This is a genomic window from Flavobacterium sp. UBA6135, assembly GCF_002428305.1.
In the GTDB taxonomy this organism is placed as follows: Bacteria; Bacteroidota; Bacteroidia; order Flavobacteriales; family Flavobacteriaceae; genus Flavobacterium.
This window is the reverse complement of sequence record NZ_DIVJ01000039.1, coordinates 1-57,671: the sequence shown is the minus strand read 5'-3', so window position 1 is coordinate 57,671 and position 57,671 is coordinate 1. Positions and strand designations below refer to the sequence as shown.

55 protein-coding genes (1 of these 55 running past the window's edge) are annotated in these 57,671 nt (G+C 34.8%); 25 read left to right on the top strand and 30 right to left on the bottom strand.

All coding sequences use genetic code 11. The features are described from left to right. The 5 genes from B3L86_RS10085 to uvrA all read right to left on the bottom strand — a co-directional run. On the bottom strand, nt 1–14 hold the start of the coding sequence (locus B3L86_RS10085) for a peptidoglycan DD-metalloendopeptidase family protein (protein ID WP_291118441.1). Its footprint begins 670 nt before the window's first position; 14 of the gene's 684 nt are visible here — the first part of the coding sequence; its start codon is at nt 12–14; its stop codon lies beyond the left edge, outside the window. Between the two features lie 91 nt (nt 15–105). After that, the gene (locus B3L86_RS10080; protein WP_291118440.1) at nt 106–2,511 is read right to left on the bottom strand and encodes an alpha-ketoacid dehydrogenase subunit alpha/beta; all 2,406 of its coding nucleotides are present in this window, start codon (nt 2,509–2,511) and stop codon (nt 106–108) included. A gap of 184 nt (nt 2,512–2,695) precedes the next feature. Then, a complete protein-coding gene (locus B3L86_RS10075) occupies nt 2,696–5,527 on the bottom strand; it encodes an aminopeptidase (RefSeq protein WP_291118438.1) in 2,832 nt (943 codons plus the stop codon). A 114-nt stretch (nt 5,528–5,641) separates the two neighbouring features. Next, nucleotides 5,642–6,367 carry a TIGR00730 family Rossman fold protein gene (locus B3L86_RS10070; RefSeq protein WP_291118436.1) on the bottom strand — a complete coding sequence of 242 codons (726 nt, stop codon included), beginning with the start codon at nt 6,365–6,367 and terminating at the stop codon, nt 5,642–5,644. 29 nt (nt 6,368–6,396) lie between these two features. Next, the gene (uvrA, locus tag B3L86_RS10065) at nt 6,397–9,228 is read right to left on the bottom strand and encodes an excinuclease ABC subunit UvrA (RefSeq protein WP_291118434.1); all 2,832 of its coding nucleotides are present in this window, start codon (nt 9,226–9,228) and stop codon (nt 6,397–6,399) included. Nucleotides 9,229–9,353: 125 nt separating this feature from the next. Here uvrA and B3L86_RS10060 point away from each other — a divergent pair, with 125 nt between their 5' ends. Then, the gene (locus tag B3L86_RS10060; RefSeq protein ID WP_291118432.1) at nt 9,354–9,875 is read left to right on the top strand and encodes a hypothetical protein; all 522 of its coding nucleotides are present in this window, start codon (nt 9,354–9,356) and stop codon (nt 9,873–9,875) included. A gap of 73 nt (nt 9,876–9,948) precedes the next feature. On the opposite strand, the gene B3L86_RS10055 is transcribed toward B3L86_RS10060, so the two are convergent. From B3L86_RS10055 to B3L86_RS10040, 4 genes are all read right to left on the bottom strand, one after another. Then, nucleotides 9,949–10,902: a Fic family protein gene (locus B3L86_RS10055; RefSeq protein WP_291118430.1), complete on the bottom strand. Its 954-nt coding sequence runs from the start codon at nt 10,900–10,902 to the stop codon at nt 9,949–9,951. A gap of 61 nt (nt 10,903–10,963) precedes the next feature. After that, entirely contained in the window at nt 10,964–12,781 is a 1,818-nt protein-coding gene (locus B3L86_RS10050; RefSeq protein WP_291118428.1) for a chloride channel protein, read from the bottom strand. A 34-nt stretch (nt 12,782–12,815) separates the two neighbouring features. After that, nucleotides 12,816–14,501 carry a gamma-glutamyltransferase gene (gene ggt, locus B3L86_RS10045; protein WP_291118426.1) on the bottom strand — a complete coding sequence of 562 codons (1,686 nt, stop codon included), beginning with the start codon at nt 14,499–14,501 and terminating at the stop codon, nt 12,816–12,818. After that, the gene (locus tag B3L86_RS10040; RefSeq protein ID WP_291118424.1) at nt 14,498–15,082 is read right to left on the bottom strand and encodes an acyl carrier protein phosphodiesterase; all 585 of its coding nucleotides are present in this window, start codon (nt 15,080–15,082) and stop codon (nt 14,498–14,500) included. Before B3L86_RS10040 ends, ggt begins: the two co-directional genes overlap by 4 nt. 119 nt (nt 15,083–15,201) lie before the next feature. Here B3L86_RS10040 and glmM point away from each other — a divergent pair, with 119 nt between their 5' ends. The 3 genes from glmM (at nt 15,202) to B3L86_RS10025 (ending at nt 18,848) form a co-directional block, all read left to right on the top strand. Then, nucleotides 15,202–16,611: a phosphoglucosamine mutase gene (gene glmM / locus B3L86_RS10035; RefSeq protein WP_291118422.1), complete on the top strand. Its 1,410-nt coding sequence runs from the start codon at nt 15,202–15,204 to the stop codon at nt 16,609–16,611. Nucleotides 16,612–16,615: 4 nt separating this feature from the next. Beyond that, nucleotides 16,616–17,263, top strand: a complete 648-nt coding sequence (def, locus tag B3L86_RS10030; RefSeq protein ID WP_291118420.1) for a peptide deformylase — start codon at nt 16,616–16,618, stop codon at nt 17,261–17,263. Between the two features lie 100 nt (nt 17,264–17,363). Beyond that, a complete protein-coding gene (locus B3L86_RS10025; RefSeq protein ID WP_291118418.1) occupies nt 17,364–18,848 on the top strand; it encodes an aminotransferase class V-fold PLP-dependent enzyme in 1,485 nt (494 codons plus the stop codon). Here the strand turns inward: B3L86_RS10025 and B3L86_RS10020 are convergent, their stop codons facing one another. Beyond that, nucleotides 18,849–19,727 carry a lysophospholipid acyltransferase family protein gene (locus tag B3L86_RS10020; protein ID WP_291118416.1) on the bottom strand — a complete coding sequence of 293 codons (879 nt, stop codon included), beginning with the start codon at nt 19,725–19,727 and terminating at the stop codon, nt 18,849–18,851. Between the two features lie 105 nt (nt 19,728–19,832). On the opposite strand from B3L86_RS10020, the gene B3L86_RS10015 reads away from it, so the two are divergent. Next, nucleotides 19,833–20,474, top strand: coding sequence for a rhomboid family intramembrane serine protease (locus tag B3L86_RS10015; protein ID WP_291118414.1), 642 nt, complete (start codon nt 19,833–19,835; stop codon nt 20,472–20,474). 69 nt (nt 20,475–20,543) lie between these two features. Then, on the top strand, nt 20,544–21,233 hold the full coding sequence (locus tag B3L86_RS10010; RefSeq protein WP_291118412.1) for an SIMPL domain-containing protein: 690 nt from the start codon (nt 20,544–20,546) through the stop codon (nt 21,231–21,233). Nucleotides 21,234–21,333: 100 nt separating this feature from the next. Here the strand turns inward: B3L86_RS10010 and B3L86_RS10005 are convergent, their stop codons facing one another. The 4 genes from B3L86_RS10005 to prmA form a co-directional block, all read right to left on the bottom strand. After that, complete coding sequence (locus B3L86_RS10005) at nt 21,334–24,150, bottom strand: helix-turn-helix and ligand-binding sensor domain-containing protein (RefSeq protein ID WP_291118410.1); 2,817 nt, start codon at nt 24,148–24,150, stop codon at nt 21,334–21,336. A gap of 123 nt (nt 24,151–24,273) precedes the next feature. After that, a complete protein-coding gene (locus B3L86_RS10000) occupies nt 24,274–25,557 on the bottom strand; it encodes a sterol desaturase family protein (RefSeq protein WP_291118408.1) in 1,284 nt (427 codons plus the stop codon). Between the two features lie 7 nt (nt 25,558–25,564). Then, on the bottom strand, nt 25,565–25,840 hold the full coding sequence (locus B3L86_RS09995) for an ATP-dependent Clp protease adaptor ClpS (protein ID WP_291118406.1): 276 nt from the start codon (nt 25,838–25,840) through the stop codon (nt 25,565–25,567). 54 nt (nt 25,841–25,894) lie between these two features. Beyond that, entirely contained in the window at nt 25,895–26,734 is an 840-nt protein-coding gene (gene prmA / locus B3L86_RS09990; protein WP_291118404.1) for a 50S ribosomal protein L11 methyltransferase, read from the bottom strand. 91 nt (nt 26,735–26,825) lie between these two features. On the opposite strand from prmA, the gene B3L86_RS09985 reads away from it, so the two are divergent. Next, nucleotides 26,826–28,043 carry a porin gene (locus B3L86_RS09985; RefSeq protein ID WP_291118402.1) on the top strand — a complete coding sequence of 406 codons (1,218 nt, stop codon included), beginning with the start codon at nt 26,826–26,828 and terminating at the stop codon, nt 28,041–28,043. Nucleotides 28,044–28,106: 63 nt separating this feature from the next. On the opposite strand, the gene B3L86_RS09980 is transcribed toward B3L86_RS09985, so the two are convergent. After that, nucleotides 28,107–28,499: an SRPBCC family protein gene (locus B3L86_RS09980; protein WP_291118400.1), complete on the bottom strand. Its 393-nt coding sequence runs from the start codon at nt 28,497–28,499 to the stop codon at nt 28,107–28,109. 50 nt (nt 28,500–28,549) lie between these two features. Then, the gene (pyrE, locus tag B3L86_RS09975) at nt 28,550–29,191 is read right to left on the bottom strand and encodes an orotate phosphoribosyltransferase (protein ID WP_291118398.1); all 642 of its coding nucleotides are present in this window, start codon (nt 29,189–29,191) and stop codon (nt 28,550–28,552) included. A gap of 7 nt (nt 29,192–29,198) precedes the next feature. Here pyrE and B3L86_RS09970 point away from each other — a divergent pair, with 7 nt between their 5' ends. Next, a complete protein-coding gene (locus B3L86_RS09970; protein WP_291118397.1) occupies nt 29,199–29,783 on the top strand; it encodes an NUDIX hydrolase in 585 nt (194 codons plus the stop codon). A gap of 137 nt (nt 29,784–29,920) precedes the next feature. Then, nucleotides 29,921–30,307 (top strand): hypothetical protein, encoded by a 387-nt coding sequence (locus tag B3L86_RS09965; protein ID WP_291118396.1) that lies wholly within the window; start codon nt 29,921–29,923, stop codon nt 30,305–30,307. Between the two features lie 109 nt (nt 30,308–30,416). Here B3L86_RS09965 and B3L86_RS09960 read toward each other — a convergent pair whose 3' ends face one another. After that, nucleotides 30,417–32,141: a M14 family metallopeptidase gene (locus tag B3L86_RS09960; protein ID WP_291118394.1), complete on the bottom strand. Its 1,725-nt coding sequence runs from the start codon at nt 32,139–32,141 to the stop codon at nt 30,417–30,419. Between the two features lie 241 nt (nt 32,142–32,382). Here B3L86_RS09960 and B3L86_RS09955 point away from each other — a divergent pair, with 241 nt between their 5' ends. Next, on the top strand, nt 32,383–33,729 hold the full coding sequence (locus B3L86_RS09955; RefSeq protein WP_291118392.1) for a DEAD/DEAH box helicase: 1,347 nt from the start codon (nt 32,383–32,385) through the stop codon (nt 33,727–33,729). Between the two features lie 57 nt (nt 33,730–33,786). On the opposite strand, the gene coaD is transcribed toward B3L86_RS09955, so the two are convergent. From coaD to B3L86_RS09940, 3 genes are read right to left on the bottom strand one after another with little or no spacing between them, the layout of a single operon-like run. Then, nucleotides 33,787–34,239, bottom strand: a complete 453-nt coding sequence (gene coaD, locus B3L86_RS09950; RefSeq protein WP_291118390.1) for a pantetheine-phosphate adenylyltransferase — start codon at nt 34,237–34,239, stop codon at nt 33,787–33,789. Continuing rightward, the gene (locus B3L86_RS09945; RefSeq protein ID WP_291118389.1) at nt 34,239–34,850 is read right to left on the bottom strand and encodes a zinc-ribbon domain-containing protein; all 612 of its coding nucleotides are present in this window, start codon (nt 34,848–34,850) and stop codon (nt 34,239–34,241) included. Before B3L86_RS09945 ends, coaD begins: the two co-directional genes overlap by 1 nt. A 41-nt stretch (nt 34,851–34,891) precedes the next feature. Beyond that, on the bottom strand, nt 34,892–35,869 hold the full coding sequence (locus tag B3L86_RS09940) for a D-alanine--D-alanine ligase (protein WP_291118387.1): 978 nt from the start codon (nt 35,867–35,869) through the stop codon (nt 34,892–34,894). A 104-nt stretch (nt 35,870–35,973) separates the two neighbouring features. On the opposite strand from B3L86_RS09940, the gene B3L86_RS09935 reads away from it, so the two are divergent. Both B3L86_RS09935 and B3L86_RS09930 read left to right on the top strand, forming a co-directional pair. Continuing rightward, complete coding sequence (locus B3L86_RS09935; protein ID WP_291118386.1) at nt 35,974–36,576, top strand: PASTA domain-containing protein; 603 nt, start codon at nt 35,974–35,976, stop codon at nt 36,574–36,576. Further along, nucleotides 36,569–37,612, top strand: a complete 1,044-nt coding sequence (locus B3L86_RS09930; protein ID WP_291118384.1) for an RluA family pseudouridine synthase — start codon at nt 36,569–36,571, stop codon at nt 37,610–37,612. Before B3L86_RS09935 ends, B3L86_RS09930 begins: the two co-directional genes overlap by 8 nt. A 199-nt stretch (nt 37,613–37,811) precedes the next feature. Here the strand turns inward: B3L86_RS09930 and B3L86_RS09925 are convergent, their stop codons facing one another. Further along, nucleotides 37,812–39,188, bottom strand: a complete 1,377-nt coding sequence (locus tag B3L86_RS09925) for a hypothetical protein (RefSeq protein WP_291118383.1) — start codon at nt 39,186–39,188, stop codon at nt 37,812–37,814. Between the two features lie 152 nt (nt 39,189–39,340). Between B3L86_RS09925 and B3L86_RS09920 the strand changes: the two genes are divergently transcribed. Then, nucleotides 39,341–40,411: a WD40/YVTN/BNR-like repeat-containing protein gene (locus B3L86_RS09920; protein WP_291118381.1), complete on the top strand. Its 1,071-nt coding sequence runs from the start codon at nt 39,341–39,343 to the stop codon at nt 40,409–40,411. Here B3L86_RS09920 and B3L86_RS09915 read toward each other — a convergent pair. The 4 genes from B3L86_RS09915 to B3L86_RS09900 all read right to left on the bottom strand — a co-directional run bounded on the left by B3L86_RS09915 (nt 40,408) and on the right by B3L86_RS09900 (nt 42,971). After that, complete coding sequence (locus B3L86_RS09915; RefSeq protein ID WP_291118379.1) at nt 40,408–40,857, bottom strand: sensor of ECF-type sigma factor; 450 nt, start codon at nt 40,855–40,857, stop codon at nt 40,408–40,410. The two genes, B3L86_RS09920 and B3L86_RS09915, sit on opposite strands and share 4 nt — an antisense overlap. An 11-nt stretch (nt 40,858–40,868) precedes the next feature. Then, nucleotides 40,869–41,279: a hypothetical protein gene (locus B3L86_RS09910; protein WP_188363033.1), complete on the bottom strand. Its 411-nt coding sequence runs from the start codon at nt 41,277–41,279 to the stop codon at nt 40,869–40,871. 30 nt (nt 41,280–41,309) lie between these two features. Continuing rightward, the gene (locus B3L86_RS09905; RefSeq protein WP_188363034.1) at nt 41,310–41,852 is read right to left on the bottom strand and encodes an RNA polymerase sigma factor; all 543 of its coding nucleotides are present in this window, start codon (nt 41,850–41,852) and stop codon (nt 41,310–41,312) included. Nucleotides 41,853–41,921: 69 nt separating this feature from the next. Then, nucleotides 41,922–42,971: a GyrI-like domain-containing protein gene (locus B3L86_RS09900; RefSeq protein ID WP_291118376.1), complete on the bottom strand. Its 1,050-nt coding sequence runs from the start codon at nt 42,969–42,971 to the stop codon at nt 41,922–41,924. Between the two features lie 317 nt (nt 42,972–43,288). Here B3L86_RS09900 and B3L86_RS09890 point away from each other — a divergent pair, with 317 nt between their 5' ends. After that, nucleotides 43,289–43,672 carry a nucleoside triphosphate pyrophosphohydrolase family protein gene (locus tag B3L86_RS09890; RefSeq protein ID WP_188363036.1) on the top strand — a complete coding sequence of 128 codons (384 nt, stop codon included), beginning with the start codon at nt 43,289–43,291 and terminating at the stop codon, nt 43,670–43,672. 31 nt (nt 43,673–43,703) lie between these two features. Here the strand turns inward: B3L86_RS09890 and B3L86_RS09885 are convergent, their stop codons facing one another. Next, on the bottom strand, nt 43,704–44,774 hold the full coding sequence (locus B3L86_RS09885; protein WP_291118371.1) for a branched-chain amino acid aminotransferase: 1,071 nt from the start codon (nt 44,772–44,774) through the stop codon (nt 43,704–43,706). A gap of 291 nt (nt 44,775–45,065) precedes the next feature. Here B3L86_RS09885 and B3L86_RS09880 point away from each other — a divergent pair, with 291 nt between their 5' ends. The 5 genes from B3L86_RS09880 (at nt 45,066) to B3L86_RS09860 (ending at nt 47,886) form a co-directional block, all read left to right on the top strand. Then, on the top strand, nt 45,066–45,554 hold the full coding sequence (locus tag B3L86_RS09880) for a DUF4920 domain-containing protein (protein WP_188363038.1): 489 nt from the start codon (nt 45,066–45,068) through the stop codon (nt 45,552–45,554). Further along, nucleotides 45,554–46,009 (top strand): hypothetical protein, encoded by a 456-nt coding sequence (locus B3L86_RS09875; protein WP_291118369.1) that lies wholly within the window; start codon nt 45,554–45,556, stop codon nt 46,007–46,009. Before B3L86_RS09880 ends, B3L86_RS09875 begins: the two co-directional genes overlap by 1 nt. Before the next feature lie 30 nt (nt 46,010–46,039). Next, nucleotides 46,040–46,702, top strand: a complete 663-nt coding sequence (gene mnmD / locus B3L86_RS09870) for a tRNA (5-methylaminomethyl-2-thiouridine)(34)-methyltransferase MnmD (protein WP_291118367.1) — start codon at nt 46,040–46,042, stop codon at nt 46,700–46,702. Between the two features lie 95 nt (nt 46,703–46,797). After that, nucleotides 46,798–47,589: a TIGR00266 family protein gene (locus tag B3L86_RS09865; protein ID WP_291118365.1), complete on the top strand. Its 792-nt coding sequence runs from the start codon at nt 46,798–46,800 to the stop codon at nt 47,587–47,589. Between the two features lie 99 nt (nt 47,590–47,688). Continuing rightward, on the top strand, nt 47,689–47,886 hold the full coding sequence (locus B3L86_RS09860) for a hypothetical protein (protein WP_188363041.1): 198 nt from the start codon (nt 47,689–47,691) through the stop codon (nt 47,884–47,886). 29 nt (nt 47,887–47,915) lie between these two features. On the opposite strand, the gene B3L86_RS09855 is transcribed toward B3L86_RS09860, so the two are convergent. Next, a complete protein-coding gene (locus B3L86_RS09855) occupies nt 47,916–48,863 on the bottom strand; it encodes a LysR substrate-binding domain-containing protein (RefSeq protein ID WP_291118363.1) in 948 nt (315 codons plus the stop codon). 100 nt (nt 48,864–48,963) lie between these two features. Between B3L86_RS09855 and B3L86_RS09850 the strand changes: the two genes are divergently transcribed. From B3L86_RS09850 to B3L86_RS09830, 5 genes are all read left to right on the top strand, one after another. Continuing rightward, the gene (locus B3L86_RS09850; RefSeq protein ID WP_291118361.1) at nt 48,964–49,443 is read left to right on the top strand and encodes a Dps family protein; all 480 of its coding nucleotides are present in this window, start codon (nt 48,964–48,966) and stop codon (nt 49,441–49,443) included. 138 nt (nt 49,444–49,581) lie between these two features. Next, the gene (locus B3L86_RS09845; protein WP_291118359.1) at nt 49,582–49,794 is read left to right on the top strand and encodes a hypothetical protein; all 213 of its coding nucleotides are present in this window, start codon (nt 49,582–49,584) and stop codon (nt 49,792–49,794) included. A gap of 60 nt (nt 49,795–49,854) precedes the next feature. Continuing rightward, on the top strand, nt 49,855–51,471 hold the full coding sequence (locus B3L86_RS09840) for a SulP family inorganic anion transporter (RefSeq protein WP_291118358.1): 1,617 nt from the start codon (nt 49,855–49,857) through the stop codon (nt 51,469–51,471). A 22-nt stretch (nt 51,472–51,493) separates the two neighbouring features. After that, nucleotides 51,494–52,129 carry a carbonate dehydratase gene (gene can / locus B3L86_RS09835; protein WP_291118357.1) on the top strand — a complete coding sequence of 212 codons (636 nt, stop codon included), beginning with the start codon at nt 51,494–51,496 and terminating at the stop codon, nt 52,127–52,129. 297 nt (nt 52,130–52,426) lie between these two features. Beyond that, nucleotides 52,427–53,071 carry a DUF6000 family protein gene (locus tag B3L86_RS09830; RefSeq protein ID WP_291118354.1) on the top strand — a complete coding sequence of 215 codons (645 nt, stop codon included), beginning with the start codon at nt 52,427–52,429 and terminating at the stop codon, nt 53,069–53,071. A gap of 21 nt (nt 53,072–53,092) precedes the next feature. Here B3L86_RS09830 and B3L86_RS09825 read toward each other — a convergent pair whose 3' ends face one another. From B3L86_RS09825 to B3L86_RS09815, 3 genes are all read right to left on the bottom strand, one after another. After that, on the bottom strand, nt 53,093–53,602 hold the full coding sequence (locus tag B3L86_RS09825; protein ID WP_291118352.1) for a hypothetical protein: 510 nt from the start codon (nt 53,600–53,602) through the stop codon (nt 53,093–53,095). Nucleotides 53,603–54,282: 680 nt separating this feature from the next. Then, complete coding sequence (locus B3L86_RS09820; protein ID WP_291118350.1) at nt 54,283–55,479, bottom strand: LETM1-related biofilm-associated protein; 1,197 nt, start codon at nt 55,477–55,479, stop codon at nt 54,283–54,285. A 15-nt stretch (nt 55,480–55,494) separates the two neighbouring features. Then, entirely contained in the window at nt 55,495–56,583 is a 1,089-nt protein-coding gene (locus B3L86_RS09815; protein ID WP_291118348.1) for a M42 family metallopeptidase, read from the bottom strand. An 81-nt stretch (nt 56,584–56,664) separates the two neighbouring features. Between B3L86_RS09815 and B3L86_RS09810 the strand changes: the two genes are divergently transcribed. Next, entirely contained in the window at nt 56,665–57,348 is a 684-nt protein-coding gene (locus tag B3L86_RS09810; protein WP_291118346.1) for a DUF4294 domain-containing protein, read from the top strand. Nucleotides 57,349–57,671: the final 323 nt, after the last annotated feature.

Below are 57,671 nucleotides of genomic sequence, written 5' to 3'. Positions count from 1 at the left end.
ATTAAATTTTGCATTCAACAAAGATACTCAAAATTGAAAGTCACTTTTTTTTATTTGTGACACTAAAAAAAAAGCCGCTCAACTTGAACGGCTAGGGTACATTTTTTAGTATAAACTTGGATATTCTTTTGGATTAACTTCATGCATCATTTCATACACTTTTTCATAAATATCTTCTACAGATGGTTTTGAAAAATAATCACCATCAGTACCATAAGCTGGTCTGTGAGGTCTGGCAGCCAACGTTTGAGGTTTGCTGTCCAAATAATCATAACCATTTTGAACATCAATAATCTGTTGTAAGATATAAGCGGAGGCACCACCCGGAACATCTTCATCAATTACTAATAAGCGATTGGTTGTGGCCAAACTTTTTTGAATATCATGGTTGATATCAAAAGGCAACAACGATTGTATGTCAATGATTTCACATGAAATGCCTACTTCTTGCAATTCTTTGGCTGCTTGTTCAGCCAAACGAAGCGTTGAACCATAAGAAACCAATGTGATGTCTGAACCTTTTCTAATGGTTTCAACAACGCCAATTGGTGTTTTGAATGCTCCTAAATTGGTAGGCATTTTTTCTTTTAATCGATAACCGTTTAAACATTCAATTAGCAATGCCGGTTCGTCAGTTTCTAGTAACGTGTTGTAAAAACCTGCTGCTTTGGTCATATTTCTCGGTACTAAAACATGAATACCTCTAAGTGCATTGATAATCATTCCCATTGGCGAGCCGGAATGCCAAACACCTTCAAGACGGTGACCTCTCGTTCGTATAATCAATGGAGCTTTTTGCTTTCCTTTGGTTCTGTATTGTAAAGTTGCCAAATCATCACTCATAATTTGAATGGCATACAACAAATAATCCAAGTATTGTATTTCGGCAATGGGTCGCAAACCACGCATTGCCATTCCAATTCCTTGTCCTAAAATGGTTGCTTCTCGGATTCCGGCATCGGCCACGCGAAGTTCTCCAAATTTTTCCTGCATTCCTTCCAAACCTTGATTTACATCACCAATGGTTCCGGAGTCTTCACCAAAAATTAAAACATCTGGATTTTTGGTGAACAATACATCAAAATTGTCTCTTAAAATTAATCTCGCATCTACTTCTTCGCTCGATTCATCGTAAGTTGGAAGCACTTCTTTAACTGAAAATACATTTTGATTGGATTCAGAAAACAAATGCGAACTGAATTTCGGTTGAACATCCGAAATGTATTTTGTAATCCATGCCGCTAAAGTAGGTTGACTGCTTTCGCCAACAATCATACGAAGCACTTTTCGTGCGGTTGTAATAATGTCTTTGCGAATTGGTTCTTTAATGCTTTGTAAATCGGAAGCATACTTTTGAATAAATACTCTATTTACACTTGAAGCGGCACTTGTTTCTAATAAGCTAACCAATTCGCTTTGTTCCTTTTTAACAGGGGCAACAAAAGCATTCCAAGCGTTCTTTTTTCCTTCTAAAACTTCTTTTTTTGAAGCGGTTTCAATTTCCTCAAGTTCTTCAACAGTAGCTATGTTATTGGCCAGCATCCATTGTCTCATTTGAGCATTACAATCATAGGTAGCTTCCCAAGCCAAACGGTCTTCGTTTTTATAACGTTCGTGACTTCCGGAAGTTGAATGACCTTGAGGCTGTGTCAATTCTTTTACATGAATTAAAACCGGAACATGTTCCTCACGAGCTATTTGAGCCGCTTGTTTATAGGTGTTGACTAAAGCCGGATAATCCCAACCTAAAACAGTTAAGATTTCATAACCTTTGTTTTTATCATCTCTTTGAAATCCTTTGAGAATTTCAGAAATATTTTCTTTTGTTGTTTGGTATTTTGCGTGAACAGAAATACCGTATTCATCATCCCAGACACTCATAACCATCGGTACTTGAAGTACTCCGGCAGCATTGATCGTTTCAAAAAACAAACCTTCTGAGGTGCTGGCGTTGCCAATGGTTCCCCAAGCAATTTCATTACCATTGTTTGAGAATTTATTTTTCTTGGGTAAAACCGATACATTTCTATAAATTTTCGAAGCTTGAGCCAATCCTAAAAGTCGTGGCATTTGACCTGCTGTTGGCGATATATCAGCACTTGAATTTTTTTGTTTGGTTAAATCTTTCCAATTTCCGTTTTCATCTAAGGAATGAGTAGCAAAATGACCTCCCATTTGTCTTCCGCCACTCATTGGGTCAAAATTAATATCGGTGTGACCATACAAGCCTGCAAAAAATTGCTCAATGGTTAATTGACCAATGGCCATCATAAAAGTTTGATCTCTATAATAACCGGAACGGAAATCACCATTTTCAAATGCTTTTGCTAGAGCCAATTGTGGCACTTCTTTTCCGTCGCCAAAAATTCCGAACTTTGCTTTTCCGGTCAAAACTTCTCGTCTTCCCAAAAGGCTACATTCTCTGCTGACTACCGCAATTTTATAATCATTTAAAACCTCAGTTTTAAAATCTTCAAACGTCATTGGCTTTGTTGTTTCAGGTGATGTCATATAAAAAAATAACTTGTTGTGAACAAATTTAAGTAAAAAACTAATAAATCAGTCATTTTGATTTTAAAATATTTTTTAATTATCGATAAAAAAAGTATAGAATGAGTAGCTTATTTTATCAATAATGCAATGAAAATTGCTTTTTAACGAATTAATGTTTAATTAAAATTGCAGTTTGATGTAATTAAAACCATTTTCGCGTGAATAAACCAACCAGAATTTCAGGATTTAAAGTAATCATAAACCGGATGTGTTCTTGGTAGTTCTTTTGACCAATTTCCCAACCTGAAGTAGAATGAACCGGAAAATAGACTTCAAAATAATCGGTTACCAAATTGAGTCGAATTCCCGAATTGTAGATGAATTTTTCTGAAGAATACTTGTTTTTATAAACTCCGGCATCGCCATAAACTTCAATCCAATTCCAAATATTGATACTGGAATTTATGGAAGTAATCCATTGATTGGCAAAAGAATCATCAAATCGAGATTTAAATCCACCTTCTGCAACGACATATTGTTGACTGAAAAATCCAGTAGTTTCTGATCTTCCGTACAAATTATAATCAAACAAATAATCGTTAGCTTGAGAAATGCCAAAACTATAAAAATCGGAATTAGTATTTCGATATAAAAATGAACCAGCAAAAAAGCGAACATTCAATTGGCGATTGTTATCAAATAAATTACGATATTCTAATTCAATCATTGATTTTCCAAACATAGAAGCCAATTGCAAATCTGATTTCACACTAAAATGATCGCGTAATTCGGTTCTAGTGTTGATATATTTTGCATTAAAAATAGAGTAACTATCGTTATCAGGTTTTAAGATGGTGTAGTCGTTTTGTTCCCGATTCACAAAAATATTTCGAAATACAAAAAACTCTTTTCTATTATCTCTGAAACTACTGGGACGCATTCTTAAAATGGCCATAGGGGTTAGTTTCATATAGGATGCATCTGGTGCATAATGAAAATAAGAACCGTTTATGGAATAGCGAATTTGATATAAATTATGGTTTCTTCGGTTATGCAAATGAACCAATCCAAAATTGCCAACCAAAGAATGGGTGAGCGAAGAATATGCCGGATTCAAATCAAAAACAAAGGGTTTGTCTAGAATGGTTTTATTGTGAAATCGAAGTCCCGGCGTTAAACCGTCATACAGATTATAAGAGATAGTTGGCACGTATAAAATTTGGTTGTAAAAAGGATCTTCCAAATCTTTCATTAAATTAAATTTTATCGGCCTGTTGGTAATTACAAATGGTTTTGTTGATTTCCAGTTATTTCTCAAATTGTATTCGGGAACTTCATTTTTATAATTGATGACCAATTTATCAATGTCATTTCTTGGATATACTAAAACGGTATCGGTGGAAACATTTTCAATCCAATTTTTAAAAACAACTTTTGAATCTTTTATGCCGTAAACTGGAATGGGAACCGTAATGCCTGTTTTGTTTTTAAGTGTAATTTCAACACTGTCTTTTGATTTTTTGAGGTCTTTAAATTTATAATCTATAATGTCTCTGGAATTAATAATGGTCTTAAAAAACCAGTCCAATGATTTTGGTGTTTTTTCTTGAAGTAAATCTTCAAAATCACAGCGATCCGTTTGTTTTTCTAAACTGACAGCATAAAATTCAGCTATAGATTGATTAACGGAATTGTTTCCTAAAAAATTATCTAAATATTTCAAACTCAAACCGGCTCTGTATTTTCCGGCAATCTGTTCGTTGAATTTTATAAAACTGTTTTTAGGGTTTCCAATGGGTTGATCTAAATTTTTTCGAGCCATCAACATATAGAAATAACTATACTGTTCATTAAAATCAACATTGGTTAAATTGTAACTTTTCAAAAGCTTCATCTTGGAAATGGTACCCATCATTTTCATTTCCGGATAATTTTCATCAATATATTGCATCATCAAATACACTTGAATACCATCATGAACCCAACTATCAGAACGATGGTTGATTTGAAGTGTGTTTTGTAAAAAATTGTTCAAATAGGTTTTCAAAAACTTCAATTCAAAAATAAATTCATCGGGAAACGGACTGATAAATGAAGGCAATTGATTCAATCCATAAAACGGATTACGTTCATAATCCACTTGAGAAACGGTTATTTTTTCAAAAGGATAGTTGCCAACTCTTGTATTCACATAATGAACAATTCGGTCAATAACAACGGCCTTTTGGATGGAGCTTAAACGGTTTTCTTTTAAATTAGTAACAACATCTACAATGCTGTTTTTGTAGCTGTTGAAATTCAATTGCTGACCAATAAATAAGTTGAAATCATTTCTGTTTTTACCCGAATAATTGTAAACCATATGAATTTCTTCTTCACTAACACCACTTGTATTGAGATCAGAAAACGATTTTAAATTTTTTGGAAGTTTTAATTTTAATTGTACGTCAAATTGAGCATTAGGAATGTCATCTAAATTTAAATTGCTGTAGCGAACAAAATCATTGTTTTCATATCGTGAAGGCGTTAAAAACCAATTTTTAAGATACATATCGCCGGAATCATTGTGACCAAACTTTGTAAATTTATCTTTGGGAATGTAACTAATATAAGTAAGTTTCAAATTGCTGCTTTCTCCCGGATTTAATGGCTTTCTTAATTTTACTTCAATCAAATCAGGATGTCTTTCAACTCTTTTCCAATCTAAAAATAAAGATTCAGAATCCAGGATAGTCAAATCTGATGTTTTGCCTCGCTCATCATCTTTGGCTAGATGAAAATTACGCACAAACTCATCGGAAAAACGTCTTCCTAATGGGGTGTTTTTATCTGAATAGGCATGATTCCAATCGTTTAAAATAAGGGAATGTAAAACCTGTTTGGTTGTATTTTTAAAAACGATTTCTTGCTGAACAAATAACTTTTTTGAAGTGGGATGCAACTCTACATTCAAGTACAATTCATGCTGAGCTACTACTTGATTGACCAGTAGTAAGGAGACTATACAAATGAGATATCGAAATGGTGTCTTCAATGGTGAATAGAAAAAGTTGTAGCTTTCAATCTGCCAATTTACTAATTAAAAGATACAAATTAGTGCATTGGGTTGCTTGATTTGATGAAAAAAAGCTGCATAAGCAGCTTTGTATTAAAAATTAGGACTCAAATTGTATTTCTTGTAGAAAGCATCAAGCTCGGCAACAACTTCATCTTCTGTATCAACTACTTTGATAAGGTTCATATCTAAAGGACTTGCATTTTTTTGTTTTTCAATTATTACTGTTTTAATCCAATTTAATAAACCGGACCAAAACTCACTTCCGACTAAAATAATAGGGAATTTTCCAATTTTCTTTGTTTGAATTAACGTGATGGCTTCAAACAATTCGTCTAAAGTTCCGAAACCACCCGGCATGACTACAAACCCTTGTGAATATTTTACAAACATTACTTTGCGAACAAAAAAGTAATCAAAATTCAGGTTTTTATCTTTATCAATATAGGGATTAAAATGTTGTTCAAAAGGCAATTCAATATTCAATCCCACCGAAGTTCCTTCACCGCGATGTGCTCCTTTATTTCCGGCTTCCATAATTCCGGGACCACCACCAGTGATTACACCATATCCGGCTTTACTGATTTTATAGGCGATGTTTTCGGCTAATTCATAATATTTTTCACCGGGTTTTGTTCGTGCGGAACCAAAAATGGATACACAAGGCCCAATTCTGGCCATACTTTCATATCCGTTTACAAACTCAGACATGATCTTAAAAATGGCCCATGAGTCATTAGTCCGTATTTCGTTCCAAGTTTTTTGCTTGAATTTCTCTTGAATTCTGTGGTCTTCGTTTTCGTATTGGTCTACTGACATTTTTCTTTTCTTTTTAAATTATACAAATACTAAAGTAATTCTTTTTTTAGGAACTGTGCTGTGAAGCTTTTTTTGTTTTTTATAATTTCTTCAGGAGTACCTTTCGCAATGACTTCCCCACCGCCTTTTCCACCTTCCAATCCAATATCAATAATATAATCAGCCAATTTGATGACATCCATATTGTGTTCTATCACCAAAACTGTATTTCCTTTATCAACCAATTTTGTAATCACATCCATTAAAACTCTAATGTCTTCAAAATGTAATCCTGTGGTAGGTTCATCCAAGATATAAAAAGTATTTCCCGTGTCTTTTTTAGAAAGTTCTGTTGCTAATTTGATTCGCTGTGCTTCACCACCCGAGAGCGTTGTGCTTTGTTGTCCCAAAGTGATATAACCCAAACCTACATCTTGAATGGTTTTTACTTTTCTATAGATTTTTGGAATGTTTTCAAAAAAATCTACCGCTTCGTCAACCGTCATATTCAATATATCCGAAATAGATTTTCCTTTGTATCTGATTTCTAATGTTTCTCTGTTGAAACGTTTGCCCATGCATGTTTCACATTCTACATATACATCCGGAAGAAAACTCATTTCTATGGTTCTAACGCCGGATCCTTCACAGGTTTCACACCTGCCTCCTTTCACATTAAAGCTGAAACGACCTGCTTTATAACCGCGAATCATGGCTTCAGGTGTTAGCGTAAACAAACTTCTGATTTCAGAAAAAACATCAGTATAGGTTGCCGGATTACTTCGTGGGGTTCGTCCAATCGGACTTTGGTCAATGTCGATGACTTTATCAATGTGTTCCAAACCTTCAATCTTTTTAAAAGGTTGTGGTTTTTTCACAGCATTAAAAAAGTATTCATTTAAAATGGGATAAAGTGTTTCATTGATTAAAGTGGATTTTCCACTACCCGAAACACCGGTAACGCAAATAAGTTTTCCCAATGGAAATTCAACGGTTACGTTTTTTAGATTATTTCCCGTGGCTCCTGATAATTTTAAAACTTTTCCGTTACCTTCTCGTCGTTTTTTTGGAACTTCAATTTTCATTTTGCCACTCATATATTGAGCAGTAATTGTGTTTTCCAACAACAATTGCTTTGGCGTGCCTTGGCTGATGATTTGTCCGCCAAAGCGACCTGCTTTTGGCCCAATATCAATGACCCAATCCGCACGTTCAATCATGTCTTTGTCATGTTCTACAACCAAAACGGAATTACCAATGTCCCGAAGATTTTCCAACGAATTGATCAAGCGTTCGTTATCTCTTTGATGCAAACCAATGCTGGGTTCGTCAAGGATGTATAAAACGCCAACCAACTGCGAACCAATTTGAGTAGCCAATCGAATGCGTTGTGCTTCACCACCTGAAAGTGATTTGGAACTTCTGTTCAACGACAAATAGTTCAAACCAACATCCATTAAAAATTGCAATCGTGCTCTGATTTCTTTTGTAATTTCAGTGGCAATAGCTCTTTGTTTGTCTGATAATTGCTCGTCTAATGCTGCAAACCAATGGGTCAATTCAGAAATGTCCATTTGAGATAAATCAGCAATATTCAGCGTATTTATTTTAAAATAAAGTGCTTCTTTCTTTAAGCGAGAACCATGACAATCCGGACAATCAATTTCATCCATGAATTCTTTGGCCCATCGTTTTATGGAATTGGAATTGCTTTCATCATGTTGGTTTTTAATGAAATGAGCAATGCCTTCAAACTCAATTTTATATTCTTTTGTAATGCCTAATGTTTTGGATGCAACAGCAAATTTATCTTTACCGCCGTTCAAAATCATCTCCATTGCTTCCTCAGAAATGGTTTCAATTGGGTCTGCATTCGTAAATCCGTATTTTTCTCCAATAGTTTCAAGCTGTTTGAAAATCCAAGTGTTTTTATACTCTCCCAAAGGTGCAAAACCACCTTGTTTGATAGATGCTTTCGGATTTGGAATAATTTTTTTTAGGTTGATTTGATTGATAGTTCCCAAACCATTACAGCTTTCACAAGCTCCTTTTGGGGAGTTGAACGAAAAATTATTTGGTTCCGGATTCGGATAGGAAATACCTGAAGTGGGACACATCAGAGTACGACTGAAATAACGAACTTCATTGCTTTCATGTTCAATCACCATCATCACATCATCACCATGATGCATCGCCGTTTTGATGCTTTCAGCCAATCGCTTATCGGTATCTTCGTCAGATTCAATTTGCATTCGATCAATGACAATTTCAATGTCATGAGTTTTGTATCGGTCCACTTTCATTCCCGTAACAATATCTTGAATCTCGCCATTAACGCGAACTTTTACAAATCCTTGTTTGCCAATTTGTTGGAATAATTCGGCATAATGACCTTTTCGAGAGCGAACAACTGGTGCCAAAATATTGATGCGTTTTCCGTTGAAACTTTCAATAATCAAATCTTTGATTTGTTCATCTGAATAGGAAACCATTTTTTCACCGGTATTGTAGCTGTAAGCATCAGCGGCACGGGCAAATAACAAGCGAAGGAAATCATATATTTCAGTAATGGTGCCAACAGTGGAACGCGGACTTTTACTCGTAGTTTTCTGTTCAATGGCGATTACAGGAGATAATCCGTCAATTTTATCAACATCCGGACGTTCTAATCCGCCGAGAAATTGTCTGGCATATGCCGAAAATGTTTCGATATAACGACGTTGTCCTTCTGCATAAATAGTGTCAAATGCCAAAGACGATTTTCCGGAACCCGAAAGTCCGGTAATAACCACCAGTTTTTCTCTGGGAATGGAAACATCAATGTTCTTTAAATTGTGAACTCGAGCTCCTAAAACTTCGATAGATTCTTCAGGGTTTAGCATAAAATTTTTACGGCAAAACGCAAAGGTACGATTTTGACATAAAGATTTTGATATACATAGTAGAAGAATTTGTTAAACAATTTCTATTTTTGAAAAAAATAGCAATACCAAAAAATTAAAAAAACATGAAATTATTAGGAATAGGCTCTAGATTAAAACATGAAGCATTCGGATTAGGTGTCGTGACAAATGTTACATCTAAACATTATTGGGTAACTTTTATGGAGAATGGACTCGAAACTATTGAAATTGACAGTGAATTTGAAGTGATCGAAGCGTTAGAAGATGAAGTAGATTCCGTTAGTTTTTATGATGTGGAACGCTCTCTAAAGAATATTTTACAAAAATGGTCAGATGTATCACAAGTTGTTCCCATTGCTGATAAATGGAAAGGCGGAAAATTAATCATGGAACCCGGAACGGCTACTCAAAATAAAGAAGTGCCTATTGATACGTTCTTTCACAAAATTACAATGGTTCGCGACAGAATCAGAGTGATGGAACAAAAGATAAATTCAAGTAATTTAGACGAAGCAGAAAAAATTGACCTACAACAATATATCACTAGAATTTATGGTAGTCTCACTACGTTTAATGTGTTGTTTAAAAGCACAAGTGATTATTTTGTGGGAGAGAAGAGTAAGTAGTATTCAGAATTAAGTGTTCAGTGTTCAGTTTTTAGTAAGCAGCTACTGACCACTAATAACTGACTACTGACCACTATTTTTTCCTTTTCCTATTCGCCATATAATCCTCAATCGCTTTTTTTGTGGTGAACCAATTTCTTCCTTCCTTATGAGCATCAATTTTTCCTTGTCGGGCCAATAAACTGATGTATTCTTGACCGTATGGCGAATCCGGTTCATTAACAATATTGGAAATTTCCTGAAAATCATAATCATTGTCAGGTAAGGAACTGATGTAAATATTTAAAGTGCGTTCCAAAGCCTGACTCATTAACAGAATCAATTTTTGATAATTGCCCTGATTGGCTTGATTGAGTGCTTCATAATATTTCTTTCGGTCATTTTTTAAAATGATGGCGGGCGGAAATCCTTTTCGCATCAATAATAAATTCATTGCTAAACGAACGGTTCTTCCATTACCATCAAAAAAAGGATGAATCCAAACGAGTTTGTGATGAAATACAGTGGCTAATTCAATATCATTCAATTCAAGCGGATTGGTATTGATAAAATCAATTAACTCATCCAGCAAATCAGAGACTTTATTGGCGTTAGGAGGAACAAAATTGGCTCCGGTAATACGAACACCTCCATTGCGAATTCTTCCTGCAAAATCATCTTCAATCATACGGAGTACCAATCCGTGTAAACTTAAAATATCAATACTTCGCAAAGCATACTTTTCATCAACCAACGTATACAAATAATCAATCGCCTTTTCGTGATTTTTTGCTTCAAAATGTTCCCGAAGTGATTTTCCTTTTACAGTGATTCCTTCTTGAAGTAACATCTGTGTTTCTCGCAGTGTCAAGGTATTCCCTTCGATACTGTTAGAATTATAGGTCCACTCAATCGTTAATGATTCCTTGATTTTTCGCAAAGCAATAGCCGGTAGCGGTCTGCTTTGTTTTAAAACCGCCAGTTTATCATACAATCGTTCAAAAGTTGATTGAAATTCAATCCTATAAGAGGTATCTATTTTCCTCATAACCCCACAAAGATACTAATTATCGGTTGGAATAAAAAATTTATTATCCGATAATAAGATATTATTCAATTATAATGTTTTTCAGTTTTTCGCGATACGCTTCAAGCAATGCATTTTTGGAAATGATACCTATTACTTCTTTATTTTTAACTACCGGTAAATAGTCTGTTTTTGAATTTTCAAATTTTTCCATAATGGTTTCTGCTGTTTCATCATAGGCTATAATTTCTTTTGGAGCTCGCATCACGTCTTTGATTGTTGTGAATTTTACGTTGTAAGGATTAAAAAGATGTGTCTTTATTTCATCAAATTCAATAATGCCCAACAAATGATTTTTAGCATCAACAACAGGAAAAAGCATTTGGTTGTAGCCTGCAATTTTTGAGGTCAATTCTTCTAATGAAGGTTGCAATGTCAAGGTTTGAATCGGACTTTGTATCAATCGGGAAACAGCAATTCCGGATAAAATATTCCGATCGCGATCGTCTGTAAAAACATCGCCTTTATCTGCTAAGTTTTTAATGTCAAAAGAATGGGGTTCATATCGTTTAGAAATAGCAAAACTGATTGATGAAACAAGCATCAAAGGAATCATCAAACTGTAGCCGCTGGTGATTTCTGCAATTAAGAAAATAGCCGTCAACGGTGCATGAAACAAGCCACTTAGTATCCCGGCCATGCCAACCATAGTAAAATTAGAAACAGGTAATTTAAAATAGTCAAACATATTGACAAAAGAAGCCACAAAAAATCCCAAATAGGAGCCCACAAATAGGGAAGGAGCAAAATTACCGCCGTTACCGCCACTACCTAATGTGATACTGGTGGCATAAACTTTAATTAACATGGTAGCTCCAACAAAGAGTAATAATATCCATGTATTGTCTTTGAAATTTTGTAAAACCGTATTGTCTAAAATCTGCTCGGGGTGCAATGAGGAAAGTATTTTAATACTGGAATATCCTTCACCAAACAGCGTTGGAAAAAAGAAAATCAACACCGCTAACATACTTGCACCAAATAACGCTTTTCGGATGGGACCCATTTTCATCTTCTCAAAATAATGCTCAATTTTTCGAAAAGTTCGGGCATAATTTATGGATACAAAACCCGACATAACCCCAAGCAATATATAAAAAGGTAGATTGTGGTAATCAAACTCGATCTGTCGACTAAACGTAAGCAATATATCTTCTCTCAAAAGAACAGCTGAAACAATAGCACCTGTGGCAGATGAAATCATAATAGGTATAAATGCGGTAATACTAACATCCATTAATACCACTTCAATAGCAAACAAAACACCGGCTATGGGAGCATTGAAAGCAGCTGCAATTCCGGCGGCAACACCACAAGCCAAAAGCAACGTTCTGTCTTTATAACTCAAGCGGTAATTCTGAGCAAAATTACTCCCAAAAGCCGCTCCCGTTATGGTAATTGGAGATTCTAAACCTGCCGAACCTCCCATACCTACAGTTAACGAACTGGTAATGATTTGTGCATACATTTGCTTTCGTGGCATGATACCCGATTTTTTGGCCACAGCATACATAATTTGAGAAGTACCTTTCTCAATGGATCCGCCTAAAAATTTTTTGATCACAAAAGCAGTCAATACAATTCCAATAATGGGAAGCGTACTATTACTGTAAGGCAAATGCAAAATGGAATCAATATATTGAGCAAAAACATAAACCCAATGGGCAAATGTTTTTAAAAGGATAACCGCCAACGCAGAAGAAATACCCACTAAAAAACAAGCCAAATAAATAAACTGTCTCGGAGAAAGAAATGTTTTTAAATAAAAGACAAACCCTTCCAACCTTCGAAAGTTTTTCCGAATGAAATTTTTCAGACCTGATTTTTTTGGGTTAGACATAAAAGTTCTTTAAAAAAGTAAAGATAGAATTTATTTAAAATCCAACAGCTTTATCATCACCTCTGGAATCTGCTCCACCTTCCAGTTTCTTATCGGGTAAAACTAAAATGGCATCAACTTTTCCAAGAATTGGTGTCTGTTTTTGATTAACTTTATACGATTTTGACTTTAAATTTTTGAGAATTTCTTTCTGAAAATTTTCAGGTTCAAAAACCACTTCATCAGGTAACCATTGGTGATGAAAACGAGGTGCATCAACAGCTTCTTGCATACTCATATCAAATTCTATAACATTTAAAATCGTTTGCAATACCGAAGTGATAATTGTTGAACCTCCTGGTGTTCCTACCACCATAAACAATTGTCCGTTTTTTTCAACAATAGTGGGTGTCATAGAACTCAACATTCTTTTTTGTGGAGCGATGCTGTTGGCATCAGATCCTACCAAACCAAACATATTAGGTACACCTTGTTTGGCTGAAAAATCATCCATTTCATTATTTAAAAAAAAGCCCAATTCATCACAATACAATTTCGAACCGTAAGCATCATTGATAGTAGTTGTTGCCGAAACGGCATTGCCAAACGAATCTACAATCGAATAATGTGTCGTTTCTGTGCTTTCAGAAAAAACAATGGTTCCGTTTGAAATTTTTTCGGATTTTGTAGCTTTTTCAAAGGAGAATGTAGCCATTCGTTCTTTCAAATAGGTAGCATCCAAAAGTTCTTGGGTCGGTATTTTCACAAAATCAGGGTCACCCAAAAAATGGTTTCTATCCGCATAAGCTCGTCGTTCGGCTTCTACCAAAACTTGAATGTAGCTTTCTGAATTATGGCCCATTTCTTTTAAATCATAAGGTTCTATCATTTTTAAAATCTGACCTAAAGTGATACCGCCACTACTTGGTGGTGCCATTGAAATAATTTTATAATCCCGATAACCGGTCACAATCGGATTACGCCATTTGGCTTCATACAAAGACAAATCTTCTATGGTAATAATGCTGCCTTTGGATTGCAAATAAGCAACCAACTTTTGAGCTGTTTCTCCTTTATAAAATTCATCCCGTCCGTTTTTAGCTATGCGTTCCAACGTATGGGCTAAGGCTTCATATTTAATGGTGTCATTAGTTTTGAAAGGTTGCGAAAATAAAGTTTCAGGCCCATTCGCTTTGATAATGGAGGGTCTGTATTTCTGTAATCGCTCTTCTTGTTTTTTTGTAACCACAACGCCTTTTCGGGCTAAAGCAATAACCGGTTTCAGAATGGTTTCCATGGATAAAGTGCCATATTTTTTATGCACCTCAAAAACACCGGCTATCGTACCCGGAACGCCAACGGCCAAACCGGTTTCTGTACTTAATCCTTTGATTACCTCTCCTTTTTCATCCAAATACATGTATTTTGTTGCCGCCATAGGAGCTTTCTCTCGATAATCTAAACTCCCCGTTTCACCATTGAATTTTCGATACACCATAAAGCCGCCACCGCCAATATTTCCGGCATAGGGATAAGAAACTGCTAAGGCCAATTCCGTGGCAATCATCGCATCAAAGGCGTTGCCTCCTTGTTTCATAATCTGAACGCCAATTTGAGAAGCTTCTTCACGAGCCGAAACGACCATGGCTTTTGAAGTAACTAAACCTGTTGGCTCAACAGTATTCTTTTCTGTTTTACAGCTTAAGAAAACAAAAAATAAAAACAACAAGCATTTTTTCATAAAGCGGCTAATTTTTCATTGCAATGTAATCGAATTTCTTCAAAAAAGCGAGTAAATTCATCTTCAAATTCTGAGTAAAATTCTTTGAGTTCTACTATCGATTCATGCATGGCAACTCTATTTTTAGTGCGATGATCCATTTGAAATAAAATCATGGATAATCCTTCAATGGAAGCATAACTTACAAACCAGTTTCGGGCAATCATATACGGCATCATGTTTTTGGTGCGTTCGGTTAAAGTGTCATAATTGGATTTCAAAAGTTCATAAAAATTGGCGGCTACAGCTTCTAAACTTTCGTTGGAATAATCGGACCAATTTTTAGCCAAAAAATGGTCATAAAAAATATCGATAATCACACCGGAATAGTGACCGTATTTCTCGTGTAAACGATGCTTGCTTTTTCTGAAAATAGGATGAGCATCTGTAAAGGTATCAATGGCCCGATGCAAAATAATTCCTTTTTGAATATCAGGGTGAAATTCCAGATAATCATTGCCACGAATGCCGTCTGCCATGAAATTACCGATTTTAATAAAATCGTTTTCACCGGAGAGAAAGATATGTGCCAGAAAATTCATTTGCCTAAATTAAGAATTAATAATTTAAATTTTGAATTTTTAATCAGTTTTACAAAATGGCAATTCTTTATCTTTGCTTCTTTAGTTTTTAAATTGTATAAAATATAATCAGATTCATAATGACACTTATAAAATCAATTTCAGGAATTCGTGGAACCATTGGCGGTAAAGTAGGCGATAATTTAACCCCGGTGGATGCCGTTAAATTTGCTTCAGCGTATGGCACTTTTTTAAAAAATTCGCAACCTGCTCCCGAAACTTCTGGACGGAACTCGAAACTAAAAGTAGTAATTGGTCGCGATGCCCGAATTTCAGGCCCAATGATTCACAATTTGGTGTTGAATACCTTGGTAGGTTTAGGAATTGATGTGATTGATTTGGGATTGTCTACAACGCCAACGGTAGAAATTGCTGTTCCTTTAGAAAATGCCGACGGTGGAATTATCCTTACTGCTTCTCACAATCCAAAACAGTGGAATGCCTTGAAATTATTAAATGAAAAAGGGGAGTTTTTAAATGGAGCTGAAGGAGCAAAAATTTTAGAAATAGCCGAAGCGGAAGCTTTTGAGTTTTCAGCAGTAGATGATTTAGGAACCATTACTGAAAATGATGCTTATATGGATATTCATATCGATGAGGTGTTGAATTTACCTTTGGTTGATGTAGAAGCAGTTGCCAAAAGAAAATTTAAAGTGGTGGTTGATGGTGTGAATTCTTCAGGAGGTGTAATCATCCCAAAATTATTAGAACAAATGGGTGTTGAGGTCGTTAAGTTATACTGCGAACCCAACGGACATTTTCCGCACAATCCGGAACCTTTAAAAGAACATCTGGGAGACATTTGTGAATTAGTGGTAGCCGAAAAAGCCGATTTCGGAATTGTGGTGGATCCTGACGTAGATCGTTTGGCATTTATTTCCAACGACGGGGAAATGTTTGGCGAAGAATATACCTTAGTGGCTTGTGCCGATTATGTATTGAGTAAAACACCCGGAAATACGGTTTCTAATTTGTCTTCGTCAAGAGCCTTAAGAGATATCACGTTAAAACACAACGGAAACTATCAAGCCAGTGCGGTTGGCGAAGTAAACGTAGTGGAGTTAATGAAAGCGACCAATGCCATCATCGGTGGTGAAGGTAATGGCGGTATCATTTATCCGGAATCGCATTACGGAAGAGACAGTCTCGTTGGTGTCGCTTTATTTTTAACACATTTGGCTGCTTTGGATGTGACAGTTGCAGAATTGAGAGCTTCCTATCCGCAGTATTATATGAGCAAAAACAAAATTGAATTGACGCCGCAAATCGATGTGGATGCGATTTTAGAAACCATTTCAAAAAAATATGCTCACGAGAAAATTAGTACGATTGATGGCGTAAAAATAGATTTCCCGTCAGAATGGGTGCATTTGCGAAAATCAAATACAGAACCGATCATTCGTATTTATACGGAAGCACCAACACAACATGATGCCGATGCTCTGGCATTGCGAATTATTCAAGAAATTGAAGCAATTGTAAACACATAATAGGATGAAAAAAGTAAGTTTGTTTTTGGTAGTTTTACTGGTTTCGATGACCGCTTTTTCGCAAAGCTTTTCAAAAGTAGAACGAGATTTGATTCTTTCCGGTCCGGAAACGGAGATGTTACGCGTGACGCAAGTCACAGATTCAGCAGATTTGAAAATTCTGAAAGCTGTTTCAACGGATATTAATCCCAAAGACAAGCTAATTCCGGTTTTAGCCAAACGAATGTATCTGGCCATGCGTGATCCCGCCAGACCCGGAGTGGGAATTGCCGCTCCTCAAGTAGGCATTAATAAAAATATAATTTGGGTGCAACGTTTTGATAAACCCAATGAACCCTTTGAATATTATGTGAATCCAAAAATCGTTTGGCGTTCCAATTTAATTCGAAAAGGAGCAGAGGGCTGTTTGTCCATACCTGATGAACGTGGTGATGTGTATCGAAATTATACCATACAAATTTCTTATTTCGATGCAAAAGGGAATTTTAAACAAGAAGTTATTGAAGGTTTTACTGCCGTTATTTTTCAACATGAGATTGACCATTTAAATGGTATTTTATTTACGGATAGAATGATAGAACAACTTACTTTTAAAGAGATTCCATTAAGTGAAACTATAAAATTATCTTTAGAAAGCGAAACAAAGAGATAGGTATAACGAATTCTAACCAACTTGTTATTTCCTTAAATAGAACACAACTAACGCTTTCGTTTTTTTTTAATTAATGTATCTTTGCCCAAACATTCAAGTTATGGTTACCAATGAAACTGCAACACAATTAGAACTTTACTTTCAACAATTTCGAAATAATATCATCGGAATTGACCAAGAATTTAGTTCCCCTTTCGGAAAACAAAAAATTATTTACACGGATTGGACAGCAAGCGGAAGATTGTATCGTGCCATTGAAGAGAAGTTGATGAATCAGTTTGGGCCTTTTGTAGCCAATACACATACAGAAACCACCATTACGGGAACGGCGATGACCATGGCTTACCACGAAGCACGAAATATCATTAAAAAGCATGTCAATGCCAATTCAAATGATGTTTTAATTACTGACGGAACCGGAATGACGGGTGTTGTGAATAAGTTTCAACGCATTTTAGGTTTGCGAATTCCTGAAAATTTAAAAGAATTTACTACGATTCCTGATGCGTTAAAACCAATTGTTTTTATTTCGCACATGGAACACCATTCCAATCAAACATCGTGGTTGGAAACTATTGCCGATGTGGAGGTAATTCCTGCTGATGACGAAGGGTTGTTTTGTAGTAACGAATTAAAAAAATTAGTTGAAAAATACCAAGACCGTGTTTTTAAAATTGCGTCAATTACTTCATGCTCCAATGTAACAGGAATCAGAACGCCTTATCACGAGGTGGCCAAGTTAATGCACCAAAACAACGGGGTGTGTTTTGTGGATTTTGCCTGTTCCGGACCTTATGTTGAAATTGATATGCATCCCGAAGATCCGGAAAGTTATTTGGATGCCATTTTCTTTTCACCACACAAGTTTTTAGGTGGTCCTGGAACTTCAGGCGTTTTGGTGTTTAATCAAAATTTATATAAAAACAATGTGCCTGATTGTCCGGGTGGCGGAACCGTAAGCTGGACAAATCCTTGGGGTGAACACAAATACATCGACAATATTGAAGACAGAGAAGATGGAGGAACGCCAGGATTTCTGCAAGTGATTAAAACCGCTTTAGCCATTCAACTAAAAGAAAAAATGGGTGTTCAAAATATTTTAGAACGCGAACATGAATTGGTAGCCTATATCTTCGAACAATTAGGGGCTATTGAAAATATTAAAATTTTAGCCGGTCAACACCAAAACCGATTGGGTGTAATTTCGTTTTATATTGATGAGTTGCATTTTAATTTGGGTGTAAAAATGCTAAACGATCGTTTTGGTATTCAAACCCGTGGCGGATGTAGTTGTGCCGGAACTTATGGACATTATTTGTTGCATGTGGACCAACAAACATCCAATGATTTGGTGTGTCAAATTACCTCAGGCGATTTAATTAAAAAACCGGGTTGGATCAGAATGTCCATTCATCCTACTACTACGTCAGAAGAGATTAAGAAAGTTTGCGAAAGCATCAAACAAGTAGCAGCCAACCACAAAACGTGGAGCGAAGACTATATTTATGATGGGAAAACCAATAATTTCTACCATAAAAACGATACAATCCCTGAAAAAGAAATGGTAAAAAGTTGGTTTCTGTAATTAGCTAACTTGCCTTTTGTGTTTCCAGCGTTTGTGCGTCCACAAATAATATTCTGGAGCTTCCAATATTTGAGCTTCCACTTTTCTCATGAAAAGCGTGGTTAACTCAAAATCAGGAACACTTTTCGGATTATCAGACATGAGTTCAAAACGACATTCATAATAACCGCGTTTTACTTTTTTAATGTGCATGTAAACCATAACCATATCATATTTCTTGGCTAAAATTTCTGCTCCGGTCTGCACTGGTGTTTCAATACCAAAAAAAGTATCCCAATGAATAGCTCTTGAAGCTCTTGGAGATTGATCACTCGCAAAACCATAAATGCTTTTTATTCCTTTTGCAAAATTGGATTCAATCGTTGGAATTGTCTCTTTAGTATTGATTAAAGTAGCACCAAATTTTGATCGGATTTTTCGAATTAGTTTGTCAAAATAGGGATTGGATATTTTTTTATAAATGGCAAACGACTCGTGAGAAAGCTTGTTGTTGATGGAAATAGACCATTCATAACTCGCATAATGTGAAGTCATAATAGCAATACTCTTTCCGTTTTGCTCTATTTCTTGCATCAATGAAAGATTAGAAATCACAAAACGTTTATCCATTTCCGCTTTAGAAATCGTCATGGTTTTGATCATTTCTAAAAATAAATCACACATGTGACTGTAAAACTTCTTTTCTATGGATTTTTGTTCCGCAACCGATAAATGAGGTAAAGCTATTTCTAAATTTTTTCGAACGGTTTTTATTCTGTAACCAAAAACACGGTAAGTAAAAAAACAAACCAAATCCGAAAAAGCATAAAAGACAGGAAACGGAAGTATTGAAATAATCCAAAGTAGGGGATACAATACTACATATAATAAAAATTGCATGTATTTATTTTTACGCAAATATACGGCTTATTCTAATTTTATAAATATTGGTTTCTAAAAAGCTAAAAAACTATTACTATTTTTACAAAAATTAAAAAGTATAAAATGACAGCTATCTTGATTGTAATTATTGTGGCCAATGTTTTAATAAGTTATAAAGCATTTCAAGATGATTATTTTTTTAGAAAATATGAATTTCATATTGGTAGTATTCGTTCCGGTGAAAGTTTGAGAATGATTACATCGGCTTTTTTGCATGTTGATATGGCTCATTTGGCGTTCAATATGATTACACTTTTTTTCTTTGCTCCCGTTGTCATTTCAAATTTAGGAACCCTTTCATTCTTATTGGTTTATTTTGGAAGCTTAATTTGCGGAAGCTTATTAACCTTACAATTTCACAAAGATGAGTTTCATTATAGGGCTGTTGGTGCATCAGGAGCGGTAACAGGGGTTTTGTATGCTGCAATATTACTTAAACCGGATATGAATTTGTATTTGTTTTTTATACCTATTCCAATTCCTGCTTATGTTTTTGGTATCGGATATTTGCTGTATTCCATTTATGGCATGAAATCCAGACGAGATAATATTGGTCATACGGCTCATTTTGGTGGAGCTATTGGTGGTTATGCCATCACGTTATTTAATCAACCACATTTGTTTGTAGAAAACACATTTATGGTGGTTCTTTTAGCAATACCCATCATCATTTTGTTTATTTTGGCAAAATCCGGTAAAATTTAAAAGTAATAGTTGAAACAATTATTTCTGGCATGTTAATTGGTTCAGGGAAAATGATAAAAATTTATAATCATGAAAAAAATAGTAGTTCTTTTATTTTTGGTTTCTCAAACGTTTATTCAAGCACAGGAAATCAAACAAATCCCCCAAATTTCGGTTAACGGACAAGGTAAAATTAAAGTGGTGCCGGATAGGGCTGTCATTATCATTGGTATTCAAAATTCCGGTAAGGATGCCAAAACAGTAAAGAATGAGAATGATATTACTGCAGATAAAGTTATAAAATTTCTAAAAAAATACGAAGCAAAAACAGCGGATTTTAAAACTACCCAAGTGAGTTTAAATCAGGTGTATGATTACCAAAAAAAACAAACCAATTACCAAGCCTCTCAAACCACTACGATTACCTTAAAAGATTTGACAAAATATGATGAAATGATTATTGGTTTAATGGGTCAAGGAGTAAATAGAATTTCAAATGTAGAATTCAAATCTTCTAAAATGGCAGAATTGGAAGCACAAGCCAGAAAAGAAGCTGTTTTAGATGCCAAAAAGAAAGCAGAGGATTTTACTAGTCCATTAGGTCAAAAAGTGGGGAAAGCAATTCAGATAAATGATAATTCAGCAGGTTATTTTCCTCCAATGTATAAAAATGCTTATGCCATGGAAATGGCACAAGATTCAGATGCAAATCGTGAAACCATTGCGATTGGTGAAATTGAAATCCTTGTGAATGTTAGCGTGAGTTTTATATTGGAATAAATCATACTAATTGCGAACTTTCAAAATCCGTATTAATCCGTTACATCCAAATAACCTAAAGACTGAAAGGTCAGTGGCTAATCACTAATTATCACACTGCTCAAATAGACAAAATATACTCTACTAATCCCTGTTCATGGGGTAAATCCATTTTTTTGCGTAAACGGTAGCGTTTGATTTCCACACTTCGCACCGATATATTCAATAAGGGTGCAATTTCTTTAGACGAAAGATTCAATCGCAAATACGCACAAAGTCGTAAATCATTTGGAGTTAATGAGGAGTGTTCCGCTTTTATCTTCTTTAAGAAATCTTTATCAACGTTATTGAAAGCATCTTTAAAGACATTCCAAGTATCTTCCTCATTGATGTTTTTACTGATAGTAGAAATAACTGATTTGATGCTTCTATTTTGATTGGCTTCCGAAGTTTTTTTCAAGTCTTCTTTGATAAGAGTCAGGAGTTCGTTCTTTTTGATTAATGTCATCGTAGAAGCAGCCAATTCTTTGTTTTTGGTTTCAAAATCGTGTTCCAATTGTTGGTTTTTGATTCGCATCAATTCTTGTTCGGTTTCTAATTCTTTAATTTCCAATAATCGGTTGTTTTCTTCAATCAATTTTTCTTGTTGTTTTTTGTAGTAACGTTTATAGGATTTATTGATAAAATAGACCAAAACAAAGAATAGTATGATATACAGAAGTACTGCCAAATTGCTTGAATACCAAGGTTTGTCTATCTCAAACGTATAACTTGCTAGGCTCTCTGATATGGTGCTGCCTATTTTAGCCCGTACTTTAAAAACATAACTTCCGGGGTTTAAATTTTTAAAATTCACATTCGATTCAGTACTCCAAGAACTCCAATCTTCTTGCAAACCTTCTAGTAGATACTGGTATTCAGCATTGACATATTTGTTGTATTCCGGAACAGTGAAGTTAAAAGTAATATTATTTTCTTTGGGTTTAAATGTCCCATTTTCAGTTAACGAGACATAATGGAACAAGTCATTTTGCTTGTTCACCATGATGTTTTTGATATAAATTCTATATTTATTGAAATAGAGATCATCAACCGCTATGGTGTTATAGCCATCTGTAGTTCCAATTAAATAAAGAGCATTCGAAATTTGTGTGATATTTTCATAACCCAACATCGAATTGGTCATCGAAGAAGGTATAGGAATAATACTGTGTTTTAACTCGGAACTCAATTTGCCGAAAGAGAAATTGTTGATGTAATTTTTAGTAAAAAACCAAAGTTTATCCGAATGATCCACCATCAATTTACCCGAGATGTATTCGTCTTTTTCAAACACTTTACTCAGATTTTCATCTTTTTTAAATTGTTTGGTTTTTGGATTGTACACAAAAATTCCATTTTTGTAGGCATAATAAATTTTTGAATTGAACTTCGTTAGTCCTGCATTCTTTCCTTTTTCAGGAAAAGTAAAAGTGTCATATTGCAAAACTTTGGTCCAATCGGCATTCATTTTTATATGGTAAACGCCTTTGTATTCATGACTAACAATGAGTTCATCACTACCTGTACTTTCAAAATATTTAGAAGAAAAATCAAATCCGGAAATCTTGTTGCGATACCTCCAGGTGTTGTTTACTTTTTCAAGTACAGAAATACCATAATAATTACCTTGAAGTAGTAAATTTTTATTGGTAGGATGTTCTAAAAATTTCCAAGTTCCCGAGGAGGTATAAATGTTTTTAGCGGCTAGATTTTCAATGATAAAAGTGCCAAAATCATGAGCACAAAAAAGTTTGCCGTCATGAGAAAATAAAGACCATACTTGTCCGTTGGTTCCGTTGACAAAATTGAAATCACCAAGTGCGTCTTGATTTTTATAAAACAATCCCTGATTGGTGCCAATATATAATTTACCTTGGTGAACTATGGAAGCATATACTGTCCCCAAAACTCCGGTTTTATCTACATAACTTCGAATGGGAGATTTTAAATTGATACAATTGATGCCGTTATCCAAACCTATCCAAATGTTAGAATCATGGTCTTCAAAAAGCGAAAGTGCTGTGTTGTTACTAATCCCTTTGTTTTGATTAATATGATAGATTTTCTTGCCGTCATTCGATAACACATAAATACCGTTGGAAACCGTTCCGATAGCTATTGTTCCGTCTCTTAAAATATGGAAGCAATAAATACTGCTGGAGATCAATTCTTGGTCGATATCGGTTTTCCACTTCATAATTTTCGAATCACTATAACTGTAAAAACCATTAAATTGGGTAATAACCAAAAAAGCTCCCTTAACCTGGCTCAGTGAAACAATTTTATTGGTGATGAAAAACGAATCGTTGCTGATTAACTTGCTTTTACCGTTTTCAATTTCAAATAATCCTTCACTAACAGTTTGATAATAAATAGAATTGTTGACAATATATGCTTTGAATAGACCGCTTTTCGGACTGATAATTTGGAACGATTCTGTCTTGGTATCATAAACAAAAAGTTGGTTCAACGATTGAAAAATCACCCAATGGTCAAAGTCTAAAATAGTCCAAAATTGCTCGTCATCTACAATCTTTGCTTTTACTTTGTCACTCAACGAGGTGTATTCCAGACGGCCTTTTTTATTGCGAACCCAATAGCCAAACTCCATATAACAACCGGTGTAAATCCGCTCGCCAATGACGGTTACCGAACGTAAAATGGTTTCGTTGGGTGATGGATATAACGTCCATACCGAACCGTCAAATTCCAATAAACCTTCGTTGTTGGCATAATACAAAAAATGGTCAGCATCCTGTGCAATCATCCAGTTTTGATAACCTGCACCATATTCGGTTGTGGAATATTTAGTGATTGGCGGTAAATCTTGAGCCAATAACGGAGTAGTAAAGAAAATAAGAGATAGTAATGAGAAATGAATAAAATTTCGCAACATTTTTTAAACGATTAATTTTTAAAGATACTAAAAAAACTAAAATCCATAACAAAATCAAAACTGGATTCGTTTTAAACTAGTAGGAGGATAGGTGATAAAAAATAAAAGGACGGTACAGATACTTTATGAGCGGAGTCTGTCTTTTATTTTCAATTCGGAGTATGACTTAAATTCTTGATTGACAAAATAAAAAGTCACCATAAGTGAAAACAGTAAATAAATTGAAATCAAAAGGTTTCCGAAAGGGATGTTGTTGCTGATTCCAAACCAGTCGTTAAAAAAATACAGACAACCAAAACCAAAAGTTACTTTTAAAACTTCCCACAAGAGTGCCGTTTTGTTAGTATCCATCAATTCACTATAACTATAAATGGTAATAAAAACAAACAAACCATAAAGCAACAATTGTGTTGGAGCAAGGGTGCCAATGTTCGCAAAAAAATAGCTCACCAATCCAAGTGTGGCAAATAGTTGAAACAACGACCAATATTTTAATCTTTCAGAATGTATCGGATTGTATTTTTCAAAATGATACACATCTTCAATTTTTTGAACGGGATATTTTTCTTCAAAATGTTCCGGTCGCCAACCTGTTGGCATGAACCAAATTTTGAGCTTGTCCACCCATTTTTCAGCACGCCAAGCGTCCTTGCACAACAACCACAAATGCTGAAAATTTATCTTAATGGGATTCCATGTTTGTGCCGGACGTGTGATGCCGTAAACAGGAGGAACAGCATCTAATTCTTCTTGAAAGGTGCCGAAAAGTTTGTCCCAGATGATGAATATTTGTCCGTGATTCTTGTCCAAATATTCTTTATTAATGGCATGATGCACCCGATGATGAGAAGGAGTGACGATTATTTTTTCCAAAAAACCCATTTTGTCAATGTGTTTGGTGTGGTACCAAAATTGAAGAAATAAATGGATCGGTAAAACAGTTGCAATCACAATGGAAGGAACTCCAAAAAAAGCAGCCGGCAACAACAAGAAAGTAAACAAATTGACAAAAGAAGAAATCGATTGGCGTAAAGCACAAGCCAAATTAAATTCCTCACTACTGTGATGAATGGCGTGCTTGTTCCAAAAAATATTAATTTGATGCGACCATCGGTGTGTCCAATAGCCATAAAAATCAATAACTATAAAAGCGATAGCATACGTTAAAAAAGTATTTTCAATAGTAAATAATGCTACTTTGGAAACAAACCAATTATAGGAAATCAAAGTTAAACTGATGCCCAAAACATCTTTAGTTGCATTGGTAATTCCGGAACTCAAACTGGAAATCCCATCCATAAGAGGAACGGTATCTTCTCCTTTATAATAGCCGTATATTTTTTCAATAACAATCAGTACCAAAAAAATCGGCATTGCAATGAGCAATATTTTTCCGTACTGTTCCAAAGCTTAACTATTGAATTTCTGCACTTAATCCTGCTTCTAATAATTGGGTGCATTGCGGTTCTAACTCATCATAACTACCCGTTTTAACGGCACATTTTCCTTTGTAATGAACCAAAATAGCACATTGTTCGGCCTGTAAAGCTTCATGATTACAAACTCGAATTAACGTTTCAATGACGTGATCAAAAGTATTGACATCATCATTAAAAAGAATAATTTCAAAATTATTTCCCAATAATTCCTTAACCGAAACTTCTTCTTTTACTTTTTCAATCGTACTCATTTTAATTTTTAGATTATTAGATTTTTCATATAATCCCATCTCCCATCTCCCATCTTAAACTCCCAACTCATACTTCAAACTAACCCAATTGTTTCTTTCTAACGTTTTTTGAAGCGTCAATCCTAATGCAGTACAAGCCGCATCTATAGCCGGGATATCTTCTGTATAAAACCCACTCAAAAATAATAAACCATTTTGATTTAAACAATTCACATATGTAGCCATATCGTTTAATAAAATATTTCGATTGATGTTGGCAATAATCACATCATATTTTTGATAAACCAATAGTGAGGCATCACCTTCATAAACGCTGATATGATGGCAATTATTTCGTAAGGCATTTTCAATAGAATTCAAATAACACCAATTGTCAATATCAATGGCATCAATGGGTTTTGCTCCTTTCATTTCGGCTAAAATCGCTAAAATGGCTGTGCCACATCCCATGTCAAGAGTGGTTTTATCCGTTAAATCATTTTCCAGTAAATGTTGAATCATCATGTGAGTGGTTTCATGATGTCCGGTTCCAAAACTCATTTTGGGTTCAATAACAATATCATATTTAGCATCTGTTTTTGGATGAAAAGGAGCTCTTACATGACATGTTCCGTCCACATCAATGGGTTCAAAGTTTTTTTCCCATTCTTCATTCCAATTCACTTGCTCGATTTCTTCAACCACATAACTTATCGTAAATTCAGGGGAATTTAAAATATAAATATCATCCAAAATGGAATCATCCCAAAGTTCTTTTTGCACATAAGCGGTAATTCCAAAATCAGTTTCAATAAAACTCTCAAAAGCTTTTTCGCCCAGCTCGGCAACTAGAATTTCACAGCCCAATTCTTTTGGTTCAACCGTAAAATGATAGCCTAAATATAAGTTTGACATACTTTTTTTTTGCAAAGGTAACAATCCGTTTACAAAACTTTTACATATCAAAAATTAAATTACTTTTGCGGCAACAATTCAACACAACATAATGAAAAGATTTTTAGTGCTTTTTTTAGGATTAACATCCTTGTTATCAGTAGCTCAAGACATTCAGTTTAGTACAAAAGACAATGATTTAAAACTGGCTACATTGCCCTATTACAATTACGGTAGGGGGTTAGGTTTGACATCTCCCGATAGTATTTTTCAATTAAACATTCGTTTCAGAATGCAAAATAGAATGAGTTATATAGAGTTGGAAGATCAAGATGAAATTATAGACGGTCAAATCAGAAGGTTGCGTTTGCGTTTTGATGGTTTTGTTGGAAATCCAAAGTTTTTGTATGCCATTCAATTGTCATTTGCTCCGGGCGATGTTGGTGTAATTGAAGATGGAGAAAACGTAAACATCATTCGTGATGCGGTCATGTTTTACAGACCAAATAAATATTGGAGTATTGCTTTTGGTCAAACAAAACTTCCCGGAAACAGACAACGTGTGAATTCATCAGGAGCTCTTCAGTTGACGGATAGAACAATTAATAATGCTCGTTTTAATATTGACCGTGATTTCGGAATTCAAACCTATTATTTACATGAAAAGAAAGATGCGTTTTCCTATAATTTAAAAACAGCAATAAGTACCGGTAACGGAAGAAATGTGACCAAAAATCCGGATAATGGCTATGCTTTAACCGGAAAAGTTGAATTGTTCCCGTTTGGAAGTTTTACGAAAGATGGAACCAATTTTGAGGGAGATATTGCTCGCGAAACAACTCCAAAAGTCATGGTTTCAGGCGTTTTACATAAAAACATAAGGGCTAGATTTACACAAGGTCAATTGGGAGATGACCTGTTTGACAAACGCAACATGCAGTCGGTCCTATTAGATGCTATGATAAAATATGACGGTTGGTCATTTATGACAACTTATATGAACCGTACAGCAAACGATCCAATTACCTATAATCCTGAAGATAACACTCAGTTTAAGTACATTTATGTAGGTGAAGGAATGGATTATCAATTAAGTTATTTGTTTTTGAACAACATCGAGTTAATCGGACGTTTTTCAAATCAAAAAGTAAATGAAATTATTAAACCTTTTACACCGGATTCTAAACAGTATAGCTTTGGTGTCACAAAATATTTTTGGGAACATGCATTTAAAATTCAATCAGAACTTTCATTTGATGAATTGAGTTTTGCAAATGGATCAACCCGTAACAACTGGTATTTACGTTTTCAGGTCGAAATTGGAATTTAATCTTCAACAGATAGTAAAACAAAAACCCTTNNAAGGGTTTTTGTTTTACTATCTGTTATTTTACTATAATTTGTGCATATTTTCAGCCAAAGTCTCAATAAACTTTGAAATAGGCCCTTTAATCATCATCGCCATCATCGGGTTAAATTCGCCATCAAAAGTCAACTGCACTTCTGAACTTGTTTCAGAAAGCGGAATAATTGCACCCGTTAAAGTAAAAGGTAATTTGTCAGAAGCAGCACCCAAAACAACTTTGCTTGTAGGTACTTTTTCTTTCATTTTTAATTTAATTTCCGGCATGCCTTTTAATCCAAAAATAAACGAATCTTCACCGGTTACTTCAAATTTGGCAATGCTCTCCGGCATTAATTTTTCAAAATTTTTCACATCACTCAACGAATCAAACAGATATTGAGTTGATTTTTCTACAGCAACCTTCGGACTTTCTATATTCATTTTTTATTTTTAAGATTATTATTTTCAACCCGCAACCCGCAACTTTTAAACTAAACTCCCCAAGTAGAGGGACTCACCCGCCATTCCTGCAAAGCATGTTGTTCTTCTTCCGTAATGTATTGTTTGGCTACGGCTAACTCCAATAAATTGTCATAATTACTCAAAGTATGTAAAGTCACTCCGGCATTTTTAAAATTAGTTACCGAAACATCAAAACCATACGTAAAAATGGCAACCATTCCTTTAACAACTGCACCTTCGGCTTTTAAAGCTTCAACGGCTAGTAAACTACTGCCGCCCGTGCTGATTAAATCTTCCACCACCACAACACTTTGCCCTTTTTGAAGAAATCCTTCAATCTGATTCTGACGTCCGTGTTTTTTTGGTTCCGGTCTAACATAAACAAAAGGCAATCCCATGTATTCCGCAACAAGCATACCAATTCCGATAGCACCGGTGGCAACTCCGGCAATAACATCAGGTTTGCCATAGTGCTTTTCAATGTTTTTGGCAAATTCTTCTCTGATGTAATTTCTGATTGGAGGAAAAGAGAGTGTAATCCTATTGTCACAATAGATGGGTGACTTCCATCCCGATGCCCATGTAAAAGGATTTTTGGGATTTAATTTAATTGCGTTTATTTGTAAAAGCAATTCGGCAGTTTTTTTTGCTGTATCTTTATTAAAAATCATACCACAAATGTATAAAGTTTTTGTGAACGACAAACCACTTTTTTTGACAAATGAAATTCAAAAGGAAACGGATTTTCAATTGTTTTTGTTAGAAAGTATTGATATAAAAGAACTTATCATCAAAATTTTTAAAAATAAAGTGGATAAAGCTTTTTTATATCATCCCGATGAAAAAGAAATTCTTAAAAAATTAAAGACAAAAATCCCTGTAGAAAAAGCCGGAGGCGGTTTGGTGTATAACCAAAACAACGAAGTTTTATTTATTTTTAGAAATAAAAAATGGGATTTACCCAAAGGCGGAATTGAAAAAGGAGAAGAAATTGAAGATACCGCCATTCGTGAAGTGGAAGAAGAAACCGGAGTCACCGGATTAAAAATCATTAAAAAATTACCAAAGACATACCATATTTTCAAACGAAACGGACGCTATAAACTGAAAATTACCCATTGGTTTGAAATGAAATCATCGCACACAGGTGTGATGATACCACAAGCCAACGAAGGCATCGAAAAAGCAGAATGGAAAAACCAAGCCGAAATAGAAACGGCTTTAAAAAATTCGTATGAGAATATTAAGTTGTTGTTTGAATAAATATGTTGTTTGTGCGATAGTTTAGCTGAATTAGAATTGTATATAAATTAGAGAATTTTAAATAAAAAATGTTGAATAGGTTTAATAAAAAGCATCTTTACTTATCGTTTGCAATATCATGTGTTATATTCATTTTTTTGAATTTTATACTTGGCCCAACTTCTGTTTTTGGACTTACAGAATTTATTCATAACAAAACGGGTTACTTTTTCGGTGTTGACACAAATACTCTCGATTATTTTTTATTAGCATTAATTCCAATTTTTGGATTATTTTTAAATTCTAAAAGAAAAAGAAATAGTTTAGAAGAAATCCTAAAATATAATTTGATCATATTATTAAGTTGTTTCATTACTTTTATAATAGGATTACTTATGTTAATTACGAAAATTGGAAGTCTAGAAAATCCACTAATACCAGAATATTTGCGTGTTGAACCATTTAAAGAATACTCATTATTTATAATTGCTTTAGGGATTATTTTACCTTTTTTATTATTAAAGAAAGACATTAAAGAAACGTAAAATGGAATTCAGGAAAACGGAATAAAATAAATTTAAAGCCTAAGTACAATAAATTCATTACTTTTTGTACAAAAAAGTGCTTAAATAGTACTACATTTAATTTGTATAACTACTCTAACAATCGATATACAGGATACAAATTATGCGTTTTTTCATAATACGCAGAATTTTTATAAATCCAATCCAATTGGGCTCTTCCATTAGAAGCAAAGTCCGGTTCTGCATTTTTTTTGGCTTCAAAATCACTTTTTAATTTTAAATCTTTTTTTAATAATTCAGCGGCCAAATCTTCAAAAACATAAGCAGAATAACCTTCCTTTTGCTGTAAAATGGCATCAAAGAAATTCCAATTGAAAAAGGAATCCGGTGCTTCCGGTTCTAAGGTTTCCATTAAATATTTTATGCCGGGTTGTTGGGTTGGAATAATATAATCTCCTTTTTTCAAAAGCATTTTGTCTTGATGTATCGAAACTTTTGTAGCAGAATGATTGTAATGCCCTTCATAAGCAGTTGTACTGGTTTTAAAGTCAACAATGCGGTAATAGTCAACCTTAACCAAACTATCTTGTTGTAATGGCTTCATTTCAATTTGGTTGGTTTTTAATAAATCAATAACAGGCCACCACGATCTAGGAATGACATAGGCTTTCGGAATCACAACTTCTTTTGAAGGTAAATAATGCGTATAATAAGCTATTTGTTTTTCAAACGGCTTTTTAGAATCATAAAACAAACGGTCTTGACCGGTAACATCACTTTTTTTATAACCGGATGCATAACCTAAAAATGGAATTTTTTTTACAATACTACTGTCCAATTTCCATTGAATCGGGTAGGTGGAATTGGTGGTGAATTGCTTCCAATTGTCACTTTTAAGCTTTTTTATTTTGGAATTGTTTGCGTCAACAAAAGCAACGGTTTCCAACATAAATTCATAAGTTACTTTTACGCGATCCGAATATTTTTTCAACATATGAGTTTCCGGCATGTAGCCAATCGTACCAAAAAGTGACGTATAGCCTGTGGAATATCTTGGTAAATCCATCATCTGACTAAATCCTTTTTCGGGTGTTGCTCCATAAACGGTTACATAGGGTACACTTTCAATTTTCTTCTTTTTTAGAGCTGCCATCAAAGCAGGCGTCATTTCATCTTGTAAAAAGGCACCGATTTTGGTTCCTAGTTTTTGATGTTGGGTTTGAATGTAAGTGAAAACATATTGGTAATCAGCACCATTGCTCACATGGTTATCAATAAAAACTTCAGGATTCACTTTATGAAAAATTTCCGCAAAACTTCGTGCATTTTTGGTATCACTTTTCACAAAATCACGGTTTAAGTCATAGTTTCTAGCGTTGCCACGAAAACCATACGCTTCCGGCCCGTTTTGATTGGCTCTGGAAAATGAGTTTCGATTCAACGTGCCACCAATATTATAAGCAGGAATAAAAGCAACAATCGTATTCTTAGGAGCTTTGACTTTTCCAACTGCTAAATCTCTCAAATAGAGTAACGAGGCATCATTACCATCAGGTTCGCCGGGATGTATAGAATTGTTGATTAAAACTTTGCTTTTTGGAGTGGTGTCTAATTCAAATCTTTTATCCACATCAAAAAGCACCAAATGAAGCGGTTCTCCGGAATCAGTTAAACCCATTTCAATCATTTTAACGGTTTCAAATTGCTTGTCCAAAAGTTGGTAAAAAGCAATCAATTCTTCATAAGTAGCCGTTTGATTGCCATTTCCTTTTTCATAAGGGGTTTGAAATTGTGAGGAATTTTGACTGTAAGAAGTGAAATAACTTAAAAATAAAAGTGAGTATAATATCCGCATAGCATAGTTTTATGTTCCCAAATGTATTGACTCTTACATGTAATTCCAAATCCCAATTTATTAACTTCTAAATTCATTAACCATTAATTTTTGAACACAGATTTATAAAATTTAAGAAATTTTAAAAATACATCCTATATTTTTTATATTTCTTAAATTTTTATCATCTGTGTTCCTTCTCAAAAACTGACTACTTAATACTGACCACTGACCACTAAACTATTTCAACTATCTTTGCAAAATGTACACAAATCCACATTCCACCAATTTGCTTTTGAATTTAGGCATTGATAGCTTAAATGAGATGCAAGAAACAGCACAAGAAACCATTTTAAATGATGCCAATGTTCTGCTGCTGTCACCTACCGGTTCCGGAAAAACACTCGCTTTTTTATTGCCGATTTTTCAGCTATTGGAATCTGAAAGTACTAGCGTTCAATGTTTAATCTTGGTGCCGTCTCGCGAACTGGGTTTGCAAATTGAAGGAGTTTGGAAAAAAATGGGGACCGATTACAAAGTAAATGTTTGCTATGGTGGTCATTCCATTGATACGGAAATTAAAAACTTATCCAATCCTCCCGCTGTTTTAATTGGAACTCCCGGAAGAATTGCCGATCATATCGATAGAGGAACTTTCAAACTGGATGCTATCCAAACGTTAGTTCTAGATGAGTTTGATAAATCGTTGCAATTGGGTTTTCACGAACAAATGTCGTTTATTATTTCAAGGTTAACCAAATTGAACAAACGCATTTTGGTTTCGGCAACGGCTGCTATTGAAATTCCAAAATATACCGGAGTTTTGCATCCAACGGTTTTAGATTTTATTCCAACAGAAGAAGAAAATAATAACTTATCGTTGCGAATGGTGGTCTCAAAGGAAAAAGATAAAATCAATACGCTTTTTAAATTAATTTGTTCGTTGAAATCGCAAGCCGCTATTGTATTTTGCAACCACCGCGATGCTGCTGAGCGAATTAGTGATTCGTTAAACGAAAAAGGAATTTATGCCACCTATTATCATGGCGGAATGGACCAAGACGAACGCGAACGGGCGTTGATCCAATTTAGAAACGGAAGTGTCTCCTATTTAATCACCACCGATTTAGCCGCTCGTGGTTTGGATATCCCGGAAATGAAACACGTGATTCATTATCATTTGCCTTCCAAAGAAGAAGAGTTTACACATCGAAACGGACGTACGGCCAGAATGTTAGCATCCGGAACAGCTTATGTGGTAGCTCACGAAAGTGAAAAGAAAATGGACTATTTAGATTATGGAATGCCGGTTTTAAATGTTGAAAACGCCACTACGTTGCCAAAACCACCCGAGTTTCAAACCATTTACATCAGCGGTGGAAAGAAAAATAAATTGAATAAAATTGATATCGTAGGTTTCTTTTCCCAAAAAGGAAAATTGGATAAAAGCGATTTAGGGTTGATTGAAGTAAAAGATTTCATATCGTTTGCCGCTGTAAAATCTAAAAAAGTTAAAGAATTTTTAGCCAACATCCGCGACGAAAAAATGAAAGGTAAAAAGTTTAAAATAGAAATAGCTCGAAAAGTAATCAAGAAAGAGGAGGAGTAGGTTTTCAGTCGCAGTCGCAGTTGTCAGTTCGGATATACTGAAAACTGCGACGGCCAACTATAACTTTACCGATTCCGGAACCAAAACACTATAATCACCACCATTTCGAATGACATCACGAACAATACTCGAACTGATATAAGACGTTTGTGAAGCAGTTAATAAAAACACGGTTTCAATCTTTGATAACTTTCGATTGGTATGTGCAATGGCCTTTTCAAATTCAAAATCCGCCGGATTGCGTAAGCCACGCAAAATAAACCCTGCTTTTTCTTTTTTGCACAAGTCAATAGTTAAGCCTTCATAAGTAATCACTTTTACTTTGGGTTCATCAGCAAATGCGGCTTCAATAAACCGTTTTCGCTGTTCCAACGGAAACATGTATTTTTTTTCAGCGTTGATACCTATGGCAATAGTAATTTCATCAAAAAGGGAAACACCTCGCTTGATAATATCATAATGCCCTAAAGTAATAGGATCAAATGAACCCGGGAATATTGCTTTTTTCATTAGTTTCTTTTTATTGAAATAATCAAATTGTCTTGAAAGGCTTCTTGGATTTGAATAAAAGGTATAGTGTCTTTATATTTTGTATAGTTTTCGTTTTTATCAATTTCATCAATTTCAGATTCCAAATCAATTACATAATCATTGTTGGTTAAAAAGATTTCATTCCGTGTAATTTTATCTACTCTAGATGTTGTGAATTCTTTATCAGACACTTTAATATAATAAACATCTCCAACTTTTGGATTTTTTATATATTCTGCATCGTTTATTTTGTTTTGATAAGAGGTATAAAAACCAAAAGAAATAATTCCAACAAGAATAAATACTCCTGTAAACATCCATATTGGAATTTTTACAGGATTTCTTTCTTTTTCTCTATCAATCTTATTTTTAATAGAATCTGGTAATTCTTTATACTCAAATGTTTTCTTACAATTTGTACATTCGGTAAATGTTATTTTCTTGTAAGGAAAAAAAGGAACCCAATATATATGGGCGTATTTTCCAAAAACACTATAAATCATTGAAGAATTGGTTTCACAATGTGGACAATTAATGTTTACAATTTGTCCATTTTTAATAGTACTGGCTTTTGTTCCGAAAAATATCATTGTTCTATTTTGGTTAATTTGTAAATTTAAACTAAAATTAATTAGCTTTTGATTAAAGCCAATTCAATTGCATTTTCAAACAAATCCGGAAGTGAAATACCAGCTTCACGAGCTTGTTGTGGCAAAATACTTTCTGTGGTTAATCCCGGAATGGTATTCATCTCCAACATATGGGGCTCTCCGTCTACAATGATAAACTCACTTCTTGAAAAACCTTTCATTTTTAAAACCTCATAAGCTCTTTTGGCTACAGTCTCAATTTTTAATTGCAGGTCTTTTGAAATTCTTGCCGGTGTAATTTCGGAAGATTTTCCCAAATATTTGGCTTCATAATCAAAAAAGTCATTTTCAGATACAATTTCGGTTATCGGTAAAACAGTGATTTTTCCTTTGTAATTAATCACGCCAACAGAAACTTCCATTCCGTCTAAAAAACTTTCTATGATGATTTCGTTGTCTTCTTTATAGGCATTTTCAATTGCGGGAAGCAATTCGTCAACAGTTTTTACTTTGGAAATTCCGAAACTGGAACCTGATTTGTTGGGTTTTACAAAGCATGGCAAGCCAACTTTTTCAATAATTTCCGATGCATTTATGTTGTCTCCCAAATTCAAATAAAATGAAGTAGCCGTTTTGATGCCATACGGTTTTAAAACCGATAACAAATCGCGTTTGTTGAAAGTCAATGCCGCTTGGTAATAATCGCAACTGGTTTGCGGAATACCTAACAATTCAAAATAAGCTTGCATCAAACCATCTTCTCCGGGAGTGCCGTGGATGGCATTAAAAACAACGTCAAACGTGATTTTTTCAGCACCTATCGTTACCGAAAAATCGTTTTTATGGATTGGATATTCTTGTTCATCATCTGTTACACAAACCCATTTGTCTTTAAAAATATGAATGCGATAGGGCAAAAATTTTGTTTTGTCCAAATAAGTATAAACTACATTTCCACTGGTTAAGGAAATTTTATATTCGCTGGAATAGCCACCCATGATAATAGCAACATTTTTCATTTAGTTACGTTTGTTTATTTTTAAAGATTATACAACAAAAATATCATTATTTAAGGAAAGAAAAAACCATTCCTATTTTTATATCTTTGCTACAAATAAAAAAAATGAGTTTACGTAAATACATCAGCAGTAAAGTTTTCTTAAGACAGGTTGCCATTGCACTTACTTTAGTAGTGTTGCTAGTGGTTTTAGTGTTAAATTTGTTGTCGTTTATAACCAATCACGGACAAGAAATTATTGTTCCCAATTTGGCAAACATGACCATGGATCAAGTGGAAAAAAAGTTGGAAGACTTAGACTTGGAGTATGTAGTTTTGGATACCATTGACTATAATGAAGAATTTGCCAAGTTTGGTGTTGTGCTTCAGGAACCAAAACCGGGTTCAAAAGTGAAAGAAAACCGTAAGATTTATTTAAAAATAAACAACGACAGTTATGCTTATGTTGTGTTGCCTGACATGATTGAAAAAACCTTCCGTCAAGTAGAGCCCAACTTACGCGTTTTAGGTCTGGAATTGGGTGAAGTGACCTACAAACCCTATTTAGGTAAAGATATGGTTTTGGAAATGCGAATAAACGGTAAATTAGTAAAACCGGGAACAAAAGTGATGAAAACAACCAAAATCGATTTGGTTTTAGGAGACGGAAAGATAGGATTTGAAGAAGAGTCTCAAGACAGTTTACAAAGATATTATGATAATGAATAAAGATACAACCAGCGATATAGAATCTGATTTTGAGGAAGAATTATACGAACATTATCGTTTTGAAGCCGGAAAAGGACAAGCTCCGCTGCGAGTAGATAAGTTTTTAATGAATTTGATTGAAAGCACTACACGAAGCAAAATTCAACAAGCCGCAGCTACCGGTAGTATTTATGTTAATGATGTTGTAGTAAAATCGAATTATAAAGTCAAACCCTCCGACGTAGTCCGTGTTGTTCTGTCGCATCCGCCGTATGAACGTTTGCTAGTGGGGGAAAACATCCCTTTAGATATTGTTTTTGAAGACGAACATTTATTGGTGGTCAACAAACCTGCCGGTATGGTGGTGCATCCCGGTCACGGAAATTATTCGGGTACCTTAGTCAATGCGTTGGCCTACCATTTTGAAAATTTACCAATGAACAGTTCGGAACGCCCGGGTTTAGTGCATCGAATCGATAAAGATACGTCCGGATTATTGGTCGTAGCCAAAACCGATTTGGCCATGGCATATTTGACAAAACAATTTGCAGAAAAGACTTCGGAAAGAGAATATGTAGCCTTGGTTTGGGGCAATGTTACAGAAGAGGAGGGAACCATCACGGGAGACATTGCTCGACACGTAAAAGACCGAATGCAGATGGCTGTTTTTCCGGATGGGGAAGGCAAACCTGCTGTAACACATTATAAAGTGTTAGAACGATTTGGGTATGTAACCTTAGTAAGTTGCCAATTGGAAACGGGTAGGACGCATCAAATTAGAGTCCACATGAAACACATCGGCCATACCTTATTTAATGATGAGCGATACGGCGGAAACAATATTCTGAAAGGAACAACATTCACCAAATACAAACAGTTTATTGATAACTGTTTTAAAGTCTTACCAAGACAAGCTCTTCATGCCAAAACCTTAGGGTTTGAACATCCAATTACAAAAGAATTTTTGCGTTTTGAAACACCAATTCCAAAGGATATGGAAGAATGTATTGAAAAATGGCGGGTGTATTCGAAATCAAATCAACCGGAAACGGAATAACAACACAAAAAAAAGCGACTCATTTCTGAATCGCTTTTTGTTTTATAATCAATTGATTATGTTAAAATTAGGAGATATAAGTCGTCTTGAAATAGGTGCCAAAACGAATCCCTATACGGTTTGTCATCCCGACGCTAGGAGGGATCCCATAATCCAAATCACCAACGCCAAAAAGAAAATTAATTTTTACAATTTAAAATTACATTCTTGTATTTCCTCTACTTTTATTTGACGGAGCTCCTTGACTTCTTTGAGGCTGACTCGCTCTTGCAGAACTACTGCTTCCTGCCGGTGCTCGGTTAGCAGAAGATAGCTGAGACGAACCGCTATTTCGTGGTGCACTCATTTGTGATCGGTTATTCTGATTATTTCTCGGAGCGTTATACGTTGATGATGTAGTGGCTTTTGGAGTCGCACTCGAACGATTATTTCTAACTGAATTAGTAGAACTTGGATTTGTTGCTCTCGGTGTTGCAACGGTTCCGCTTGCTCTGTCAGTGGTGGAACGATCATTTCTTACGGAACTGGTAGCACTTGGATTCGTTGTTCTTGGTGTAGAAAACGTACCGCTTGCTCTGTCATTGGAACGATCATTTCTGGAAGTGTTCACATCAGAATTGGTGGTTCTTGGAGTGGCTGTAATTCCATTAGCTCTATCATTTGAACGGTCATTTCTTGAGGTGTTCAAATTTGAGTTTGTTCTGGGGGTTGCAGCAATTCCGTTAGCTCTGTCAGTCGAACGATCATTTCTTATAGAATTAGCATCACTTGTGTTTGCTCTTCTTGGCGTAGCTGCAATTCCGTTAGCTCTATCGTTTCCACGCCCTGTATTTCTGTTTTGTGCTAACTCATAACGGTTAGAAACATTTTGATTTCGGGCAGTAAAACCTCTGTCTGGATGCATTCTCTCATACGAGTTGGCTCGTCTGGATTGGTGCATTGCGATTGCTCTTGTACTTCTTCTGTGGTTCACATAATTACAGGTATTGTTCACGTTGATAAACACGTTAACGTTGCTTCTATATCTGTAATAGGGATACGGATTCCAAGTCCAGTAAAATCCGGGGTAATAATTCCAATACCAAGGAGAATAATACACATGATATCTGGGAGCCCAAAAGTGTGCATAAATTACAGGTGTTGCATAATAAACCGGCTCGTAGATGTAGTTGTTCCCATATAAGAAAACATCACCAACTACTTGCACTTGCACCGTTCTGTTTCTGCTGTCTTTTTCTACTTCAATGGTGGCAACATCTTGAAAAATGTCGCGTTCAAGTACGGCTTGAATTATTATTAAGTGGGTGTTTCCTTCCATCGATTCAATAACACGTAGGTAATCCACACGGTTGTCATTGTTTAAATCAAGGTTAGAAATTTGCTTATTAGGATCGTTTAGACGATTTTCAAAATCTTCTAAATCTCTGGAATCTCCAAAGATAGTAGCAATAGCTCGTAGATCTAAGTTGTCACTGATATCCATTGAGTTTGCTCTCACGGTTGTTCTGTCTTGTGCCTGGGTAGTAAACCCTACTGCAAAAAAAACAGCACTGAAAAGGATGGTAAGTGTTTTCATGACATTTAATTTATAGAGATAAACTCTGGTTTGATTATCACTATACAATTCTTGTGCCACAAAATCACAACAAAACCATTAGTAGAATTTATATTACAAATAAGTTGCATATTTGAAATAATACCATATTTTTGTGATATAATTTAATAAATATGTCTAAAATTGTTATACTTTTTGTTGTAGTGCTTTCTCTTTTTTCTTGTAAGGAAGAGAAAAAAAAGAAAGAAGAATACAAACGAAAACCTTTCACCGGAGTGATTTTAGATACCCTGCTTCAGGATACTGTTTCTATAAGAGCAATCACTCTTGATAATGATAAAGTATGGTATGCTTCCGATAAAGGAACGTTTGGCTATAGCTTTATTAACAATTCTAAAAAGAAGGACGGCATTATTAGGATGGATTCCATACCGTTACATTTCAGAGGAATTGCCCAAAATTTTGATAATATCTTTTTAATCAGCACCGAAAAACCGGCTGCGATATATAAAATAAGTAAGAAAGATATGTCCAATTATCAATTGGTTTTTGAAGACCTAGCCAACGACGCGTTTTATAACGGCATTCAATTTTGGAATGAAAAGGAAGGCATTGCTTTTGGCGACCCAATAAACAATAAATTAAATGTTATTGTTACCCGAGATGGTGGTTCTACTTGGAATAAAATTGACCCTTCAAAACTACCCAAACTTGAAAAAGAGGAATATGCTTTTGCAGCAAGTAATAGTAGCATCACGGTTAAAGGTACTCACACTTGGATTGCAACCGGTGGAAAAAAATCAAGGGTTTTGTATTCTAACGATAAAGGAGAATCTTGGATACTTCAAGAAACGCCTATTGTAAGCGGTAAATCAATGACGGGTATTTATTCTATTGACTTCTACAGCGATACTATTGGTTTGTTGGTAGGTGGTGATTACGAAGATCAAAATAACAATTTCAAAAACAAAGCGTTGACCATAAATGGAGGTAGAAGCTGGGTTTCAGTATCCGACAGTTTGGCTTTTGGCTATTCCAGTTGCGTGCAATTTGTTCCTGAATCGGGAGGTACAATGTTGGTAGCATTAGCTCCAAATGGAATTTACGCCACCAGCGATAGCGGTATCGAATGGATAAAAATTTCCGATGAAAAGGAGTTACATGTATTGAAATTCATCGACAAAAAATCGGCAATAGCTGCAGGAAAGAATAAGATGTTCCGAATAAGGTTTACAACCAATTAATTTTTATTTCCTCGATTAGCTCGGTACTGTCTCAATAGCTTTCTATTAAAATCATCTTCTGCTTTTTTCAATTTGATGATTTTCACCGAACCGATGATGCCCTTTAAATCAGCATTGAGTTTTTTTCGCAATTGAAACAATTCTTCTTCAGTTGCCTCTAAATCGTTCAACAATTGCGTAGCTTCTTTTTCTGAAAGTGTAGCACTGTTTTTTTCAATGGTTTGGTGTAAACTGCGCATCTTTTTATTTCGCAATTCAAAAAAGCGAGCATCAAATTGATTGTAAATAGGCCAAAATTTTTCAGCTTCAGCAGTTGACAAATCCAATTCAGTAGTAATAAAAGCAGTTTTCAAGGCTTTAATTTGGTCTCTGTTTTTCATCTCTTGCGAAAATCCATTCGTGCAAAATAGTACAGTGGCTAAAAATAGGAGGTAGGTTGATTTCATAAGGTTATAGTTTAATCTAGTAAATAAATATCAATATTGCTGTTTTGTAATAATGTGTTTTCGAGTGCACTGGGTTCAATTTCATAATCAACTTCCATATTTTTCACTTCCTCTTCACTCAATAGACTTAGTAAATCATAAGAATACATATCGCTGGTGTAGCTTAAATAATGCTCAATGGCTTCACTATTAATTTCATCGGAAGTCGAAAAAGGCAAAGTTTTTATTCCGATAGGCAAAAGCACCGCCAGAAGTAAAACCGCTGCAACCAATTGAAAAACTGCTTTTTTATAAAAAGGAATTACTTTTGGTTGTTGTTCCAACTTCAAAAGAATCTTTTCGGGCAATGCATCAAAGTATCCTTCCGGAGTTTTGAATCCGGGGTTTATTTTAGGATGGTTATCTAATTTAAAATCGCTCATAGTGGTAAGACTTAATTTTTAGGTAAAAGTTTAATGGGTGTTCATGTATTCTTCAATTTTTTTCACCGCATGGTGATACGAAGCCTTTAAAGCTCCCACCGAAGTGGAAAGTAGTTCCGATAATTCTTCGTAATTAATCTCCTGAAAGTACTTCATTTTAAAGACCAATTGCTGCTTTTCAGGCAATGTGGCTATCGCTTTTTGAAGTTGTAGTTGAATGGCATCGCCTTCAAAATAGACATCAGATTCCAAATTGTTGAGGTGTTTGTTTTGAACTTCTTCAGAACTGATGGTGTTCATTTTAGCTCTTTTATTGATAAACGTTATCGCTTCATTAGTAGCAATTCTGTAAATCCAAGAAAATAATTTGCTTTCCCCTTTAAAGGTATGAATATTGCGAAAAACTTTTATAAACGTGTTTTGCAACACATCATCGGTATCATCGTGATTTAAAACAATGGTTCTGATATGACTGTAAAGCGGTTTTTGGTAGTCAAGAATAAGCTGCTCAAAAGCCCTGTTTTGAGTTTTTGGGTCTAAAAGGGCCGCAATAATTTCTTTTTCGTCTTTCAAAATCCGTATTTGACAGTTTAGACTTTCTCAAATGTAAAAGGTTTAAAAATTACGAAACTTTCTCGTTGATTAGTCCAATTGTTCTGTAATAACAGGAGGTGGCGGAATTGGATTACTAGTCCGAATAGGCAGATATAGCTCCGTTACCCAATGTGAAGGTTTGTTAGATTGCAAATAATTTTGCACATAAATTTCCAAATGCTGTGACGGATTAGCAAGGTCTATGTTATTGGTTTTGCAATAAGCTAACAGTGCTGCCCAAGCTTTTTCAATATGCAAATAATCACCGGTAAACGTCGCTTTAACCGCCTGAAAACGTTCGCTCTTGCCATAAGTGATTTCACTTTCAGGACTTGTAAAAATTTCCTCGTTGATAGGATAACACATTTTTACCTGCATTTCCTTTTTGTCCGTCGGGGTACTTTCAAAAAAGCATAATGGATTTCCGCTCATTTCCAGTTGGAACTCTTCAAAAAAGGTAGCACTTTTCGACAAATAGGAAGGCATATTGGCATAAAAATCGGCTTTTGCAACAGATTTCATTTGTTGTAGAAAGGCCATTTCCGGCACTTCCACAATTCCGTTTACGGTAATTTCAAAATGATTGAGTTCGGCCAATAACACCTTGTCAAGCTGATCCAACGTTTTGCTCATGTCTCTGGCAATTGTTCTAAAACTACCCAAACCGATGAGTTTTAAAAAACGTTCTTTGAAACCTAGATTCCCTTTGATTTTCCACGAAACTTTAGTGTTCTTTTGTGCTGTGGAAAAATGCCATTGCGAACTTATTTTAGCTCCATTCCAATTCAGGTTTTGAGTAATTGAATCGTAAGCTGTAGTTTTTTCGGTAGCAAACGAAATGGCATCCCACGTTGCAAATGACGCTTCACCATAAGTTATATCAGACTGTTTTGTGGGAGCTTTGGCATCCTCAGCATATAAAACCAAAAAAGAGGGCCAATTTGAATAATCGTTGACATAGTTAAAAATGACGTTTTTTTGAAAAGCAATAGTTTTGCTTTTTTCAACTTCAAACAAACCATTTTGGGTGTAAACAAAAATAGCAGCCGCTGCAAAAAGCAACACCAACAACATCAAAATATATTTTATAATTCGCATCAGAATGGAAATTTAGGAGGTCTTATTTTTTTAGAAAATATTTAATCACAAAAAGTAAAGCAATGAACAACAGGAATCCAATGACAACTTTACCACTGCCTTTAAAATGAAAGCGATGCAGTTTTACATCTTTTCGATAGGAGTAAATGAGTACACCAATAAAAGTGATCGCAAATAAAACAGCAAAAATGAGTTGTCCTTTTGTAAACATGGGATAAAATTACTTTTCAACAAAAGTAGTTAATTGTTTTTTAAACCAAAGCAATTTAGCTATCGGGAAATGCATTAATTTTAAGCATTCCTATAAACTGCAAACTATGAAAGAACAAATTAATGCCGTGATCGAATTTCATACGGCTTTTCAAATCGGACATAAAGAACAACCTTCTGTACATTTGGGTGAAAATAAAAACCTATTGCGGTACAATTTAATGAAAGAAGAAAATGAGGAATACCTCGAAGCCGCCATGAATAATGACATTGTAGAAGTGGCCGATGCCTTGGGTGACATGCTCTACATCTTATGCGGAACCATCATCGAACACGGTTTGCAACACAAAATTGAAGAAGTTTTCAACGAAATACAACGCAGTAACATGAGCAAACTCGGCGAAGATGGTAAACCCATTTACAGAGAAGACGGCAAAGTGATGAAAGGACCCAATTATTTCCGACCTAATTTTGAGGAGATTTTTAGATAAAAAAAATCCTCTTTTTCAAGAGGATTTTAATTTACTTTACCTTGACCGTCCAACCAAAAGTGTCGTCGTCAATTTTATACTGAATATTAGTTAATTTTTCTTTTAGCAACAACGCAAAAGAATTTTCTAATTTGGGTATCTCATAATAGGTATCTTGATACGAAAATCCAACAACAGGATTAACAACGGCAGCAGTGCCCGCTCCAAAGATTTCCATTAACGAACCGTCTTTTGACGCTTCAATAAGTTCGGAGACCAATACAGAACGTACTTCTACTGCAATGCCTTCCTTTTTCGCAATTTCAATCAAGCTTTTTCGGGTAACACCATCCAAAATTCGTTCGCTCGTAGGTGCCGTATATAAGGTGTCTTTTATTCTAAAAAACAAATTCATCGTGCCGGCTTCTTCCAATTTGGTATGCGTAGCATCATCGGTCCAAATAATTTGCTGAAACCCTTTTTCATTAGCCAGTTTGGTAGGGTAGAATTGAGCAGAATAATTTCCTGCCGCTTTTGCAGCTCCAATCCCGCCATTTGCCGCTCTACTGTAATGTTCCGCAATGATTACTTTCACTTCTCCCGAATAATAAGAACGAGCAGGAGACAAAATAATCATAAAACGATATTGTGTCGACGGTTGTGCTATAACTCCCGTTCCAATCGCAATCATAAACGGACGAATATATAAAGAGTTGCCTTTTCCTTTTTTAACCCAATCTTTTTCAATTTTTAAAATTTCATGCAAACCATTGATGAAAATTTCTTCCGGTATTTCCGGCATCGCCAATCGCTTGGCAGAATGATTGAAACGTTTGTGGTTTTCATCGGGACGGAATAACCAAACAGCATCGTTTTCATCTTTGTAGGCCTTCATACCTTCAAAGATGGCTTGTCCATAATGAAAAACTTTGGCCGAAGGGTCAATTAAAAAAGGTTCATAAGGTTTTATAAGCGGTTTTTCCCAGGCTCCATTTTTATAATCACAAATAAGCATGTGGTCCGTGAAAATGTTTCCAAAAGTGAGGTTTTCAAAATCAACAGCGTCTATTTTTGAGGTCGAAGCCCTAACTATATCGATTTCGTTGGTAGTGTTTGAAGTCATTAAAATGGTTTTATTTTATATTATATGCTGATAATTGGTTGTTTTTTAGGCGGTTATGCCTCATAAACAACTTTTGACTGATTGAATTGTTCAGATTTTGCTAAAGTAAAAAAATTAAATAGTTTTTTAGGCTATTTCGGTTACTATTTTGAAAATCACCTTTGGTTTTTACGGCAATTTCATAATGAATACTGATTCTAAATTTTAGATAATTTACAAAATAGTTAGACTTTTAGGATTTGATTTGACTATTCTGTTTATTTTTGCAGCATCGTATAAAAATTATAGAAAATGAAAAAAATTATTTTATCGCTTTTAGTTGTCACAAGTTTAATGGCATGCAAAAAAAACGAACCAACCGAAGTTACACCTGAATTTGCCTATGCTTCTTTTGGAGATAGCATTACGGCAGAAGGAACATTAACTAAAGAAGAACTTCTAGATAAATATACCAATTTAAAAGAAGGGGATACCATTGAAGTAAAATTTGCTTCTGTAATCAAAGACGTATGTCAAAAGAAAGGATGTTGGATGAATGTGGATTTAGGGGAAGATAAAAAGGCCTTCATTCGCTTTAAAGATTACGGATTTTTTATGCCGCTAAATGCCGCAGGAAGCGAAGCGATTATGAATGGTAAAGCTTTTGTTTCTGTGGAGTCGGTGGATGTTTTGAAACATTATGCCAAAGATGCCGGAAAATCCCAAGAAGAAATTGATGCCATCACAGAACCGGAAGTAACCTATTCTTTTACGGCCAACGGTGTTTTAATTAAAGAATAATGAATAACATAAATAACCTGCTTGTCCTTTTATTGGTAGTAGTTTTTAGCTCCTGCAAAGAGACACCTGCAGTAGAACCGGATAAGGAAACCACTACTACCGAAAAGAAAAACTTTGAAATGTATAACATGTCAGAAATGGCATTGCTTATGGAGCAAATGTATGTGGACAACGAACGATTGAAAAACCGAATCATAAACGGGGAAGAGGTAGGTGAATTTCCAACGCATTTTTCAAAAATTCACAGTTCAATCATGACCGATCCTTCGGAAAACGATGCCTTTTTTAAAGAACAATCGGTCTTGTTTTTGAAAGCTCAGGAACAAATTTATGCCGATCCTGAAAATGCAGAAACACATTATAACAATGCCATTCAAGCTTGTATAAGATGCCACGAAGTAAAATGTGGCGGCCCGATTCCCAGAATAAAAAAATTAGTAATTACCACAAAATAATGTAACTTTCGGGTTACATTTTTTTTTACCATGAAAAGAGAAATTTTTATAACAACTGATGGCTCCACATCCATTCACATTCCGGAATGGGGGGAAAGCTATCACTCCAAACACGGAGCCATTCAGGAAGCCCAACATGTATTTATAAAAAACGGGTTTTCATGCTGTAATGAAAAATCAATTTCAATTTTAGAAATTGGATTTGGAACAGGGCTCAATGCGTTTATTACTTTTTTAGAAGCAAAACAATCAGGTCAAAACATTGAATATGTTGGGGTTGAAGCATATCCGGTTGCTATGGAAGAAGTTATGCAAATGAATTATCCGGAAGCCTTGAATGCAAATGAATTTAACAACGTCTTTAAATTATTTCATGAAGCAGAATGGAATAAAGCTGTAACATTTTCTCCAACTTATAGTCTAACAAAACGCAAGCAATTTTTTAAAGATATTGACGACAAAAATCAATTTGACCTGATTTATTTTGATGCTTTTGGATTTCGGGTGCAACCGGAATTGTGGAGTGTGGATATTTTTAAAAAAATGTATATGGCCTTAAAAAAGGAAGGAATGTTAGTCACTTATGCGTGTCGCGGACCCATAAAAAGAGCCATGATTGAAGCCGGTTTCCAAATTGAAAAATTAGCCGGACCTCCGGGAAAACGGGAAATGTTGAGAGGGAGGAAAATGTGATACATTTTTGTAACCGCAAATCTCCAATTTGAATGATTCAGCCCCAAAGGAGCGACATACAAATAATAAATGTTCAATCATATAAAATTACAAACATGTATAAAGTTATGGAATACACCATTTATGGTGAAGAAATGCAATATGTTGAAATTCAATTAAGCCCCTCAGAGTCCGTAATTGCTGAAGCCGGCGGATTCATGATGATGGAAAACGGAATCAATATGAAAACCATTTTAGGAGATGGGAGCGATGCCGGAGGTTTTATGGATAAAGTTTTCTCTGCCGGAAAGAGATGGCTAACTGGCGAAAGTTTATTCATGACACTTTTTCAAAATCAGCACTCACTCGCTCGGAAAATCTCATTTGCATCTCCTTATCCCGGAAAAATACTTCCAATTAATCTGAATGAAATAGGAGGAAAATTCATTTGTCAAAAAGATGCGTTTTTATGTGCCAATCAAGGCGTAAAAATCGGTGTAGAATTTTCAAGAAAATTAGGCCGCGGACTTTTTGGTGGGGAAGGGTTTATCATGCAAAAACTAGAAGGAAGTGGTTTTGCCTTTATTCATGCAGGCGGAACCATGGCAAAAGTAGAATTACAATCCGGAGAAATGATAAAAGTGGACACAGGTTGCATTGTCGGATTTACTCAATCGGTTGATTATGATATTCAATTTGTAGGAGGAATAAGAAATACTATTTTTGGTGGAGAAGGCTTGTTTTTTGCCACTTTAAAAGGTCCCGGAACCGCTTATATTCAATCGTTACCGTTTAGCAGATTGGCTGGTAGAATATGGGCTGCGGCTCCTCAAGCAGGTGGAAAACGCAAAGGAGAAGGAAGCATTTTGGGAGGCTTGGGCGACTTGTTAGACGGAGATAATCGATAACAACTGAAGTTAATTTTTTGTTTATTTTTCGGCTTCACACAATTTTTTAAATATTTTTGAGTTGTGTTCTTATTATACCCAACTACTAAAACTAATTTTATGACAAGACCAATGTTTGCTTACACGAAGAAAATTCTTGAAAGCGTTAGTTTTGACCCTAAACTGTTTTGTAAAGAACTTGAAAAAGCAATCAAACAATTACTGCCTTATGAATTGGAACAATTACGCGATTGGCTATTGAGTTACACAAAAGAGAAACCCGAATTGACTTATTGTTTAAATTACGTAGAATTATAAAACTAAAGGAGCTTAAACGGCTCCTTTTTTTATTTCTTTGTTTTCGGACTGATAATTTGAATGTCCTGAAAAGCAATTGCACCTCTAATGATTCCTGAAATAGAGTCTCTGAGAGCTTCGATTATTTGAAGCTTCAATTCACTCTTAGGAAAAATTAAACTCACTTCTCGTGCCGGTTTCGGGTCTTTAAAAGGACGTAGCTTAGTTTTGTTTTTTTCGTTTAAGTCTAACGTATGCAAATAGGGAAGTAGTGTTGTGCCTAAACCTTCATCGGCTAATTTAATCAAAGTTTCAAAACTGCCACTTTCAATTTGAAAAGTATTAATAGTGTCGTTTGATCCATTCACATTCTTACATAAGTTTAAAATACCGTCTCTAAAGCAATGGCCATCTTGTAAAAGTAAAATTTCTTGAAGGTTTAAATCTGAAACTTCAATTTCTTTTAATTTTGAATTTACATGTCCATCCGGAATATAGGCCACAAACGGTTCATAATACAAAACAATTTCTTTAAGACTAATTTCTTCCAATGGTGTGGCAGCAATAGCGGCGTCCAAATGACCATTCTTTAATTTATGAATGATTTCATCAGTGTTTAATTCTTCAATAATTAGGTTAACTTTCGGATGCTTTTTTATAAAATTATTTAGAAACATAGGTAATAATGTAGGCATTACCGTGGGAATGATTCCTAACCTGAATTCACCACCAACAAACCCTTTTTGTTGATCAACAATATCTTTTATCCTATTGGCTTCATTCACAATATTTTTTGCTTGTGACACAATTTTTAATCCAATGTCAGTAAGTTGAATGGGCTTTTTACTTCTGTCAAATATTTGAATACCCAATTCTTCTTCAATTTTTTGTATTTGCATGCTTAAAGTAGGTTGCGTAACAAAACATTTTTCTGCCGCTAAAGTAAAATTCTTGTATTCTGCAACGGCTAACACATAATGTAATTGAGTTATAGTCATGATATAGTTAAATTTGATGCAAATATAAAAACAATCAATTTTAATTATAATACAAACCGGTAATTTTTTTGTAAATTTAAAGTAAATAAAAACAGTAATTATGAAAACGAACAGTATCGGATTAGAGAGTAAAAAGGCAGAAATTCTCGCAGCAGAATTAAATATTTTATTGGCTAATTTCCAAGTATATTATCAAAATTTGAGAGGCTTGCACTGGAATATTAAAGGAAGACGTTTCTTTGATTTACATGTTAAATTTGAAGAATTGTATAATGACAGTCAATTAAAAATTGATTCAATTGCAGAACGAATTTTAACGCTCGGAGGTATACCACTACATACTTTTGAAGATTATATTAAAAACAATAAATTGCAAGTGGGTTTCAATATTTCAAAAGATGAAGAAGCAGTAAACTTGATTGTTTTGTCTCTTAGTCAGCTACTTAAAATTGAACGTGTAATTTTAAGTCAGTCTGATGAAGCAAATGACGAAGGAACAAATGCAATGATGAGTGATTTTATCAAGGAGCAAGAAAAAACAATTTGGATGATGAAGGCATGGTTAGAAGAAGAAATGTAGTTAAATTTTAATTAAAATTAACACTATTATTCGGTTTTGACCTCCTAAAAATCTATTTTTGCAGTAATGAAAATTTTGGTGTCCATTGTGCTTTTTTTGTTCGTGTCTTTTATTTCTTTGCCTTCTATTATCGGGTATATGAATAAAGATGCCGACTTATCTTTGGTCTTTAGTCTGTCTGAAGAAGAAGAAACGCACAAAACATTCAAAATAAAAGATGTTATTAAAAACAACAAAGAAGTTTTTACACTAAAGTTAGAACAACAAGCTTCCAAAAAAATAATTTCCGAAAACAACATCCAACACGATGAAGTTTTAGACGAAATATTCTCTCCACCTCCCGAAGTATAATGGTTAATTGGCGTATTTTTTAATACTAAAACTAATACATACATTATATTTTTAAGGTAAATGACAAAAAAAATAAATCTTTTGGCACACCTCAAATCTGATTTTGCATCAGGTTTGGTGGTATTTTTAGTAGCTCTTCCTCTTTGTTTAGGAATTGCTTTAGCTTCCGGAGCTCCACTCTTTTCCGGTATTATCTCCGGAATCATTGGAGGTATCGTGGTCGGGTTTTTGAGTAAATCACACATTAGTGTTACAGGTCCGGCAGCCGGACTAACAGCAATTGTTTTAACAGCAATTACAGATTTGGGAGCCTACAACATTTTTTTAACCGCCGTAATTATGGCCGGTTTAATCCAGTTGATATTAGGGTTTCTGAAAGCAGGAAGCATCTCCAATTACTTCCCAACTAACGTTATTGAAGGAATGTTGGCAGGTATCGGAATTATTATCTTCCTAAAACAAATTCCGCATGCGGTTGGCTATGATAAAGTGTCAGAAGGTGATACTTCTTTTTTTGAAGCCGGAGGATCTAATGTGTTTCAAACCTTAATCGATGCGTTCAATTACATCAACTATGGTTCAATAATCATAACAGCTGTAGCGTTAGCAATTTTAATTGGTTGGGACAAAGTTCCAGCTCTAAAGAAATTAAAATTGGTGCCTGCGGCACTTATTGCTGTTTTCTCAGGAATTATTCTAAATGAAATTTTTATCAGAACAGGAAGTCCGCTTCAAGTCTCAAATGACCATTTAGTGGCATTGCCAACACCATCTACTTTGTTGGAGTTCAAAGAAATGTTTTTGTTTCCTGATTTTTCGTTAGAAACATTTTCAAATCCCAAAATGTGGATTGCAGCAGCCACTATTGCTGTAGTAGCGTCTATTGAAACCTTACTATGTATTGAAGCTTCAGATAGAATGGATCCCTACAAAAGATATACAAATACCAATGTGGAGCTAAAAGCTCAAGGTATTGGTAACTTTTTAAGTGGTTTAATTGGTGGTTTACCAATGACATCAGTAGTAGTTCGATCTTCTGCAAATGCTAACGCCGGTGCAAGAACAAAAGCTTCTGCAATTATACACGGACTTTTATTAATGATTAGTGTATTGACAATTGCTGCATTCTTGAATAAAATTCCGTTAGCAACGTTAGCTGCCATTCTATTGTTAATTGGTTACAGATTAGCAAAACCAAGCATGTTTAAGCATTTTTGGGAAAAAGGAAAATACCAATTCATACCTTTTATTGCAACTGTTTTGGCAGTTGTATTTTTGGATTTATTAAAAGGTGTCGCTCTCGGTATGCTGATTAGTATCTTCTTTGTTTTGAGAGGAAATTATAAAAGAGCCTATTTATTTAGAAAAGAAGAATACCATGATGGTGATGAAATTCATATTGATTTAGCACAAGAAGTTTCTTTTTTAAATAAGGCGGCAATTAAAAATACATTAAATACAATACCTGAAAATTCTAAAGTAATAATTAATGCCTCAGATACGGTTTATATTGCTCACGATGTATTAGATTTGATAAAAGAATTTAAATATATTAGAGCGAAAGAGGAAAATATTAAAGTAAAATTAGTAGGTTTTAAAAAGGCCTACAACTTAGACAATACGGATGATGGGCAACATGTAAAAATGGCTGCAAAAAAAACTAAAGGCGAAAATTAATTTAATCTTAACAATATATACTATGAGCGAGTTTTATAAAAAAATACTAGACAACAACAAAAATTGGGTTGAAAACAAATTGAAATTGGACCCGGAGTTTTTCAAAGATTTATCTAAAGGTCAAAACCCACCACTATTGTGGATTGGTTGTTCTGACAGTCGCGTACCTGCAAATGAAATTATTGGAGCCGCACCGGGAGAGGTTTTCGTGCACCGTAATATTGCAAACATGGTGATTCATTCCGACATGAACATGTTGAGTGTACTCGATTATGCAGTAAATGCCTTGAAAGTAAAACACGTGATTGTTTGCGGTCACTACGGTTGTGGTGGCGTAAAAGCCGCAATGGGAAACAGTTCAATTGGTATAATTGACAACTGGATCAGACACATCAAAGATGTTTACCGTTTCAACCAAGCAGAATTGGATAGTATCGAAAATGAAGAAGAGCGTTTCAATAAATTTGTAGAACTAAACGTAAAAGAACAAGTTTTTGATTTAGCAAAAACATCCATCGTACAATCGGCTTGGAAATTAGGACAAGATTTAACCATCCACGGGTGGGTGTACGGACTAAATTCTGGTTACGTCACCGACTTAGGAGTCAACTTCAAAAACAACGATGAGTTAGACGAAGTATACCAATTAAAATTCTAAAATAAAAAGCCACTTTTAAGTGGCTTTTTATTTGGGTTTAAATTTTAGTTGCTAATGCAAGCACAATGTCATTAAGGTAAGGATTTTGTAATTTGAAAAAGGCACACAAAGCTAATCACGCCCAGTTTGTCGTCCTGACGAATGCCTGTCCGCCGAGGTGGAAAGGATCCCATAATCCATATCATACAATGCTTATGCCTCCACTAGTGCCATAATCTCGCTCTTACCCACAAATGATTTCCTAAAAGCATAAAAAGTGTATATATTTGGTTGATAAACTTGATAGTTGGCTTTAGAATGAACAACAAAGAAATCGAAGCAATAAAATTACACATAGCAGGTGCGACAATTCGACACACGCCACCCTTTGATGACCTAAAGCCGTTTAATAATAACTTTGAGTTAGAAAAAGATTTTATTGACAGATGGATAATTCCATATTATCTTAATATCGGTAATACAAACACTGAATGGATAAATAAGTTAACTACAATTAAACACGAAATCACAACGGATATCATACAAACAAACCTTGGGGACTTCAATTGGCGTAGTAGACAAACAGGAGCTTTTTTTGCTGCAATTACCAACCAAACTCAATTCATTGATAGTATAGGAACGCATTTATTGAAAAGTGAAGTAGCTTTTGCCGGCAAGGTTTACTGTAAGGTCTTTGCTTCATTTAATTTGCCAAAGTGTGTTGATTATTTAAATCTGTATCTTGACTACTACCTAACAAAACCCGATTTATGGTTTGAACAAAGAGACGCAATGGAAGCAATTCTGTATTTGGACAAACTTAATGCAACAAATCACTTTGAGAAACATTTTTCATTGTGGACAGAATTCATAAAAAATAAACCAAATTGGGAAGTAGAAATTAAAACTGACAACCTGGAAAAACAATTAAAAATTATAGATACAGTAAAAACACACATGTAATTTAATTAACTGCTTTGATCTTTAAATTAAGGGGAAAAACTTCTTTTTATATATTATTTTACCATCATCTAAATAATCAATTAGGGTGTCACACAACAAACACGTAATTTTAATTTTAGTATTATTTTTTAAAACAATTTTCACATAATAATATTCAGTCCAAAAAGCAGTAATTAAGTGCTTTTCATATTCTGGGTAACTCAAATAAACAACTATTTTCGCTATCTCACTTTTTTCAAATACAAATTCATTATTTAACTCTTTATAAATGAATTTGTTATAGTTATCGGTTACTAGTAAAATGGAATTACCATTATGTTTTTTGTAATTAAAATACAATATAAAAAGCCATAGAGGGATAAAAGGGATCAACCATAATACGGTGATGAAATAAGATTTGATCAATATAGGAATACTTGCCCCTTGGAAAATAAATATAAATAACATTAAAATTAGTGGACCTACTAACCAAAATAGAATAGGCCTAATTAAATAGTTGCTGCTATAAAATTGAAATGTAAATTTTTTCATAATTAAAATCCTCTTTTTACTAGTACCACATCACAGTCGCATTAAAATGTAATTTATAATCAAAAAACTAAAATAATCAAAAAATCAAAACCCAAAAAACTTAAAAAATCTAAAAACTAAAAAATCAAAAAACTTTCAAACAGCACATAAAAGCACGTCAAACCCCCACTAAGCCATGTCAAACCCGTACAATGCGATGTCAACACCGTTCTGGTCGATGTCAATGCTAATCTAAGCGATGTCAACGTCAATCTAATCAATGTCAACGTCAATTTAACCAACGTCATTGTCAATTTAATCAATGTCAACAGCAATCTGCCTCCCGACAACAACAACCTGCCACCCGTCAACAACGTCCTGGGTACCGTCAATGTCAATATAAGTCATGTCAATAGCAATCTAACCAATGTAAAAGCTCATCTAACCAATGTAAAAGTTCATCAAACCAATGTAAAAGTTCACCAAAGCAACGTCATTTTGAATCTACACCATATCAAAGTGCAAATCAAGTGCGTCACTATCAAAAAACAAATCCATTTTAATTCGTGTAATTCGTGGCAAAAAAACAGGAACGAAGCTCCCCAATCCAACCCAATCCACTTAGTGCCTTCTTCCCTTCGTGGCAAAAAAACTTTTAAACTTTTAAACAATTCAAACCCTTAAACCCATTACCCCCTCCATCATTGATCCAAATTCTCATTAAAAGTCGAAGGCAACAGCTGCGGAATAAACTTAATCAACAACGGCAACAAAATACCACCACCCGGTAATAAAAAAATAGTCAAAGAAGGGATAGTTTTACAAACATCCAACAACTGCTTCTTCATCCTCTTTTTTTCAGACGAATCCAACTCCCTATGCGTGGAAGCAGCCAACAAAATAACAAGTTCCTTACTCTCCGATAACTCTTTTTGAAGACGCCTTTTATTTCTCGTAATCAAAAGAATCACATTCTGTGTCGCCTGATCATAAAAATGCTTAATAGGATTCGAGAAATTGAAATAAGGAATCTCTTTTTTATGTTTTTTAATAAAAAAGTCAATTTCAAAATAACTGTCAGCAATAAAATCCGGATTTAGTTGAAACAACAACCCAATTTCATTAAAAAATAGAGTCTCTGCAGGCTCTAAAACTGCGTCACTCCAAAGTGCCATGCCAACCAAATCCAAAATATAATACTTTTCTAACGGACTCTTTACAGCCGAAAAATCAATTTTAGACAAAGAATCAATGGTGCTGTTGGAATATTTGGTGTAGCGTACCGAACTTTCAAACAATTTAATCAGCAAATCATCATACTGCGATTTTTTTCTCTTGTTTTTTAAAGCAAGAGCTACAGTATTAACAATGGTCTCTTCAAACTTTCTTAAGTAACTCTTAGAAAGAGCTCCTTCTATGAGGTATTTTTGAAAAGCCAGAACATCAATAAACAATAAAGCATTCGTAACGATATGCGAAAAGTTCTTATTAATAATGTTGTCGTTGGTTTTGACACGCTCATTAATAATTTTCTCTAACCGAAGGGAATCGTTTTCGGTGGGAAGTATCTTTTTTAAAAAACTAAAACTCTCAGGTTGCAAAACGGTATAAAAATCCAACAGAGCTTTAATGAAGGCTTGCTCGTCTGATTTTTTAGTGGTAATCTCAAAAATACCATACAAACTGTTCAATAAAGCAATCTTAATAATTTCTTCAGTAGTCGAATCCTTAAACAACAGAGGTTCTCGGGTAGGAATAGCAACTACATGCCCATAGATAAATCCCGTTTTTCGAATAGTAGAATAAAACCCCGCATCGTCAATAGTAGACAATGGTGCAGGCAAATAATAATTGCTTATAAATTTTTCGATCCAACCCGTAGTAGAAGGATTTATCATAATGGCAGTTCCGGTTTACTTGAAATAAGAAAAAGAGGCGTTATTTTCTATTTTCAATAAAGTTTCATAAATCAATTTGATAACGTTTTCAACATCATCCCGATGCACCATTTCTACAGTGGTATGCATATAACGCAGAGGTAAAGAAATCAAAGCAGAGGCAACACCACCGTTGCTGTAAGCAAAAGCATCTGTATCTGTACCGGTAATTCGTGACGAAGCCAAACGCTGAAACGGAATTGTATTTGCTTCTGCTGTAGCAATAATCAATTCTCTCAAATTATTTTGCACCGCAGGAGCATAAGTAATTACGGGACCTTTGCCAATTTGTGTCTCACCCTCAATCTTTTTTTCAATCATTGGAGTAGTGGTGTCATGACAAACATCAGTAACTATCGCCACATTCGGACGAATGGTATTGGTAATCATTTCGGCACCTCGCAAACCAACCTCCTCCTGAACGGCATTGGTAATATACAATCCAAAAGGGAGTTTCTTCTTGTTTTCATGAAGCAATCGAGCCACTTCTGCAATCATAAAACCGCCCATTCTATTATCAATGGCTCTACAAACAAATTTATTTTCATTCAAAATCATAAATTCATCAGGGTAGGTGATAACACAACCAACATGCACACCCATTTTGTCAACTTCCTCCTTAGTGGAACAGCCAATATCGATAAACAAATTGTCAATTCGTGCCGTTTCTTCTTTCCCTCGATTTCGGGTGTGAATCGCTGGCCAACCAAAAACGCCCTTTACAATTCCGTTTTTGGTATGAATATTGACACGCTTTGAAGGGGCAATTTGATGGTCCGAACCGCCGTTGCGTATAACATAAAGCAAACCGGTATCGGTGATATAGTTCACATACCAGGAGATTTCATCAGAATGACCTTCTATTACAACCTTATAAGGGGCGTCGGGATTAATAACCCCAACAACGGTTCCATAAGTATCTGTGATAAAAGTGTCAACATAAGGTTTTAAATAAGCCATCCATAATTTTTGACCCTCAGATTCATAGCCTGTCGGGGAGGCATTGTTTAAATACTGTTCTAAAAAAGTAAGGGATTTTGAATTTAAAATAGATTTTGGAGCCATACAATATTTTTTTGCTAAATTATAAATAAGATTGCATAATTTACCGTTATTTCTATAATTTTACATACCTTTTTAATAGCTATGAAGTCACACGTTTTTACTTTTCTATTTCTTTTTTTAGGTTACTTTGGTTTTGCCCAAGAGACAAAAAAAGATTCTACGGTCATTTATTATTTGATTGGTAATGATTCCATACTAAGGTCATCATTAGAATTGGATGAAGTAGTTGTCACCGGAAAAAGTAGAAACAAAGCAGAGGAAGACAGAAGAAAATTTCTTCTGCTCCAACGTAGGGTACTAAAAGTATACCCGTATGCAAAATCCGGTGCCGATAATTTAACGATGTTGAATAATAACATGGCCAAATTAAAAACAGAGAAAGAAAAAAAGAAATACTTCAAAATAGTTGAAAAATACTTGGAAAAGGAATTTGAAGGCCAACTCAAAAAACTTTCCCGAAAAGAAGGTCAAATTTTAGTAAAACTGATCCACCGTCAAACCGGCAAATCTACCTTTACCTTAATAAAGGATTTAAAAAGTGGTTGGAAAGCATTCTGGTCCAACAATACAGCCAAGCTTTTTGATATTGATTTAAAAACCGAATTCAAACCATTCGACGTTACAGAAGATTTTCTAATCGAAAGCATCCTAATTAAAGCATTTAATGATGGCCGACTGCAACGTCAACCCGCCGCAATTGCTATCGACTACACCGAACTCAGCAAAACATGGAAAGATAAAGTAGAACAATCCAAGAAAGAATAATTTTTTTTATTTTCAGGAGCCATTTCCCGCTTTCCATTTCAAGCTTGTTTGTCTTGTTGTTTTTTTCTATGGCAAAAAAAGAGCTTCCGTTGGTCGCTTTTTTTTGCCAAGAAAAAATACAACAATCCTTCACAAGGCTTTCCATTACAATCGGGGCTAGTGGAGCAGTAGTAAAAAGAAGTTTCGGGTTTCATAAGCTTCGTGCCTTTCTTTCTTAGTGGGAAACAACTATTGCGAAGCAATCCCATTCTTTGTATTCCTTGCTTTCTGTGAGAAGCCTGAAACCTGAAACAAAAAAAAACTTTCTCCCATTTCCATCTCAC

What these genes read in the sequence shown, in the direction of transcription:
- B3L86_RS10080 (WP_291118440.1), bottom strand. Translation starts at nt 2,511, where the DNA reads ATGACATCACCTGAAACAACAAAGCCAATGACGTTTGAAGATTTTAAA.
- B3L86_RS10070 (WP_291118436.1), bottom strand. Translation starts at nt 6,367, where the DNA reads ATGTCAGTAGACCAATACGAAAACGAAGACCACAGAATTCAAGAGAAA.
- uvrA (WP_291118434.1), bottom strand. Translation starts at nt 9,228, where the DNA reads ATGCTAAACCCTGAAGAATCTATCGAAGTTTTAGGAGCTCGAGTTCAC.
- B3L86_RS10060 (WP_291118432.1), top strand. Translation starts at nt 9,354, where the DNA reads ATGAAATTATTAGGAATAGGCTCTAGATTAAAACATGAAGCATTCGGA.
- B3L86_RS10055 (WP_291118430.1), bottom strand. Translation starts at nt 10,902, where the DNA reads ATGAGGAAAATAGATACCTCTTATAGGATTGAATTTCAATCAACTTTT.
- B3L86_RS10050 (WP_291118428.1), bottom strand. Translation starts at nt 12,781, where the DNA reads ATGTCTAACCCAAAAAAATCAGGTCTGAAAAATTTCATTCGGAAAAAC.
- ggt (WP_291118426.1), bottom strand. Translation starts at nt 14,501, where the DNA reads ATGAAAAAATGCTTGTTGTTTTTATTTTTTGTTTTCTTAAGCTGTAAA.
- B3L86_RS10040 (WP_291118424.1), bottom strand. Translation starts at nt 15,082, where the DNA reads ATGAATTTTCTGGCACATATCTTTCTCTCCGGTGAAAACGATTTTATT.
- glmM (WP_291118422.1), top strand. Translation starts at nt 15,202, where the DNA reads ATGACACTTATAAAATCAATTTCAGGAATTCGTGGAACCATTGGCGGT.
- def (WP_291118420.1), top strand. Translation starts at nt 16,616, where the DNA reads ATGAAAAAAGTAAGTTTGTTTTTGGTAGTTTTACTGGTTTCGATGACC.
- B3L86_RS10025 (WP_291118418.1), top strand. Translation starts at nt 17,364, where the DNA reads ATGGTTACCAATGAAACTGCAACACAATTAGAACTTTACTTTCAACAA.
- B3L86_RS10020 (WP_291118416.1), bottom strand. Translation starts at nt 19,727, where the DNA reads ATGCAATTTTTATTATATGTAGTATTGTATCCCCTACTTTGGATTATT.
- B3L86_RS10015 (WP_291118414.1), top strand. Translation starts at nt 19,833, where the DNA reads ATGACAGCTATCTTGATTGTAATTATTGTGGCCAATGTTTTAATAAGT.
- B3L86_RS10010 (WP_291118412.1), top strand. Translation starts at nt 20,544, where the DNA reads ATGAAAAAAATAGTAGTTCTTTTATTTTTGGTTTCTCAAACGTTTATT.
- B3L86_RS10005 (WP_291118410.1), bottom strand. Translation starts at nt 24,150, where the DNA reads ATGTTGCGAAATTTTATTCATTTCTCATTACTATCTCTTATTTTCTTT.
- B3L86_RS09995 (WP_291118406.1), bottom strand. Translation starts at nt 25,840, where the DNA reads ATGAGTACGATTGAAAAAGTAAAAGAAGAAGTTTCGGTTAAGGAATTA.
- prmA (WP_291118404.1), bottom strand. Translation starts at nt 26,734, where the DNA reads ATGTCAAACTTATATTTAGGCTATCATTTTACGGTTGAACCAAAAGAA.
- B3L86_RS09985 (WP_291118402.1), top strand. Translation starts at nt 26,826, where the DNA reads ATGAAAAGATTTTTAGTGCTTTTTTTAGGATTAACATCCTTGTTATCA.
- B3L86_RS09980 (WP_291118400.1), bottom strand. Translation starts at nt 28,499, where the DNA reads ATGAATATAGAAAGTCCGAAGGTTGCTGTAGAAAAATCAACTCAATAT.
- pyrE (WP_291118398.1), bottom strand. Translation starts at nt 29,191, where the DNA reads ATGATTTTTAATAAAGATACAGCAAAAAAAACTGCCGAATTGCTTTTA.
- B3L86_RS09970 (WP_291118397.1), top strand. Translation starts at nt 29,199, where the DNA reads ATGTATAAAGTTTTTGTGAACGACAAACCACTTTTTTTGACAAATGAA.
- B3L86_RS09960 (WP_291118394.1), bottom strand. Translation starts at nt 32,141, where the DNA reads ATGCGGATATTATACTCACTTTTATTTTTAAGTTATTTCACTTCTTAC.
- B3L86_RS09955 (WP_291118392.1), top strand. Translation starts at nt 32,383, where the DNA reads ATGTACACAAATCCACATTCCACCAATTTGCTTTTGAATTTAGGCATT.
- coaD (WP_291118390.1), bottom strand. Translation starts at nt 34,239, where the DNA reads ATGAAAAAAGCAATATTCCCGGGTTCATTTGATCCTATTACTTTAGGG.
- B3L86_RS09945 (WP_291118389.1), bottom strand. Translation starts at nt 34,850, where the DNA reads ATGATATTTTTCGGAACAAAAGCCAGTACTATTAAAAATGGACAAATT.
- B3L86_RS09940 (WP_291118387.1), bottom strand. Translation starts at nt 35,869, where the DNA reads ATGAAAAATGTTGCTATTATCATGGGTGGCTATTCCAGCGAATATAAA.
- B3L86_RS09935 (WP_291118386.1), top strand. Translation starts at nt 35,974, where the DNA reads ATGAGTTTACGTAAATACATCAGCAGTAAAGTTTTCTTAAGACAGGTT.
- B3L86_RS09930 (WP_291118384.1), top strand. Translation starts at nt 36,569, where the DNA reads ATGAATAAAGATACAACCAGCGATATAGAATCTGATTTTGAGGAAGAA.
- B3L86_RS09925 (WP_291118383.1), bottom strand. Translation starts at nt 39,188, where the DNA reads ATGAAAACACTTACCATCCTTTTCAGTGCTGTTTTTTTTGCAGTAGGG.
- B3L86_RS09920 (WP_291118381.1), top strand. Translation starts at nt 39,341, where the DNA reads ATGTCTAAAATTGTTATACTTTTTGTTGTAGTGCTTTCTCTTTTTTCT.
- B3L86_RS09915 (WP_291118379.1), bottom strand. Translation starts at nt 40,857, where the DNA reads ATGAAATCAACCTACCTCCTATTTTTAGCCACTGTACTATTTTGCACG.
- B3L86_RS09910 (WP_188363033.1), bottom strand. Translation starts at nt 41,279, where the DNA reads ATGAGCGATTTTAAATTAGATAACCATCCTAAAATAAACCCCGGATTC.
- B3L86_RS09900 (WP_291118376.1), bottom strand. Translation starts at nt 42,971, where the DNA reads ATGCGAATTATAAAATATATTTTGATGTTGTTGGTGTTGCTTTTTGCA.
- B3L86_RS09890 (WP_188363036.1), top strand. Translation starts at nt 43,289, where the DNA reads ATGAAAGAACAAATTAATGCCGTGATCGAATTTCATACGGCTTTTCAA.
- B3L86_RS09885 (WP_291118371.1), bottom strand. Translation starts at nt 44,774, where the DNA reads ATGACTTCAAACACTACCAACGAAATCGATATAGTTAGGGCTTCGACC.
- B3L86_RS09880 (WP_188363038.1), top strand. Translation starts at nt 45,066, where the DNA reads ATGAAAAAAATTATTTTATCGCTTTTAGTTGTCACAAGTTTAATGGCA.
- B3L86_RS09875 (WP_291118369.1), top strand. Translation starts at nt 45,554, where the DNA reads ATGAATAACATAAATAACCTGCTTGTCCTTTTATTGGTAGTAGTTTTT.
- mnmD (WP_291118367.1), top strand. Translation starts at nt 46,040, where the DNA reads ATGAAAAGAGAAATTTTTATAACAACTGATGGCTCCACATCCATTCAC.
- B3L86_RS09865 (WP_291118365.1), top strand. Translation starts at nt 46,798, where the DNA reads ATGTATAAAGTTATGGAATACACCATTTATGGTGAAGAAATGCAATAT.
- B3L86_RS09860 (WP_188363041.1), top strand. Translation starts at nt 47,689, where the DNA reads ATGACAAGACCAATGTTTGCTTACACGAAGAAAATTCTTGAAAGCGTT.
- B3L86_RS09855 (WP_291118363.1), bottom strand. Translation starts at nt 48,863, where the DNA reads ATGACTATAACTCAATTACATTATGTGTTAGCCGTTGCAGAATACAAG.
- B3L86_RS09850 (WP_291118361.1), top strand. Translation starts at nt 48,964, where the DNA reads ATGAAAACGAACAGTATCGGATTAGAGAGTAAAAAGGCAGAAATTCTC.
- B3L86_RS09845 (WP_291118359.1), top strand. Translation starts at nt 49,582, where the DNA reads ATGAATAAAGATGCCGACTTATCTTTGGTCTTTAGTCTGTCTGAAGAA.
- B3L86_RS09840 (WP_291118358.1), top strand. Translation starts at nt 49,855, where the DNA reads ATGACAAAAAAAATAAATCTTTTGGCACACCTCAAATCTGATTTTGCA.
- can (WP_291118357.1), top strand. Translation starts at nt 51,494, where the DNA reads ATGAGCGAGTTTTATAAAAAAATACTAGACAACAACAAAAATTGGGTT.
- B3L86_RS09830 (WP_291118354.1), top strand. Translation starts at nt 52,427, where the DNA reads ATGAACAACAAAGAAATCGAAGCAATAAAATTACACATAGCAGGTGCG.
- B3L86_RS09825 (WP_291118352.1), bottom strand. Translation starts at nt 53,602, where the DNA reads ATGAAAAAATTTACATTTCAATTTTATAGCAGCAACTATTTAATTAGG.
- B3L86_RS09820 (WP_291118350.1), bottom strand. Translation starts at nt 55,479, where the DNA reads ATGATAAATCCTTCTACTACGGGTTGGATCGAAAAATTTATAAGCAAT.
- B3L86_RS09815 (WP_291118348.1), bottom strand. Translation starts at nt 56,583, where the DNA reads ATGGCTCCAAAATCTATTTTAAATTCAAAATCCCTTACTTTTTTAGAA.
- B3L86_RS09810 (WP_291118346.1), top strand. Translation starts at nt 56,665, where the DNA reads ATGAAGTCACACGTTTTTACTTTTCTATTTCTTTTTTTAGGTTACTTT.